The organism is Streptomyces sp. ME19-01-6 (assembly GCF_033793745.1).
GTDB lineage: Bacteria > Actinomycetota > Actinomycetes > Streptomycetales > Streptomycetaceae > Streptomyces.
On the sequence record NZ_JARAXF010000018.1, the window covers coordinates 1 to 57,671 of the forward strand.

Genomic DNA, 57,671 nt, shown 5'->3' on the forward strand with positions numbered 1-57,671 from the left:
ACGCCTTGCGATGACCGAGCCCTTCTCAGAGCCCGCCGGGGCCGCGTAGCCACAACGGCGCCGACTGGCGCGCCGCCGGTGTACCGGCGGCGGCACGCCAGCCGGCGTCGCATGGTGTCAGGCTCCAGGCGTGGCCTGATTGCCGGTCACTGAGACACGCTCCTAGCGGCGCTCGTTCACCACACGCGCGCAAGGACAGAAGAACCCCGCACCTGGTACCAGGTGCGGGGTTCTTCGTCGTCGTAGGATGCGCAGCTCCGCTCCGGGAACAGATCGCCTGCGATCATGGTCACAGGCGGCGTCTTCCGCACCGTCGAGCGCGAGTGCCCCGCCCCCCGCGCGCGAGATGCAGGGGTAGGGCGCTCGTTCACATCAGGTCAAGAACCGGCAAGTTGGCGCAGCACGTAGTGCATGATGCCGCCGTTGCGGTAGTAGTCCGCCTCACCGGGAGTGTCGATGCGCACGACCGCGTCGAACTCGATGCCCGTGTCGGTGGTCACCTTCACGGTGCTCGGGGTGGTGCCGTCGTTCAGCTCGGTGACGCCCGAGATGGAGAAGGTCTCCTCGCCGGTCAGGCCCAGCGACAGCGCCGAGGCGCCCTCCGGGAACTGCAGCGGCAGCACGCCCATGCCGATGAGGTTCGAGCGGTGGATACGCTCGTACGACTCGGCGATGACGGCCTTGACGCCCAGCAGCGCGGTGCCCTTGGCGGCCCAGTCGCGGGAGGAGCCGGAGCCGTACTCCTTGCCCGCCAGGATCACCAGCGGGATGCCCGCGGCCTGGTAGTTCTGCGACGCGTCGTAGATGAAGGAGACCGGCGAGCCCTCCTGGGTGAAGTCGCGGGTGTAGCCGCCCTCGGTGCCCGGCGCGACCTGGTTGCGCAGGCGGATGTTGGCGAAGGTGCCGCGGATCATGACCTCGTGGTTGCCGCGGCGCGAGCCGTAGGAGTTGAAGTCGCGGCGCTCGACGCCGTGCTCGGTGAGGTACTTGCCGGCCGGGGTGTCGGCCTTGATGGCACCGGCCGGGGAGATGTGGTCGGTGGTGACCGAGTCGCCGAGCTTGGCGAGCACCCGGGCGTCGGTGACGTCCTGGACCGGCGCCGGCTCCATGGCCATGCCCTCGAAGTACGGGGGCTTGCGGACGTAGGTGGACTCCGGGTCCCACTCGAAGGTGTTGCCGGTCGGGATGGGCAGCGCCTGCCACTGCGCGTCGCCCGCGAAGACGTCGGCGTAGCTGGTGTTGAACATCTCCTGGCCGATCGCGGAGGCGACGACCTCCTCGACCTCCTTCTCGGAGGGCCAGATGTCGGCCAGGTAAACCGGGTTGCCGCTCTGGTCGGTGCCCAGCGCGTCCTTGGTGATGTCCACCTTCATGGAGCCCGCGATGGCGTACGCGACGACCAGCGGCGGGGACGCCAGGTAGTTCATCTTGACGTCCGGGTTGATCCGGCCCTCGAAGTTGCGGTTGCCGGACAGCACGGAGGTGACGGCGAGGTCGGCCTCGTTGACGGCCTTGGAGACCTCCTCCGGCAGCGGGCCGGAGTTGCCGATGCAGGTGGTGCACCCGTAGCCGACCAGGTTGAAGCCGAGCTTGTCGAGGTACGGGGTGAGGCCCGCGCGGTCGTAGTAGTCCATGACGACCTTGGACCCGGGGGCCAGGGTGGTCTTGACCCACGGCTTGCGGGTCAGGCCCTTCTCGACGGCCTTCTTCGCCACGAGGGCGGCGGCGACCATCACATACGGGTTGGAGGTGTTGGTGCAGGAGGTGATCGCGGCGACGGTGACGGCGCCGTGGTCGATCTCGTACTGGCTGCCGTCGGGGGCGATGACCGGGGTCGGCTTGGTCGGCATGCCGTTGTGGTCGACGGCCGGGGCGTCGGAGGCCGGGAAGGACTCCTTGCCCGTCTCCTCGTCCTCCGAGACGTAGTTACGGACGTCCTGGGCGAACTGCTCGGCGGCCCCGGCCAGCACGATCCGGTCCTGCGGGCGCTTGGGGCCGGCGATCGACGGGACGACCGTCGACAGGTCCAGCTCCAGCTTCTCGGAGAAGTCCGGCTCGGCGGCCGGGTCCAGCCACAGGCCCTGCTGCTTGGCGTACGCCTCGACGAGCGCGAGCTGCTGCTCGCTGCGGCCGGTGAGCTTGAGGTAGTTGATGGTCTCGCCGTCGATCGGGAAGATCGCGGCGGTGGAGCCGAACTCCGGCGACATGTTGCCGATGGTGGCGCGGTTCGCGAGCGGGATCGAGGAGACGCCCTCGCCGTAGAACTCGACGAACTTGCCGACCACGCCGTGCTTGCGCAGCATCTCGGTGATCGTCAGCACCAGGTCGGTGGCGGTGGTGCCGGTCGGCAGCGAGCCGGTGAGCTTGAAGCCCACGACGCGCGGGATCAGCATCGAGACCGGCTGGCCCAGCATCGCGGCCTCTGCCTCGATGCCGCCGACGCCCCAGCCCAGCACGCCCAGGCCGTTGACCATGGTGGTGTGCGAGTCGGTGCCGACCAGGGTGTCGGGGTATGCCTGGCCACCCCGGACCATGACGGTGCGGGCCAGGTGCTCGATGTTGACCTGGTGGACGATGCCGGTGCCCGGCGGGACGACCTTGAACTCGTCGAACGCCGTCTGGCCCCAGCGCAGGAACTGGTAGCGCTCCTTGTTGCGCCCGTACTCCAGCTCCACGTTCTGGGTGAAGGCCTCGGGGGTGCCGAACCGGTCGGCGATGACCGAGTGGTCGATGACCAGCTCGGCGGGGGCGAGCGGGTTGATGCGGGCGGGGTCGCCGCCCAGCTCCTTGACGGCCTCGCGCATGGTGGCGAGGTCCACGACGCAGGGCACACCGGTGAAGTCCTGCATGATCACGCGGGCCGGCGTGAACTGGATCTCCTGGCTGGGCTGGGCGCTCGGATCCCAGTTGCCCAGCGCGCGGATGTGGTCGGCGGTGATGTTCGCGCCGTCCTCGGTGCGGAGCAGGTTCTCCAGCAGCACCTTAAGGCTGTACGGCAGACGGGCGGATCCCTCCACCTTGTCCAGCCTGAAGATCTCGTACGACTCGTCGCCCACCTGCAGCGTGCTACGGGCGTCGAAGCTGTTCGCCGACACGACAGTCTCCTTCATGCATGATCTCGCGCGTACTACCGCAATCCTGCCGTCACATGCCCTCACCCATCAGGTAAGGTCAGGCTTACTTAGGTAAGCCTTGCCAGTGCGGCCGCGGTGCGCCTTCCGGCGGATATCTCGATGTCAAGATAACCCTAATACATGGACCGCCGCACGGTGGGCTCGCGCTGCCGTGATCCGTTTCTCACACCCACGAAGTCCATACGCGCCCCTGAAGCCCCCAAGACGCCTCGCGTGGCGATCACCCGTGCCTCCGCGCACCATGAGGATCACGCGAAGGAGAACCGTATGGACTCCTCGGGCACTCCCCCCTCCGAACCCCCGCCCCCCTCCGAAGCTCCGCTGAGCGCCACCGAGCGCCAGGAGTACGAGCGGCTGCGCAAGGCGGTCGCCGTCCGCCACCGCCGGCTGCGGTACGCGGGAGCGTCGGTGCTGCTGGTGCTGGCCGTGCTGCTCGCACCGCTCGCCGTGGTCGCCACCTGGGCGCATGAGGAGGTCTCCGACACCGACCAGTACGTGCGGACCGTGGCGCCGCTGGGCTCCGACCCCGCCGTACAGGACGCGGTGACCGACCGGCTCACCAAGCGCGTCGTCGGCAACGTCGACGTGGCCGGCCTCACCGCCTCGCTCACCAAAGCCCTCGACCGGGTCGGCGCCCCGCCCCGGGTGGCCGACAGCGCCCGGCTGCTGACCGGGCCGCTGGAGACCGCCCTCAGCACGGCCGTCCACGACGTGGTGGCCAAGGCGGTGCACAGCGACCAGTTCGCCCAGGTGTGGACCGCCGCCAACCGCCGGGCGCACGCCGCCGTGGTGAAGGTCCTCACCGGCGAGGGGCCGAGCGCCGTCCAGGCCAGAGGGAACACCATCGTCCTGGACATCGGCACCCTGGTCGACAACGTCAAACGCGGACTGGTCGACGCGGGCTACGAGAAGGCCGCGCACATCCCCACCGTGGACCGGACGGTCCCGCTGCTGCGGACCGACAAGCTCGACAAAGCGCAGAACGCGATGCGGCTGCTGAACGTTCTTGGCGTCTGGCTGCCGGTCACGGCGATCGCGCTCGCCGCGCTCGCCGTGTGGACGGCCCCCGCGCACCGGGTGGCGCTGATCAGCGTGGGCATCGGCGTCGCGGTGATGATGCTGGTGCTGCTCGTCGGCCTCGCCGTCCTGCGCCGGGTGTATCTGGACTCCGTCCCGCCCACCACACTGCCCGAGGACGCCGCCGCCACCATCTACGACACCCTCGTGCGCTTTCTGCGCGAGAGCACCCGCACGATCCTGGTCATCGCGGTGATCACCGTGCTGTCCGGCTATCTGTACGGGCCCGGGCGCGGTGCCCGGGCCGTGCGCTCGGGGGCCGCCCGCGCCACCGGCGCCACCGGCCGGGCCCTGGCCCGCGCCGGTCTGCGCACCGGCGGCACGGGCCGCTGGCTGGACGCCCACCGCGGCTGGACCACCGGCGTCGTCATCACCGGCGGCGCACTCGCCCTCGTCCTGTGGAACCACCCCACCCCGGCGTCCGTGGCGCTCGTCCTGGGCCTCGTCGTCCTCGTCCTGGCACTGCTGGGCATTCTCTCGGCGGCGGCGAACGGGCCTCAGCGCCACGAGAACCGCTTATCGGTGGCGGCATCGATGGCGGCGACAGCGGTGGACTCCCGCGACCGTCCGAGGTGGCAGCCTGGAACGCAGGAGGCAGGCGGTGAGTTCCGGCGGAGACGAACACCGGCCACCCCGGTTCGGCAGAGCACGGAGTGTCCTGGCCGCGGCGCGCGCCCCGTCCGTCGCCGGGCTGATCACCAGGCTGACGGAACGGCTGCTGGCGGTGAACACCGTGGAGGCCGCCATGCGGCTGGCCGCCCAGGCGTTCCTCACGGCCTTGCCGCTGCTGATGGCGGTGGCGGCCTTCGCCCCCGAGGGAATGAAGGGCCTGCTGGCGGACTCCGTGCGCTCGGTGGTCGGCGTACAGGGCAAGGCGCTGGGCGAGGTGCGCCGGGCCCTCGCCGCGTCCGGCCCGGCGAGGAACCCCTCGGGCGCCGTGGGTCTCGTGGTGGCGCTGGTATCGGCGACGGCCTTCAGCCGGGCGCTGCAGGCGGTCTGCGAACGGTGCTGGAAGCTGCCGAGGGCGAGAATCCGCGTGGCGGCGTGGCGCTGGCTGCTGTGGCTGCTGGTCTGGCTGGCGGTGCTGCTCGTCCAGGCGCCGCTGCGCAGGGGCTTCGGCACCGGGATCGTCTCCGGGCTCGTCCTGTCCCTGCTGTCGGCCGTCCTGCTGTGGTGGTGGACCCAGCACCTGCTGCTGGGCGGCCGGGTCCGTTGGCTGCCGCTGCTGCCCGGCGCGGTGCTCGCGGGCACCGGCGGCGTGGCGCTGGGCTACGCCTCCCGACTCGTCATGCCGCTGGCCATGAACCGCAGCCTCGCCGACTTCGGCCCCCTCGGCCCCGTCTTCACCCTCCTGTCCTGGCTTATCGCGATGTTCCTGATCGTGGTGGCGGGACTCGCGATCGGCCAGTTGGTGGCCTCCTCCGCCTGGTACGCGCGGCAGGTCGGCCGACCGCCGGACACCCCGGATTCGAACGCTCGCCCAGGGGACGCTCCCTGAGCGTCAGGCGCCCGGAGACCAGGCCATCGGGTGCCGCGCGAGCCGGAATACTGAGGCAATGGATCCGCACCTGCTCCGCACCTTCGTGTCCGTGGCCCGCCGCGCGTCCTTCGCGGAGGCCGCCCGCGACCTGGGGTTCCCCCAGTCAGCCGTGTCCCGGCACATCGCCACGCTCGAAGCGGATCTGCGGACCCCGCTGCTGACCCGGCGTCCGGTGGCGCCGACCGCGGCGGGCGCGCGGCTGCTGGAACACGCGGGCCCGCTGCTGCACCGGCTGGACGCGGCCCGCGCGGACGTCGAGCGCCTGGCCGGGGCCGCCACCGCCCGGCTGACGCTCGGCGCGTCGCCCCTGGCCATGGCGCCGCGGGTCGCGGCGGCCCTGGCCGAGGTGCGCCGGGCCCATACGGGTCTGCGGACGGCCGTACGGCTCCTGGGCCGCGACGAGATCCCCGCGGCCGTGGCCGCCGGGCAGCTCGACCTCGGGCTGACCGACGGTCTGACCGCCCCCGGCGACCCCCTGCCGCTGCCCGACCCCGGCCCGCTGCCCGCCCTGGCCGTCGCCGAGGGCCCGCTCGTCGTGCTCCTCCCCCTCGGCCATCCGCTGTCCCGCCGCCTCGGCCTGCGCCTGACCGACCTCGCCGCCCCCCGCTGGCGCTGGCTGGACGCCCCCGACGCCGCCGTCCCCCTGCGCCTGCTGCGCGCCGCGAGCGGCACCGATGGCTTCCGCGCCGCCCTGCGGTACGAGGGCACCGACGTACGGGCGCTCCTCGCCCTGGCCGCCGCGGGCCACGGCCTGACCCTGCTCCCCCACTCCGCCACCGCCGGCGCCCCCGGCCTCGTCGCGGTCCCCCTGATCTCCCCGCGCCTGGTGCACCGCGTCGAGCTCCTCCACGGAACGGCCCTGGACGACCCGGCGGCGGACTTCGCGGAGCTGGTGACGGGGATGGTCGCGTGGGCGGGGGCGGGCGGTCACCGGCACGAGTGATCGCCGGGGCGAAAGGTCCGTGGGCTGGGATATCGCATACCCACTCCGCCCGCCCTCAGCCGTCCGCGAGACCGTTGCGCACCAGGGCCAGGAGCTCGTCGTCCGAGAGCCCGATCGCGCGGGCCTGGGTGACCAGGCCGTGGACGCCCTCGACGAGGCGGGCGCGGCCGGCGGAGGTGAGGGCGCCGGTGACCACGGCGCCGCGGCCGCGGCGCAGTTCGATCAGGCCCTCTTCGCGGAGCCGCTGGTAGCCGCGCAGGACGGTGTGCACATTGACGCCGAGGGAGTCGGCGAGGGCTCGGGCGGCCGGGAGGCGTTCGCCGGGGTGGACCGTGCCGTCGGCGATCGCGCGGCGTACGGAGGCGGCGATCTGGTCGCCGAGCGGGACCGGGGAGCCGGGGTCGACCTTGAACAGCATGTCAGCTCGCGTCCGCCGGGCGGCCCGCGCCGCGGGCCGCCCGTTCGATGAGCGTGTTGAGCAGCGCCGCGGCGGTGCGGGCGTCGTCCACTGTCACCACGAACTCCTTGCCGGTGCTCAGCCGCAGACACAGCGCGTCCCCGGAGCGCAGCACCAGGCCCCTGCGCCCGGCCCTGATCCGGTAGCCCCAGCCGCCGAAGTCGCCGTACGCGCTCACCTGACGGCTGGTGGCCTCCTCGATGCGTCCCAGCGGCACCCGCAGGCGGGGCAGCCGGACGACGGGCGGGGACACGGTCAGGCCGCGCCGGTCGACGGTGACCCGGCAGCCGGACAGCGACACGACGATCACCCCCATGACGGCCATCGGCAGCCCGCTCCCGGGGCTCTCCGTAAAGGCAAGGGCAGCGCCGGCCCCCGCGAGGGCCGGCCCCGTGGCGAGCAGCACGCGTGAGGTGACGGTGCGCGTCCAACTGGCGACCTCGCCCTTGCCGAGCGGCAGGCGCTGCGGCTGGTCGGCGGGCCCGGCGGCGGGCGGGGCGTCCGCCCCGGCCAGCAGCCGGCCCACCGCCGCGGCGGGCAGCGCGCAGGCCAGGGCCACGGCCAGCTGCCACATGGGGAGGCGGACGTCGGCGGCGTCGGGGACGTCGGCGTTGGCGTTGGCGTTGGCGAAGAGCGTGGCGGAGAAGAGGTAGCCGAGCAGCGCCGACTCCCCGTACCCGAGCGCGACCATCAGGCGCAGCGAGCCGAGGCCCCGGCCCGAGCGGTGCGCGATGACCGCGAAGACCGCCCCCTGGACCGCGAGAACGGCGATGGCCACCCAGAGGAAGGAGCTCGCGCTGGTGAATCCGTCGGCCTTGCCGCTCGCCGGGAAGTGGGTGGCGAGCGGGTCCGGGAGCCGGTCGTGCAGCGCCGCGTACGTCGTGAGGACGGCGGCGCAGGCGAGGACGAAGGGGAGGGCGACCACCAAGGTGCGACGTAGCGGGTGATGCACGGATGCCTCCTGTGGGCTGCCGCCGTGGGTATTCGGATGTCGGCCGTTCGGGTGTCAGCTGTTCGCATAATAGTTGTTCGCATGCAACTAGAACAATGACAGTGCAGGCAGAGCGCCTTCCGACCTCTCACCCGAACGCCTCACCCGGCGCGACTGCATCTCATATCTGAGATAGCCTCTGCCGTATGACTGACGACTACCTCTCCCGTATCGGCAAGCTCATCCGCGACGCACGACAGCATCGCGGCTGGACGCAGTCGCAGCTCGCGGAGGCGCTCGGCACCAGCCAGAGCGCGGTCAACCGCATTGAACGAGGCAACCAGAACATCAGCCTTGAGATGATCGCCAGGATCGGTGAGGCCCTCGACAGCGAGATCGTCTCACTCGGATACGCGGGGCCGATGCATCTGCGGGTCGTCGGCGGCCGTCGCCTCTCGGGCGCCATCGACGTCAAGACGAGCAAGAACGCGTGCGTCGCGCTGCTGTGCGCCACGCTGCTCAACTCGGGCCGTACGACCCTGAGGAGGGTCGCCCGGATCGAGGAGGTCTACCGCATCCTGGAGGTGCTGGGCAGCATCGGCGTCCGCACCCGCTGGATCAATGACGGGGCCGATCTGGAGATCGTGCCGCCCGCCGAACTGGACCTGGACTCCATGGACACCGAGGCCGCCCGCCGGACCCGCAGCGTCATCATGTTCCTCGGCCCGCTGCTGCACCGCATGCGGCAGTTCAAGATCCCCTACGCGGGCGGCTGCGACCTCGGCACCCGCACCGTGCAGCCGCATATGACCGCACTGCGCCCGTTCGGCCTCGAAGTGACCGCCACGGACGGGATGTACCACGCGCGGGTGGACCACGAGGTGGCCCCCACCCGCGCGATCGTGCTGACCGAGCGCGGCGACACGGTCACCGAGAACGCGCTGCTGGCCGCGGCCCGGCACGACGGCGTCACCGTGATCCGCAACGCCTCCCCCAACTACATGGTCCAGGACCTGTGCTTCTTCCTGGAGGAGTTGGGGGTCAAGGTCGAAGGAATAGGGACCACCACGCTCACCGTGCACGGCCTCGCCCACATCGACCGGGACGTGGACTTCTGCCCGTCCGAGGACCCGGTGGAGGCGATGAGCCTGCTGGCCGCCGCGGTGGTGACGGAGTCGGAGCTGACGATCCGACGGGTGCCGGTGGAGTTTTTGGAGATCGAGCTGGCCGTACTGGAGGAGATGGGCCTGGACCACGAGCGCAGCGCCGAGTACGCGGCGGACAACGGCCGTACACGACTGATCGACCTGACCGTGCGGCCCTCCAAGCTCCAGGCCCCCATCGACAAGATCCACCCGATGCCGTTCCCCGGCGTCAACATCGACAACGTGCCCTTCTTCGCGGCCATCGCCGCGTCCGCGCAGGGCTCCACGCTCATCCATGACTGGGTCTACGACAACCGGGCCATCTATCTGACCGAGTTGAACCGGCTCGGCGCCCATGTCAAGCTCCTTGACCCGCACCGGGTGCTGGTCGAGGGCCCGACGCGGTGGCGGGCGGCCGAGATGATGTGCCCGCCGGCGCTGCGCCCCGCGGTGGTGGTGCTGCTGGCGATGATGGCGGCGCCGGGGACGTCGGTGCTGCGCAACGTGTATGTGATCAACCGCGGTTACGAGGACCTGGCGGAGCGGCTGAACACGATCGGCGCGCAGATCGAGACCTTCCGGGACATCTGACCGGCGGAGGGCAGGACGACGATGGGATCGGCCCGTCGATCAGGCAGGCCGGGCCGGCTGTCCGGCACCACGGCGCAGGAAGCGGATCACGGGGTGGCCGGGGGCGGTGGTGACCTCGGCGCGGACGGCGTAGACCTGCTCGATGAGGGCGGGGGTCAGGACCTCGGCCGGGGTGCCCTCGGCGACGGCGCGGCCGTCGCGGAGGACCAGCAGGCGGTCGCAGTACATGGCGGCGAGGTTGAGGTCGTGCAGGGCGATCACGGTGGTGACCGGGAGGCCCGCGACGAGGTCCAGCAGGTCGAGTTGGTGCTGGATGTCGAGGTGGTTGGTGGGTTCGTCGAGCAGGAGTTCGCGGGGTTCCTGGGCGAGGGCGCGGGCGATCTGGGTGCGCTGGCGTTCGCCGCCGGACAGGGTGTGCCAGGACTGGGCGGCCCGGTCGGTCAGCCCGGTGCGTGCGAGAGCCGCGGTGACGGCCTCGGCGTCGGCCGCCGTGGGCGGTGTCCAGGCGCGGCGGTGCGGGATGCGGCCAAGGGCCACGACGTCACGGACGGTCAGTTCGGTCTGGGTGTGGGCGTGCTGTTCGACGGTGGCGATGCGCCGGGCGGTGGCGCGGCGGCCGACCTCGGACAGCGGGCGGCCGTCCAGGGTGACGACTCCGGCGGTGGGGGCGAGGACGCCCGCGAGCAGTCTGAGCAGTGTCGACTTGCCCGAGCCGTTGGGGCCGAGCAGGCCGACCGTCTCGCCGGGGCCGAGGGTGAGCGTCAGGCCGTCGACGATGACCTTGTCGGCGGCGCGGCGGCCCACCCGGTCCGCGCGCAGGCCGGTCATGCCGTGCTCCGGCCGTGGTAGAGCACGGCGACGAACGCCGGTACGCCGATGAGGGACGTCACCACGCCCACCGGGACCTCCTGGGGGTCGAGGGCGGTGCGGGCGAGGGTGTCCACCCACACCAGGAAGACGGCTCCGGTCAGCGCCGTGACGGGCAGGAGGCGGGCGTGACCGGCGCCGGTGAGGGCGCGCGTGGCGTGCGGGAGGACCAGGCCGACGAAGCCGATCGCGCCGGCACAGCTGACCAGGACGGCGGTGAGCAGCGCGGTCGCCGAGAGCAGGACCAGGCGGGTACGGGCGACACGGACGCCGAGTCCGGCCGCGGCCTCGTCGCCGAAGGCGAACGCGTCCAGGGTGCGGGAGTATCCGAGGCAGACGGCGAGGACCGCGGCCAGTACGGCGGTGCACAGCAGCACCTGTCCCCAGTCGGCGCCGGAGAGCGAGCCGAGCAGCCAGAACAGCACGCCCCGGGTGGTCTCGGCGTCGGCGGAGGTCAGGACAGTGAACGAGGTCAGCGCGGAGAACAGTTGCATGACGGCCACCCCGGAGAGCACGACCCGGTCCGTGCTGCCGCCGAGGGTGTGGCTGAGCAGGAGCACCAGGGTGAAGGAGAGCAGCGCGCCGAGGAAGGCGCCCGCGGACAGGGACACCACTCCTCCGCCCACCCCGAGCACGACCACGGCGACGGCACCCGTGGACGCGCCGGAGGAGACTCCGAGCACGAACGGATCGGCCAGCGGATTCCGCAGCAGCGACTGCATCACCGCTCCGCACACGGCGAGCCCGGCCCCGCACACGGCGGCCAGCAGGGTGCGCGGCATCCGCAGGCTCCACACGATGCCGTCCCGCAAGGGCGCCAGCCCGCTCTCGCCCAGGCCGAGATGGGCGGCGACACAGGCCCACACATCGCCGGTGGAGATGTCGGCCGGTCCGATCGTCACGGCGACGGCGACCGACATGAGCAGCGCGGCCAGCCCGCCGCCGGTCAGCAGCAGCGTGCGGACGCTCATGGGGCGAGCCCGACGTCGCGCAGCCCCGCGGCGACCTTCTCGATCCCTTCGACCGTGCGGATGGACGGGTTCATCGCCTGCCCGCTGAGCAGGACGTACCGCTTCTTCTTCACGGCGGTCAGGTTGCGGGTGGCCGGGTTGGTCTCCAGGAAGCGGATCTTGGCCTGGGCGGTCTCCGCGGTCTGCTGCTTCCGGGTCAGGTCGCCGAGGACGATGACGTCGGGGTCGCGGTCGGCGACGGTCTCCCAGCTGATCTGGGGCCACTCGTCGTGGGTGTCGGCGAAGGCGTTCTTCGCGCCGACGGCGCGGGTGATGGCACCGGGCGCGCCGCAGCAGCCGGCGAGGTAGGGCGACTGGGAGTTGGCGAACCAGTACATGAGGGAGACGCCGGAGGCGTCCAGCCCGGCAGTGGCCTTGCGCACCCGCTCCTTCAGCTCGGCGACAAGCTTCTCGCCCCGCGCGTCGACGCCGAACGCCCGGGCCAGGTCGCGTATCTCGCCGTAGACGCTGTCGAGGGTGAGCGGTGTGGAGCGCGATCCGTCGCCGCCGCTGTCGTTGTCCTTGCCCGCCGAGCAGTCGGAGGGCGAGACGTACGTGGGCACGCCCAGCTTCTCGAACTGCTCACGGGTGGCGACGCCACCCTTGCCGAGGGTGGAGACGAACGAGGCGGTGACGAAGTCGGGTTCGGCGTCCAGCACCTTCTCGAAGGAGGGCGCGTTGTCCGCCAGCCGCGGCACGGACGCGTTCGCCTTCTCCAGGCCCTTCAGCACCGGGTCCGTCCATGTCGCCGTACCGGCCATGCGGTCGGCGAGGCCGAGGGAGAGCAGGATCTCCGTGGTGCCCTGGTTGAGGGAGACGGCCCGCTTCGGGGCCGACTTCAGGGTGACCTTGTGGCCGCAGTCGTCGAGGGTGAGCGGGTAGCCCGAACCGGCGGACTTCCCCACGTCGTCCTCGGCGCCGCTTCTCGAGCCGGCGCACGCGGTGAGCAGCAAGGCGGGGGCGAGCAGAAGAGCCGCGGGGCGGAGAGCGGTACGGAGCACGGGCATGCCTCGGTGGTCGGGGCTCGTACGCGGAGCCTGGCCTACGGACGTCCTCCCCGCGGGGGCGCGGAGGTGCCAGCAGGTCTTCGGACTCGGGTTCGTCCGGACGGGGCGCCTTCCCGGTGCGGTCCCGCGCCCGCCCTTCGGCCGGCCCGTTCCCCTCCCAGTGGCATGGTGTGCCCCGCCCGTCCCCCTCACCGCTGCGCGTCAGTTCCGGATTCGCACCGGATTCCCTGGCCTCGGATGTGGCTCGACTGGCCCCCAGAGGCTATCAAGGTTCCCTGGAGCATCCGGCCGTCGCCGCCCGCACGGTCCGCGGTGAGCTGACCGCGTCCCATCACACAGGCAGAGGAGCGACCGCGTGACCAGCCGCGTCACTTTCATCTCGCCCGCGATGAACCCATCGCTGCGCCGGGCCCGGTTCGACGACGGCACGACCCCTCTCGACGACAGCGGCGCGGCACGGGCCCGCGCCGCGGCCGGGACGCTGCCTTCGGCCGCTCGCGTCGTCACCTCCCCCAGCCTGCGCTGCCAGGAGACCGCCGCGGCTCTGGGACTCGGCGGGGCCGAGCCTCGTACGGAGCTGGCCGGCCTGGACGCGGGCCGCTGGCAGGGACGCACTCTCGACGAGGTCGGTGCCGTCGAGCCGGAGGCGGTGGGCCGGTGGCTGGCCGACCCGGCGGCCGCGCCCCACGGCGGGGAGTCGGTGCGGGACATGTGCCTGCGGGTCGGGCGGTGGCTGGAGGCCGCGTCGCGGACGGACGGCCGCACACTCGCCGTGGTGGAGCCGGAAGTGGTGCGGGCCGTGGTGGTGCATGTGCTGGGCGCGCCCGCGGCGGCCTTCTGGCGGGCCGACGTTCCGCCGCTGACGGCGACCGGGATCAGCGGACGGCCCGGGCGCTGGAACCTCACGCTGGGACAGCCGCTGCATCCGCGGTCGGGCGGCAACGGACGCTGAGAGGAGAACGCGAGAGGGCGCCCGGAGGGTCCGGGGCCCTCTCGCGTGGTCGAGCCACCGTCAGCTGGGGGCGGCCACCGCCGAGGCCGGGGCCGCTGCGGCGGGCTTGGGATTCAGCAGGCGTTCGGCGAGCTCGCCGAAGACGAGTCCGAAGCCTCCCCACAGGGTGACCTGCATGGCCAGCGCGGAGAGGCGGAACCGCCACAGCACGGTGGCCGGGAAATCGGCGGGCACCTCGTTGACGACGGGCAGGAACGCGTACGCCACCCCGGTCACCAGGGCGAAGGCGGACACCGCGGTGACGGTGGCGTACCAGGTGCCCAGTTTCGGGGCGAGCCGCTTGCCGAGGATGGTCGCGGCCACCGCGAGGAGCACGCTGAGCGCCATCATCAGGAAGTACAGGGTGGTCCGCTTGCCGATGGTGCCGGGGTCGCCGACGGCGGGCGGGTTGGCCGGGTACTTCAGGAACGGCACGACGTAGACCGCGAGCAGGGCGCAGCCGGACAGCAGCAGCGCGGTCGCCCGGGGGCTGAAGCGGCCGACGCGGCCGAGGGCGAAGCAGTAGGCGAGGGCGGCGATGCCGCCGAAGGCGACCCCGTAGATCAGGATCCCGGTGGCCAGGCCGGCGGTGGACTGCAGGGAGCGGGAGACGAGTTCGACCTCGTGCCCGTGTGCTGGGGCGTGGGATTCCTCGAAGCCGATCGCCTTGTCGACGTTCGGCTCACCGAGGAAGTAGGCGACGATCAGGGTGAGCACGCCGGCACCGAGGCCGGCGAGCATGCCACGGACGAGCAGGTTTCTCACCGTTGCGGAGTTCATGAGGGTGTCGGTGTCCCTTGCCTCAGTGGCAGGGGAAGCCGAGGAGGTGGCGGGCGTCGTGCACCCACTCGTGGACGTCCTCGCCGGAGACGACGGAGGTGGCGCCCTGCTCGGCGCCGACGAAGTACAGCAGGACCAGCATCAGGATGCCGAAGAAGACCGCCCAGGGGACGATCGCGCCGATCGGCAGTTTGGCGGGAAGAGCGGGAGTGGTGACTGTCGGCTGCGCGGCATGCTGCGCCATGGCAGGGCCTCCTTCAGGGAGTTCGCGTCCCAACTCGGTGGTGCACAGGACGACGGCTACGGGTCTGACTCACGAAACATCCCTTGGAACGTCTCGTTCACAGTGGCGCGACCGTGCCGGGTTCCCACCGGCTTCCGTCTTGCCGTCGTCGATATCGCACCGACGGTACCGCGCGACGCGGGCCCGGCCAATACCGCTACCGCGCGCGAGGCGCGCGGCTACGGCAGCACCGCGATGCCGTCCAGCTCGACCAGCGCCGCCTCGTCCCACAGCCGCACGACGCCGATGACCGCCATCGCGGGGTAGTCGCGGCCCGCCAGCTCCCGCCAGATGCGCCCGAGTTCGGGGGCGGATTCCCGGTAGGCCGCGACGTCTGTGGTGTGCACGGTGAGCCGGGCCAGGTCCCCGGGGGTGCCGCCGGCGGCGGTCAGGGCGGTGAGGAGGTTGGCCAGCGCGCGCCGGAACTGGTCCGGGAGCGTGGCGCCGACGACCGCGCCCGCGCCGTCCAGCGCGGTCTGGCCCGCCAGGAAGACCAGGCGTCCGCCGGTGGCCGTGACGGCGTGGCTGAAGCCGGTGGGCGGGGAGAGCTCGGGCGGGTTCATACGCAGCAGGGCGGGGCGGGGGGCCACGCCGGGGCGCTCTGCCGGTTCGGTCGGCTCGGTCACCGGTACAGCTCCTTCGCGATGATCGTGCGCTGGACCTCGGTCGCGCCCTCGTAGATCCGGGGCGCGCGGACCTCGCGGTACAGGTGCTCCAGGAGGTGGCCGCGGCGCAGCGCCCGCGCGCCGTGGATCTGGACGGCGGTGTCCACGACGTACTGGGCGGTCTCGGTGGCCAGGAGCTTGGCCATCGCCGAGCTCCCCGCGATGTCCGGCGCCCCGTCGTCGTACGCGGTGGCGGCCGCGTAGACCAGGAGGCGGGCGGCCTCGGTGCGGGTGGCCATTTCGGCGAGCTGGTGGGAGACGGCCTGAAGGTCCTTCAGGGGCCGGCCGAAGGCGGTGCGCTCCCCGGCGTGGGCGACCGACGCGTCGAGCGCGGCCTGGGCCATGCCGACGGCGAACGCGCCGACGCTCGGCCGCAGCAGGTTGAGGGTGCGCATGGCGACGCCGAATCCCTTGTCGGGCGTGCCCAGGACGTCCTCGCGGGTGACGGGGACGCCGTCGAAGGCGAGGCTGCCGATGGGGTGCGGGCTGAGCATCTCCAGCCGCTCGCCGGTGAGCCCCGGCCGGTCGGCGGGGACGAGGAAGGCGGTGACGCCGCGCGAGCCCGCGCCCTGGGTGGTGCGGGCGAAGACGACGGTGAAGTCGGCCTCCGGGGCGTTGGAGATCCAGCACTTCTCGCCGGTCAGCCGCCAGCCGCCGGCCCCGTCGGGGTCGGCCCGCAGGCCGAGCGCGGCGGCGTCGGAGCCGGCCTGCGGCTCGCTGAGCGCGAAGGCGGCGACCGCGCGGCCCGCCCGGACCCCGGGCATCCAGCGCGCGTACTGCTCGGGGCTGCCGGACAGCACGATCGGGTAGGCGCCCAGGCCCTGGAGGGCGAGCGCGGTCTCGGCCTCCGTGCACTCCCGGGCGAGCGATTCGCGCAGCAGGCACAGGTCAAGCGCGCGTACCGGCCCGTCCTCGGGGAACAGCCGCCGCAGCAGGCCCAGTTCGCCGAGCGCGGCGGTCAGCGGCCGGTTGACCCGGCCGGGCGGGCCGCTGTCGGCGAGCGGGCGCAGCAGGTCACGGGCGAGGGAGCGCACGTCGGCACACCAGCGCCGCTGCTTCGGATCGAGTGCGAACGACGGCACCGGTCACCCTCCCGGTCGGGTCGGTTATCGCGATCTGTTGACTGTCGTCACTAACACGTTACGCTGGCAAGGCGACTTCGGGCAGGCATAGGGGGCGCGTTCTCGATGGAGCTCAGGCCTTCCGCGCACATCGACACCTTCGCCCGGGACCATCTGCCGCCCGCCGAGCAGTGGCCCGCCTTCCTCCTCGACCTGCCCGGTCCGCCCTACCCCGACCGCCTCAACTGCGGCGCGGAGCTGCTGGACCGCACCGTCGAGCGGTACGGCGCGGACCGGGTCGCGGTGCGCGCCGCCACGGGCGAGGTGTGGACGTACGGCGAACTGCGCGCGCATGTGGACCGGATCGCGCACACCCTCACCGGCACGCTGGGCGTGGTGCCCGGCAACCGGGTGCTGCTGCGCGGTGCCTCCTCGCCGTGGCTGGCCGCCTGCTGGCTGGCAGTGATGAAGGCGGGGGCGGTCGCCGTGACCGTGCTGGCCGCCCACCGTGCCCGGGAGTTGGCGACGGTCTGCGAACTGGCCCGGATACGGCACGCGCTGTGCGACATCCGGTGCGCGGACGACCTGGCGAAGGCCGGGGTGCCGGGGCTGCGGACGACGTACTACGGCGGGGACGGGCCCGGGGACCTGCTGCGGCTCGCGGCCGCCGCGCCCGCGTCGTACGAGGCGGTGGCGACCTCCGCCGACGACGTGGCGCTGATCGCCTTCACCTCGGGGACGACCGGGCGGCCCAAGGGCTGTATGCACTTCCACCGCGATGTGCTGGCCATCGCCGACACCTTCTCGGCGCAGGTGCTGCGGCCGCGCCCCGAGGACGTGTTCGCGGGCAGCCCTCCGCTCGGCTTCACCTTCGGCCTCGGCGGCCTGGTCGTCTTCCCGCTGCGCGCGGGCGCCTCCGCGCTGCTGGCCGACTGGGGCGGCCCGGAGCGGCTGCTGACCGATATCGCACGGCACCGGATCTCCGTGCTGTTCACCGCGCCGACCGCCTACCGGGCGATGCTGGCGCGGCTGGACGGCGGAGCGCCGGACGGCGGCCCGTACGACATCTCCTCGCTGCGCCGCTGCGTGTCGGCCGGCGAGAACCTGCCCGCCGGCACCTGGCACGCGTGGCACCGGGCGACCGGGCTGCGGATCATCAACGGCATCGGGGCGACGGAGTTGCTGCACATCTTCATCTCGGCCGCCGACGACGCGATCCGGCCGGGCACGACCGGGGTCCCGGTGCCCGGGTTCGAGGCGCGGGTGGTGGAAGTCGCGGATGTGGATGGGAATGGGGATGCGGACGCGGGCGCCGGGCTGCGGCCGGTCCCCGACGGCCGGCCCGGGCTGCTCGCGGTGCGCGGGCCCACGGGCTGCCGCTATCTGGCGGACGAGCGGCAGCGCGAGTACGTACGCGACGGCTGGAACCTCACCGGAGACACCTACATCCGCGACGCGGACGGCTACTTCCGGTACGTGGCGCGCGCCGACGACATGATCATCTCGGCCGGGTACAACATCGCGGGCCCCGAAGTCGAGGACGCGCTGCTGCGCCACCCCGATGTGGTGGAGGCCGCGGTGACCGGGCGGCCGGACGAGCGGCGGGGCGCGGTCGTGGTCGCGCATGTGGTGCTGCGGCCGGGCGTTCCGCGCACCGAGGAAACCATGGCCGCGCTGCGGGAGTTCACCGCCGCGGAGCTGGCCCCGTACAAGTGCCCGCGCGAGTTCGTCTTCCTGGACGCCCTGCCCCGCACCCCCACCGGCAAGCTCCAGCGCTATCTGCTGCGGGACGGGACAGCGCAGCGCGGTACGTGGGGTGCGAGCGGCGCCTTAGAGTGAGCGCGTGACCGGCCAGCACACGCCCCGCTCCTTGATTGTCACCTTTTACGGCGCCTACGGCCGCGGTGACGCCGGCCGCCCGGCCGGCCCCGTCCCCATCGCCGCGCTGATCCGGCTGCTGGGCGCGGTGGGCGTGGACGCGCCCTCCGTGCGCTCCGCCGTCTCCCGCCTCAAACGGCGCGGGCTGCTGGTCGCCGACCGCACGGACGCCGGGGCCGCCGGATACGCGCTCTCGCAGGACGCGCGCCAGCTGCTCGACGACGGCGACCGCCGCATCTACGGCCGCCCCGGCGCGGGTGACGGCACGGGTGAGGCCGCGGGCGGCTGGCTGCTCGCCGTCTTCTCGGTCCCCGAACAGGAGCGCCACAAGCGCCACCTGCTGCGCTCGCGGCTGGCCCGGCTCGGCTTCGGCACCGCCGCGCCCGGGGTGTGGATCGCCCCCGACCACCTCTACGACGAGACCCGGCACACCCTGGCCCGCCTCGAACTCGGCTCCTACGTCGATCTCTTCCGCGGCGCCCACGCGGATTTCGAGCCGACGGAGCAGGCGGTGCGCCGCTGGTGGGACCTGGAGCAGTTGGCGAAGCTGCACCACGCCTTCCTGGACGCCCAGGAACCGGTGCTCGGGCGCTGGGCGGACGGCGCCGCTCCGGACCACGGAACACCGGCCACCCCGGCACGAGGCGACGCCTACCGCGACTACGTCCTCGCCCTGGACTCCTGGCGCTTCCTCCCCTACGCCGACCCCGGGCTGCCGCCCGCGCTGCTGCCTCCGCACTGGCCCGGCGTCCGGGCGGCGAAGGTCTTCGCGGCGCTGCACGACCGGCTGTACGACGCGGGCGCCGCGCACGTACGGGCGGTGCTGTCGGCCACGCGAGCCTGACGCCCGGCGCCTGACGGCTGACGCCCGGCGCCCGGCGATCACCGTCCGTCGGCCCGGCCCGTCGGGGGCTTGCGGCTGCCCGCGCGGTACGGGAGCGGCCAGGGCGCGCCGGGGCCGGTGTAGCCCTGTTCGGCGGCGGCGTGCAGGGTCCAGTGCGGGTCATACAGATGGGGGCGGCCGAGCGCGCAGAGATCGGCGCGGCCCGCCAGCAGCAGGGAGTTCACATCGTCCCAGGAGGAGATGGCGCCGACCGCGATGACGGGGACGCCGAGTTCGTTGCGGATCCGGTCGGCGTACGGGGTCTGGTAGGAGCGGCCGAAGTCGGGGCGCTCGTCGGGGACGACCTGGCCGGTGGAGACGTCGACGGCGTCGGCGCCGTGGGCGGCGAAGGCGGCTGCGACGGCGACCGCGTCGTCGGCGGTCGTGCCGCCCTCGGCCCAGTCGGTCGCGGAGATGCGGACCGTCATCGGGGAGTCGGCGGGCCACACCTCCCGTACGGCGTCGAAGACTTCGAGCGGATAGCGCAGCCGGGCCGCGAGGGTGCCGCCGTAGGCGTCGGTGCGGTGGTTGGTGAGCGGGGACAGGAAGCTGGAGAGCAGATAGCCGTGCGCGCAGTGGAGTTCGAGGAGGTCGAAGCCGGCGCGGGCGGCGCGCCGCGCGGCGGCCGTGAACTGCTCGCGGACCTCGGCGAGCCCGGCGGCGTCCAGGGCGTGGGGGACCTGGCTGACGCCGGGGCGGTAGGGCAGCGGGGAGGGGGCGGCCAGCGGCCAGTTGCCACGGGGGAGAGGGTCGTCCATGCCCTCCCACATCAGCCGGGTGGAGCCCTTGCGGCCGCTGTGGCCGAGCTGGACGCCGAGGGCCGTGTCCGGGGACGCGGAGTGCGCGAAGTCGGCGACCCGGCGCCAGGCGGCCTCATGCGCGTCGGTGTACAGGCCCGTGCAGCCGGGGGTGATGCGGCCCTCGGGGCTCACGCACACCATCTCGGTCATCACCAGGCCCGCGCCGCCCAGCGCCCGCGCGCCCAGGTGCACGAGGTGGAAGTCGCCGGGCGTGCCGTCCTGGGCCGAGTACATGTCCATGGGCGAGACGACCACGCGGTTGCGCAGCGTGAGGCCGCGCAGCCGGAAGGGGGTGAACATCGGCGGGGTGGCCGGGGGCAGCGCGGCCTCGCGCTCGACCGCCGTCACGAAGGCGGCGTCGCGCAGCCGCAGATTGTCGTGGGTGACGCGGCGGCTGCGGGTGAGGAGGTTGAAGGCGAACCGGCGGGGCGGCTGGTCCACGTACAGCGCCAGGTTCTCGAACCACTCCAGGCTGGCCCGGGCCGCGCGCTGGGTCGACTCGACGGCGGGGCGGCGCTCGGCCTCGTACGCCGCGAGCGCCTCGGGCACCGTGGAGTGCCCCCGGAAGTGGTGCGCGAGGTGGTCCGCGAGCGCGGCGGCGTCCTCCATGGCGAGCTTGGTGCCGGAGCCGATCGAGAAGTGCGCGGTGTGCGCGGCGTCGCCGAGCAGCACCGTGTTCCCGTGCCACCAGCGGTCGTTGACGACCGTACGGAAGGCGGTCCACTGGGAGCGGTTGCCGTGCAGCGGGCGGCCCCCGAGGGCGTCGGCGAAGAGGTCGGCGCACCGCCGGGTGGACTCCCGCTCGTCCAGCCGGTCCAGGCCGGCCCGGCGCCAGACCTCCTCGCGGGCCTCGACGATGACGGTGCTGGCGTCCGGTGCGTAGGGGTAGCCGTGTAACTGCAGCACGCCGTGTTCGGTCTCGGCCACCTCGAAGCGGAAGGCGTCGAAGGCGAAGTCGGCGGCGAGCCAGATATAGCGGCAGCGGTGGGTGGTCAGCCGGGTCCTGAAGACGTCGGCGCGGGCCTGGCGGGTCGCGCTGTGCACCCCGTCGGCGGCGATCACCAGGTCGTAGGAGCGGGCCAGTTCGGCGGCGGGCGGCGCCTGGGCACCGAACCGGAGCCGGACGCCCAGGGCGTGGCAGCGCTCGTGCAGGATCCGCAGCAGGCGGCGCCGGCCGAGGGCGGCGAAGCCGTGGCCGCCCGAGGTCAGCGTCCGTCCGCGGTGGACGACGTCGATGTCGTCCCAGCGGACGAAGTCCTGGCGCAGGGCGGCGTGGACGGCGGGGTCGGCGTGCTCGATGCCGCCGAGGGTCTCGTCGGAGAGGACGACGCCGAAGCCGAAGGTGTCGTCGGGGGCGTTGCGCTCCCAGACGGTGACCTCGGGCCCGGTGACCTCGGGCCCGGTGCCTTCAGGTCCGGTGCCTTCAGGCCCGGGGGTGAGGCGGCGCAGCAGCGCGGCCGCGTACAGGCCGCCGGGGCCGCCGCCGACGACGGCGATCCGCAGGGGGCGGGCCCGCGACAGCCGCCCGCGCGGCGGGGCCTCGGGCGGCGGGGGCGGCTGCGGCGGCCGGGTCATCGCCCGTGCCAGTCGGGCGGGCGCCGGGCGGTGAAGGCGGCGTGGAACTCGGCGTAGTCGGCGCTGTTCATCAGCAGCGCCTGCGTGGCCGCGTCCATCTCGATCGACGCGGCGAGCGGCATGTCGAGCTCCGCCGTGAGCAGCGCCTTGGTCTGCGCGAGGGCGAGCGCTGGCCCGTCGGCGAGGCGGCGGGCCAGCGCCGCGGCCTCGTCCGCCGCCCGGCCCTCGTCGACGAGCTTGCTGATCAGGCCGATGCGCTCGGCCTCGGGGGCGCGCACCGGCTCGCCCAGCATCAGCAGCCGGGTGGCGTGCCCGAGGCCCACGACGCGCGGCAGCAGATACGCGGCGCCCATGTCGCCGCCGGACAGCCCGACCTTGGTGAACAGGAACGAGAAGCGCGCCGACGGGTCGGCGACCCGGAAGTCGGCGGCCAGGGCCAGCACCGCTCCGGCGCCCGCCGCGGCGCCGTGCACCGCGGCCACGACGGGGAAGGGGCACTCCCGCAGGGCGCGCACGACCTGCCCGGTCATGCGGTTGAAGTCGAGCAGCTCGCGGGTGTCCATGGCGAGGGTGGCGCCGATGATGTCGTCGACGTCGCCGCCGGAGCAGAAGCCGCGCCCCTCCCCGCCCAGCACCAGGGCCCGTACGGAGCCCTCGCGGGCCAGCTCGGCGAGCAGGTCGCGCAGGTCGGCGTAGGCGCCGAAGGTGAGCGCGTTGAGCTTCTCGGGGCGGGCGAGGGTGACGGTCGCGACGCCGGCGTCGAAGGCGAGGCGCAGATGGCGCCACTCCTTGGTCCCGGTCGCGGAGCCGGTGAACGGACTCATGGGCCAGGGCCCTCCTTCAGCCGGGCGGCTGGTGCCTGCCCTTCGAAGTTATCACCCGACTGTGACCGTCGTCACGAGTACGCGATAAGTGCGCCCGAGAGTACGGCGGAAGAGCCCCCACGGGCCCTGTGACCCGACAAGAGAGTAGTCATAAGTCACATCAAGAGTGGTCTGCAGCCCCTTACGGCGCTATCGTCCGCTTCATACTTCCTCCAGCTACCGCTGGGAGGCACCCCGAGACCGTGAGGTTTCGCCACCGACTGGACCGAGCCGTGCCCGACCCCGCCTCCACCGCCGCCTCCTGGCGCTTCGCCCTGCCGCACACCACGGCCGCCGTCCCCCTGGCCCGCGCGCTGGTCCGCAACACCCTCGCGGACACCGGCGCGCCCGTGGACGGCCACACCGCGGAGCTGCTGACGGCCGAGCTGGTCGCCAACGCGGTGCAGCACACGGACGGCGACGAGCCCATAGAGCTGGTGGTGGAGCTGACGCCGGACGGGGCGTGGCAGGTCGAGGTGCACGACCAGGACCCGAACCCGCCCGCCGCCCTCCGCGCCCCCGACGCGCGGAGCGGCCCCGGCACAGGGAGCGGCCCCGGCGCGCCGGACAGACCTGACGGCCCCGACCCGCGCGAGGTCTCCGAGCGCGGCCGCGGCCTGCAGCTGCTCCGGACCCTCAGCGCGGAGGCGGGCTACCGCCCCACCCCTGAGGGCAAGGCGGTCTGGTTCAGACTCCCGGGCGGGGCGCGCTAAGACCGTCCCAGCGTGGCGACCAGCACGGCCTTGATCGTGTGCATCCGGTTCTCGGCCTCGTCGAAGACGACGGAGTGAGCGGACTCGAAGACCTCGTCGGTGACCTCCAGCGAGGTCAGCCCGTACTGCTCGTGGATCTGGCGGCCGACGGCGGTACCCAGGTCGTGGAAGGCCGGCAGGCAGTGCAGGAACTTCACGTCGTCGTTGCCGGTGGCGCGCAGCACGTCCATGGTGACCGCGTACGGGCCGAGCAGCGCTATGCGCTCGCCCCAGACCTCCTTCGGCTCCCCCATCGACACCCAGACGTCGGTGGCGACGAAGTCCGCCCCGGCCACGCCCTCGGCGATGTCCTCGGTGAGCGTGACGCGGGCGCCCGACTCCTTCGCGAGCCCGTGCGCCCGCTCCACGACCCACTCCTCGGGCCACAGCCCCCGGGGGGCGACGATCCGCACGTCCATGCCCAGCAGCGCGCCGGTGATCAGGTAGGAGTTGCCCATGTTGTTGCGGGCGTCGCCGAGGTAGGCGAAGCGGATCTCCTCCAGCGGCTTGTCGCTGTGCTCGGTCATGGTGAGCACGTCGGCGAGCATCTGGGTGGGGTGCCACTCGTCGGTGAGGCCGTTGTAGACGGGCACTCCGGCGTGCGCGGCGAGCTCCTCGACGGCGTCCTGCCCGCTGCCGCGGTACTCGATCCCGTCGAACATCCGGCCCAGCACGCGCGCGGTGTCCTTCACCGACTCCTTGTGGCCGATCTGGGAGCCGGACGGGTCCAGGTAGGTGGTGGAGGCGCCCTGGTCGGCGGCGGCGACCTCGAAGGCGCAGCGGGTGCGGGTGGAGGTCTTCTCGAAGATCAGCGCGATGTTCTTGCCCGTGAGCCGCCGGACCTCGGCTCCCGCGCGCTTGGCCGCCTTCAGCTCGGCGGCCAGGGCGACCAGGTGGCGGAACTCCTCGGCGGTGAAGTCCAGCTCCTTGAGGAAGTGGCGGCCGGTGAGATCTGTCGCCATGTCGGGCTCCTAGGGTGCGATCACGAGGGGAACGATGGAAGTCTATACGAGACACCGTATATATACGGAAGCCTGTTCGGCTCCGCGATCGTAGCCGTGCCCCTGGACCCTGCTAGACGGGGTCTCGCTCGACCGGGCAGCTCATGCAGCGCGGGCCGCCCCGCCCCCGCCCCAGCTCGCTGCCCGGGATCGTGATGACCTCGATCCCGCGCTTACGCAGATGGGTGTTGGTGGTCGCGTTGCGCTCGTAGGCGAGGACCACCCCCGGCTCCACGGCCAGCACATTGCAGCCGTCGTCCCACTGCTCGCGCTCCGCCGCGTGCACGTCCTGCGTGGCCGTGAGCACCCGGATGGCGTCCAGGCCGAGCGCGGCCGCTATCGCCCGGTGCATATGCTCCGGCGGATGGTCGGTGACCTTGAGCTCCTGGTCGGCGCCGCCCGGCTCGATGGTGTACGAGCGGAGCATCCCCAGGCCCGCGTACTGCGTGAAGGTGTCCCCGTCGACCATGGTCATCACGGTGTCCAGGTGCATGAACGCCCGGGCCTTGGGCATGTCGAGAGCCACGATCGTCCGGGCGGAGCCGGCCTCGAACAGCCCGCGCGCGAGCATCTCCACCGCCTGCGGCGTGGTCCGCTCGCTCATTCCGATCAGCACCGCGCCATTGCCGATCACCAGGACGTCGCCGCCCTCGATCGTCGACGGATAGGCCGCCTGCCCCTCCGACCAGACGTGGAAGCCGCCGTCCGCGAACAGCGGGTGGTGGCGGTAGACGGCCTCGTAGTGGACCGTCTCGTGCCAGCGGGCGGGCCAGCGCATCGCGTTGATGGACACCCCGTCGTAGACCCAGGCGGAGGCGTCCCGCGTGAAGAGGTGGTTGGGGAGCGGGTTCACCAGGAAGTCGTCCGGCTCCATGGTGTGGAAGCGGATGGAGACCGGCTCCGGATACCGCTCCAGATACTCCCGCTTGGTCATGCCACCGATCAGCGCCCCCGCCAACTCGGCGCCGCCCAGTTCGTCGAAGGCCGCCCGCAGGTGGTCGGTGGCCAGCGGCCCGTACTCCTTCTCGTCGAAGACGCGGTCCAGCACCAGCGCCCGCGCCGCCGGGACGGCCATGCTCTCGGCCAGCAGATCCCCGAAGAGATGCACCTCGACGCCGCGGTCGCGCAGCACATCGGCGAAGCCGTCGTGCTCCTGGCGGGCGCGGCGCACCCACAGGACGTCGTCGAAGAGGAGCGCGTCCTTGTTGGAGGGCGTAAGCCGCTTCAGCTCCAGGTCGGGGCGGTGCAGGATGACGCGGCGCAGCCGCCCGGCCTCGGAGTCCACATGGAATCCCATGTCTCCATCTTCGCCGCTGCGGTCCCGAGGTGAAGGCCGTACGGGCGTCCCGCCGACGCCCCGGCGAGGTCCCGGCGCCTGGGGGCAGCGCTACCGGGCGGCCAGGACGACGATCAGGACCAGGGCCACGGAGATCAGCCCCAGCAGGACGGCCACCCACAGCTGGCCGGGCTGCAGATCGATCCGGCCGCCGTCCCGGCCCGGCCTCCGACTCCGCGGCCACCAGCGGCGCGCCCCGCGCCGGGCGGCGGTGACCGCCGCGGCCTCGTGCTCGCGGCACTCCTCGGCGGCGCCGGTGAACAGCTCCTTCCAGGCCCGCTCGCCGAACCCCGTGGGCTGCCGGGAGTCCACGATGCGGCGCACCACCTCGCGGCCCGCGCCGCCCCGCGCGGCCCACAGCGCGGGCACCACGCACGCCAGTAGTTCCGGCGTGCCGCCGCGCCGGGCGCAGGGGCGGACCAGGCCGTCGTACAGCATCAGCGCGTTGCGCGCCCGCAGCCGGTCGTCGGCGCCCGGCTGCTCCCCCGCGTCGAGGTAGAGCCTGGCCAGCAGCACCTTCTCGCAGACCGCGTCCGCGAGCTCCGGCCCGCGCTCGGGGGCGCGGCGCACCAGCTCCACGACGACGCGGGTGGCCCGGTCGGCGGGCATCCCGTCGTCGAGCGCGCTCAGCAGCAGGCCGTCGTCGGCCTCGCGCAGCGCCGCCGGGAACGCCTCGCCGCCCTGCCGCAGCGCCTCACGCAGCCTCCGCGCTCCCCCGGCTACCGCTGGGAGGTGCCCCCTCGCCACCGGAGCGGGCAAAGCCGCCGGGGTGGCCGGAGTGGCCGGGCGCGCCTGGTCCGTCTTGTCTGCTGCCGTGTCTGCTGCCTGATCTGCCGCCTTGTCTTTCAACAGTGCCTCTTCCAACATCGCCTCATCCACCATCGCCGTCGTTCTCCTCACAGTGCTTCCAGCACCTCCCGTATCCGCGCGGCGGCCCGCGCGTCGAGCACCTCGTGGCCCTCCTGCACCAGCAGCGGCAGGAAGTCGCACAACACCGCCAGCTGGCGCTCGTCACCGGCCGCCCGCCGCATCCAGCCCACGAGCGCGTCCTCGGCCGCCTCGGCCGATCTCGCCCAGGTCAGCGCGGCCCGCAGCGGCTCGGCCAGCGCCGCCCGGCACTCGGGGCGGGCCGCCAGCAGCGCCGTGGCCAGCGGCCAGGCGGCGTACGGGGCCAGCTCCGGCACCTCCCGCAGACCCCACAGGTGCGAGGTGCGGGTCCCCACCGCGCGCAGCACCGTCAGCAGCGCGAGGTCGCGGCGGGAGCGGCGGGTGTCGCCCAGCCAGTGGGCCAGCCGCGCCAGTACGGCCCCGGGCTCCGCCCCGGCCAGCAGCCGCACCGCGCTGTACGAGGCGGTGGAGCCGCCGTCCGTGGCCGCGATCCGGGCGAGCTCCTCCAGGGACGCGGTGACCGAGCCGGCCACCAGGCCGTAGCCGTGGGCCAGCGCGGCGGTCTCGCGCTCCCGCTCGTCGCCGCCCGCCGCCCAGCCGCCCAGCAGGCCCGCCACCCCGGGGCGTACGTGGGCGTCGCGCGACGCCTCGGCGAGCGCGGTCGCCGCCGCCATGCGCTGCACCGGGCTGTCGCCACGGGCCAGCGGGAGCAGCAGTTCGGTGAGGCCGTACAGATAGTCGCGGGCGCTGAGCACGCCCGCGGCCACAGCGGCACGCACCCATACCTGGGGCCGTGGGTCGTCGCACAGCCCGCGCAGCCAGCGCGCCATCGGGCCGCGAGTGTTGTGGTGGTGGTCCCACACCTCGAAGAGCACCGCGGGCGCCAGCCCGCGCCCCTGGAACCACACCGTACGGACCGGCACGGCCGCATCACCCAGGTCCTCCACGCCCTCCCCCGGCGCCGCGCGGGCGACGGTGGGCAGGGCGTCGGCGGGCGCGGTGAACAGCGGGCGCCCGGGCGCGTACTGCGGGTCGAGGGTGACCGCCAGCTCCCAGGCCAGCAGTTCGGCGGCCTCGACGGTGAGGCTGTGGGCCGAGCCGTTGAAGACGGCGAGGGCGATGCGCTGCGCCGCTCGGCGCAGCGCGGGCAGCGCGGCGGGCAGCGTGCCGGGCCGGCCGGCGTCCGTGAACCACTCGCGCGCCTGGCGCGGCGCGAACGACCGGCAGCGCGCGAGCAGTTCCGCCTTGGACAGCGCACCCCGGGCGTGCTCGGCGAGGTGACCGGCCAGCCGGGCCGCCTCCCCGGGCAGCGGCTCCTCCAGGCCCAGCGCCTCGGTCACCTCGGCGCTCACGGCGCTCGCGCGGGCCCGGCGGACGAGGTCCGGCGGCTCGTCGGCCAGCAGGTCGGCCAGGTGTGCGTCGAGGACGTCGGCGGCGGCCGGGGGCTCGTACGGTACGGCGTGCCGGCGGCCGCGCAGCAGGCGGTCGGCCGCCTCGCCGCCGGAAACGCCAGAAACGCCAGAAACGCCAGAAACAAGGACGACGCAGAACGCCTCGTGCTCGGCGAAGTGGGCGCGCAGCCGGTCCAGCAGGGCTTCCGGGCCGGTGACCCCGACGTCGGCCGGCTGAAAGGCATGGGCCTGGAAGGCGAGGGACTGAAGGGCGGGGGGCTCGGTGGGCAGTTCGAGCAGATAGCCGTGGCCCCGCGCGGTCTTGTCGCCCGCCGGGGCGGGGTGTTCGGCGCCGTAACCGGGGCCCGGGCCGGGGATCGCCCGGACAGGGCCCAGCCGCCAGACGCCACCGCCCGTCGTCTCCGCCAGCTCGGCCAGGAGCGCGAGCGCGGTCCAGCCGCGCCCGGAGCCGGGCTCGCCGCACAGCGCGAGGAGGTGGGTGCGGCGCAGGTGTTCCCGCAGGGCGGCATAGCCCGGACCCCGGCGGTGGATCCGGCGCAGACGGGCCAGCTCCTCGTGGGCCACGGGCCCCTCGGGGAGCGGGCCGGCCGGGGCGGATGGCCCCCAGGCCGGGTGGCGGGCGGCGCCCGGACGCGCGTCCGGGCGCAGATTCGCGCATGCCTCGCGGGCCGCCCGGGCGCCGCCCGCCTCGCCCACGGTGCCCAGCGGGCCGGCCATGCTGTCCATGCTGTCCATGGGCATGTCCAGGCGCGTGCCGATCCGTTCCTCGTGCGGAGTGGTCCGCCGCGTCCAGCTGTCCGTGTGGGTGGCTTCCGGTCCGCTCATCGCCCCGCCGTCCTTCATGCCTGGTGCCGTGCGTGTCTCGCGGCTCGGGGGCTGGTCCATGGCGCCGCACTGCTGTCGTGGCTGTCGTGCGCCTGTCGTATGGCTGTCGTGCGGCTGTCATACGACCTGGCCGAAGTGGGCGGCGGGGCTCTGCCCCCGTGCTCCGCTCCGCCGCCCTTCTCCGGTGCCGGGCGCTGCGCCGCGTGCACCCCCGTCGCACACGGTCCCGCTCCCTGTGCCTTCTCCAGAGTCGCGGCCCGGAGCTCGGGCGGCTGTAGCCGTTTACACAGTCGGGGCAGATTCCCGGGGGCTCACGCGCGGGCGCTCGCTCGCGGGCCGGGCGCGGCCGGTCACCCCGTCACGCGCCCCTCGGCCAGCAGGCGCAGCAGTGCGGTGTCCACGACGACGAAACGGCGCGAGGCGGTCCGCACCACGCCCTGGTCGCGCAGCAGGCGCAGCGCCTTGGCGACCGCCTCCCGGGTCGACCCCACGGCGGCGGCGATGTCGTGCTGGGGCAGCGGCAGATCCACGGAGATGCCGCCGTCGGCTTCCGTGCGTCCGGTGCGTTCGGCGAGTTCGACGAGGCGGGCGGCCAGGCGCTGCAGCACCTTCTCGGAGGCCAGGGAGCGCCGTTCGCCGTCGGAGCTGCGCAGCCGGGAACTGAGCTGGCGCATGATCAGCACAGTGGCGGCGGGGCGCGCGGCCAGATACGCGCGGAAGCGGTCGCCGGAGACGACGACCGCCTCCAGCCGCCCGAGCGCGGTGACCGTGGCGCTGCGCGAGCCGTGGTCGACGGCGGCCTGGTCGCCGACCACCTCGCCCGCCCCGCGCAGGGCCAGTATCAGACGGACACCGCGCTCGGTCTCCACCGAGACGGTGGCCCAGCCCGAGGTGATGGCGACGACGAAGGTCGTGCGGTCGTGCTCGCGCAGCACGACCTGGGAGGGCTCGTACGTCCGGCGCCTGCCGAGCGCGAGCAGCGCGCGCCGGTCCTGCGCGGGAAGTGCGTCAAGGAAGGGCCTGCCCCCCTCGAAGAGACTCATCCACCCTCCCCGCTCGGTGCCACGCGGCGGAGCCGCATATCGATACAAGTGCGTCGTCCGGCTCGCGCAGGACACTCTCGCTGTTCCAGCTGTCGGGGGCTGTTCCAGTTATAGGCGCCGCGGGCGGGTGGTGCGGAAGCCCGCGCACAGTCCTGAGACAGTCCGGCGAGAACCCTGCGACCGAGACATGGGCGACAGCACGCTAGGCACATGTCACAGGCACGTCAATGGCGCCTCCCCGCCCGGTCGTCGGCGGTGCGGAAGACCGCGCCCGCCAGCGCCGCGACCGCGGCGGTCACCGCCGCGAAGACCCAGCCCGCGCGCAGCGCCCCCAGGTCCGGCTGCCGGGCGCCGCCGGTGACCACCACCAGGGCCGCGACGCCCAGCGCGGTGCCACCCTGCCGCGCCATCATCAGCACGCCCGACCCCAAGGACAGCCGCCGGGCGGGAAGCTGTCCGGCCGCGGCGAACATCACCGGCTGGTACAGACCGGCGCCGATCCCGGCGAGGACCAGTCCGGGCAGAAAGCCGGTCACGTAGTGCGCCCCGTCCCCCGACGGGCCCGCGGCAAGCAGCCACCACACCGGCGCGGCGGTGAAGGCGGCGGCGCCCAGCACGGCCGCGCGCCGCTCCCCCAAGGCCCGGACGATCCGCCCCGACAGCGTCGAGACGACCAGCAGCGTCAGTGGCCAGGGGGCGAGAGCCAGGCCTGCGCGGCGCGTCGAATAGCCCCAGACACCCGTGAACATCCAGGTCGCGGCGAGCAGGATCGCCGCGTAGGCGAGGAAGTAGCTGAACAGGCCGAAAGTTGCCGTGGTGAATCCGCGCGTGCGGAACAGCGCCGGGTCCACCACCGGGTCCGGGTGACGCCGCACGTGGACCGCGCACAACCCGCCCGTCACCGCCCCCGCGGTCAGAAAGGCGAGGGTGGCGGGCGCGGCGTACCCCCATTCCGGTGCCTCGACGCACGCGGTGGTCAGGGAGCCGGTGGCCAGGAGCACCAGCAGGGTGCCGAGCGGGTCCAGGCGGCGGGCACGGCCTACGCGCTCGGTCCGCGCGGCCTCGGAGCACCGGTTCTCGGAGTACCGGTTTTCGGAGCGCGGCAGGAGCAGTGGGCCCGCCGACACCGCGACCAGCACCACCGGGGCGTTGACCAGGAAGATCCACCGCCAGTCGGAGGCCGCGAGCAGCCCTCCCACCACTGGGCCCGCACTCCCCGCCACCGCGCTGACCGCCGTCCACACCCCCACGGCCGTGGCCCGCTCGCGCGGAGCGAACGCGGGCAGCGCCAGCGAGAGGGAGGTGGGCACCACGACGGCCGCCGCCGCGCCCTGCACCACGCGCGCCGCGATGAGCCAGCCGAGACCCGGGGCGGCCCCGCAGCCGACCGAAGCCACCCCGAACAGGGCCATGCCCAGCAGGAAGGAACGGCGCCTCCCCGTCTCGTCGGCGAACCTGCCGGCCGGGACCAGCAGTGCGGCGAGCACGATGGTGTAGGCGTTCAGGACCCAGGAGAGCTCGGCGGTGGAGGCCGAGCGGAAGTCCTCGCCGATCGCGGGGAAGGCGATGTTGACCGCGATCAGGTCGAGTACGGCGAGGAATTGCCCCGTGGACGCCACGGCGAGGATCAGCCAGCGGCGGGGGTCAGGGGCGGGGGAGGGCGCGGGGGCGGGCACACCGCTCCCCTGGGCCTTCATGGCAGGGATCTTCATGTCCATCCAGCATCGGCGGCACTGCTCGGCCCTGCGAGTGGCAAGGGTGACAACACCCGCTACATTTCTGCCATGCGTTCCATAGCCGTGGCCGTCACCGAGGGCATGCCCGCCTTCGAACTGGCCCTGGTCTGCCATGTCTTCGGCACCGATCGCACCGAGATCCCGGACTCCTGGTACGAGCTGAAGCTGTGTGCCATCGGCCCGGCAGAAGGCGGAACCGGCGGCCTTGTCGCCGCCCGCTCCTGGTTCGCGGCACAGACGCCCTACGGGGTGGAGGAGCTGGTCAACGCCGACACCGTCATGGTCCCGGCCTCCGCCGATGTGCACGGTGACCCGCCCGGCGAGCTCATCGACGCGCTGCGGGAGGCCCACCGGCGCGGCGCCCGTCTGGTATCGCTGTGCACGGGCGCCTTCACCCTCGCCGCGACCGGCCTTCTCGACGGGCGCACGGCGGCCACCCACTGGATGCACGCGCGGCTGCTCGCCGAGCGCTATCCGGCCGTGCTCGTCGACCCGTCCGTGCTGTACGTCGACCACGGCGACGTCGTCACCGGGGCGGGCTCGACGGCGGGCATCGACGTCTGTCTGCACCTGGTGCGCGAGGACTTCGGCAGCGAGGCCGCCAACACCCTGGCCCGGCAACTCGTCGCGCCCGCCCACCGGCCGGGCGGCCAGGCCCAGTACATCGAGGCGCCGCTGCCGGAGCGCACCGACGACTCGCTCGCCCCGCTGCTGCACTGGGCCGCCGAACGCCTGCACACCCCGCTGACCGTCGCCGACCTGGCGCGGCGCGCCCACACCAGCCCCCGCACCCTGGCCCGGCGCTTCCACGCCGCTACCGGCACGACACCGCTGCGCTGGCTGCAGGCCCAGCGCATCGCGCGCGCCCGCGAGCTGCTGGAGGGCGGGGATCTGCCGGTGGACCGGGTGGCGGAGCTGTGCGGCCTCGGCACGGCGGCGAATCTGCGGCGCCACTTCACCCGGGCGGTGGGGGTACCGCCGCACGACTACCGCCGCGCCTTCCACGCCCGCCGCCCGGCCGCCGCACCGCAGACCTGACCGGCGCGGCACCCGGGTGACTGCGCCTTTTGTGGTTACCCGCCTGCTCATGGCGAAGTTCATGAAACTGGGACGCAAGCGCGCGCGGGAGCCGGAGAGGTTCGGTCCGGGTCCGGAAGTGGAGCGCAAGGCACCGGACACTCCGACCCAGATGCCGAAGAAGTCGTGGTGGGCGGTGCTGCGCGGAACGTTCAAGGAGTTCAAGGACGACGAGCTGGCCGACCGCGCGGCAGCCCTGACCTATTACGCCATCCTGTCGCTGTTCCCCGCGCTGCTGGTGCTGATCTCCCTGCTGGGAATCGCCGGGCAGTCGGCCACCAGTGCGATCCTGGACAACGTCCAGCAGCTCACCCCGGGCGCCGCCCGCGATGTGATCCGTAAGGCGGTGCGGCAGCTGCAGGGCAACGCCGGCATCGGGTCCGCCATGGCGATCGTCGGCCTGGCCCTGGCCATCTGGTCGGCTTCCGGCTACGTGGCCGCGTTCATCCGCGCCTCCAACGCCGTCTACGACCTGCCGGAAGGCCGCCCGGTGTGGAAGGTGCTGCCCTTGCGGCTGGCCCTCACCGTCGTCCTGATCGTCATTGCGGTGGTCAGCGCCCTGATCGTGGTCTTCACCGGCCCCCTGGCCCGCCGGGCCGGCGACGTGCTCGGGATCGGCGACACGGCGCTGACCGTGTGGTCGATCGCGAAGTGGCCGGTCCTGGTCCTCCTGGTCACCCTCATGATCGCGATCTTGTACTGGGCCGGCCCCAACGCGAAGGTCCGCGGTTTCAAGTGGGTCACCCCGGGCAGTTTCCTCGCCCTGCTCATCTGGATGCTCGCCTCGGCGGGGTTCGCTTTCTACGTGGCGAATTTCGCCTCGTACAACGGGACCTACGGCACCTTCGCCGGCGTGATCATCTTCCTGGTGTGGTTGTGGATCACCAACATCGCCATCCTGCTGGGTCTGGAGTTCGACGCCGAGGCCGCCCGCCAGCGCGCCGTCATCGGCGGGTATCCGCCGCGGGAGGAGCCGTACGTCGAGCCGCGTGATGTCCGCAAGTGGGACGAAGAAGAGCGCCGCCGCCTGGAGTAGCACGGGCGCGCGGGCGCCCACTACCCCAGCGACGTCGCCATCGGTCTGTTCAGTGGGCGCCTCTGAACTGGGCCGTTCTGGGTACCCGCCCCACCAGCAGGCGACTGGGACGCCGCTGTGGCGGACCGGCGCGCACGCACGCATGGACGGGAGGTGATCGTCGTGTCGAGGACAGGTCGACCGGGCCGCACCACCCGTACCGCCCGTATCGCGCAGACGATCCAGAACATGAAGGCCGATGTGGCCGAGATCAAGGGGAGTGCACGATGACCCAGCCGTCCCACGATGAGCAGGCCGCCGCCAAGGCCGGCGAGTTGGCGGAACAGACCGGTGCGAAGGCCGGGGAGCTGAAGGCGAAAGCCGCCGACCTGGTACAGCAGGCTCAGGACAAGCTGCCCGACCCGGTCAAGGACAAGGCCGCCCACGCCGCCGAGCACGCGCGAGCGGCCGCGGCCCAGGCCGAGCGGCTGTGGGAGGGCAAGGCACCGGAGCCGGTGCGGCACACCACGGCCCAGGGAGCGCGGCTGGCGCGGGACAACCGCAAGCTGCTGCTCGCGGCCGCGGGCGTGACCGTCGTGATGTGGCTGGCCTGCCGCCGCCGAAAGGGGTGAGCCGGGTGAAGGCATCGAAGATCGCGTACAAGCCGGTCGGCTTCGCCCTGGGCGCGGTCAGCGGCATGGCCGCCAGAGCGGTGTTCAAGCAGACCTGGAAGATGCTCGGCCACGACGATGACGCCCCCGGCGCCACCGACGAGGAACGCACCTGGGGCGAGGTACTGCTCGCCACCGCGCTGCAGGGCGCCATCTTCGCCGCGATCAAGGCCGCCGTCGACCGCGGCGGCGCCACCGTCGTCCGCCGTCTGACCGGTACCTGGCCCGGCTGACGCATCCAGGAGGGGCGCCGGTGCGCATGAATACCGGCGCCCCTACCGCGCGGGCAACCGCCCGGAGGGATCACCACAGCACCGCCGCGCCTTCCGCGCCGCCGCCCGGCGGCCGTCCCCAGACCTGACCGGGGCCCCGACCGGTCCCGGCCCAGGCCCCTACGACCCTGGTGGCCGGGCCGTCGGGGTGGGCCTCGCTACAGCCGGGGGTCCACCGGCTCCGACTCCAGGGCCAGCACCCCGAACACCGCCTCGTGGACCCGCCACAGCGGCTCCCCGTCCGCCAGCCGGTCCAGCGCCTCAAGACCGAGCGCGTATTCGCGCAGGGCGAGCGAGCGCTTGTGGCCGAGGTGCCGCTCCCGCAGCCGGTCCAGGTTCTCCGGGCGGGTGTACTCCGGGCCGTAGATGATCCTCAGGTACTCGCGGCCACGGCACTTGACGCCCGGCTGGACGAGACGGCCGTCCCCCTTGCGCACCAGCCCCTGCAGCGGCTTGACCACCATGCCCTCGCCGCCCGCCTCCGTCAGGTCGAGCCACCACCGCACGCCCTCGGCGACCGAGGCCTCGTCCTCGGTGTCGACGACCAGCCGGCGGGTGGGGGCGAGCAGCCGGTTCATGTGCTTCGGGGTGAAGGCGCAGATGGAGTTGTTCGCGGAGGAGTCCAACTCCTCCCGCTCGATGAGCCGGTCGATCATCGCCAGCTGCTGGTCGTGCGGGAGCGCGACGAGGCTGCGGCCGCGCACCGCCAGGATCTGGAACGGTGCCAGCCGGATGCCGTCCAGGCCGTCCGTGCCGCGCGACCCCACCGTGCGCCGCCTGCCGGTCTCCTGCTGCTCACCCGGCCAGCCGCTTGCCGCATCCCCCACCGGCCAGCAGTAGCGCCGGTAGGCCTCGGTGAAGGCGGCCGCGTCCGCGGCGCGTTCGCGCTGCTTGCCGAGCAGGGCGGTCACCTCCACACCGCGCCCGGCGGCCGACTCCAGGGCCGCGAGCGCCCCGGGGAACACGGCGCCCGAGGCCGCGCCCACGGCCGCGTACTGGTTGCGCAGCAGCCCCTCCGCCTTCAGCGACCACGGCATCAGCTCGGCGTCGAGCAGCAGCCAGTCGGTGTCCAGCTCCTCCCACAGGCCCTCGCCGGTGACGGTGCCGCGCAGCCGGTGCAGAATGCGCTCGGTCATCGTCGGGTCGTCGAAGAACGGCCGGCCCGTACGCGTGTACAGCGCGCCCGACACGCCCTCCGGCGCGCCGAAGCGCTCGCTCGCGACCGCCTCGTCGCGGCAGACCAGCACCACCGCGCGCGACCCCATGTGCTTCTCCTCGCACACGACCTGGCGCACCCCGTCCGCCCGGTAGGCGGCGAACGCCTCGCCCGGGTGCTCGAGGTAGCCCTCCTCCCGCGAGGTGGCGCAGGGGGCCATGGTCGGCGGGAGGTAGGCGAGCAGCTTCGGGTCGATGGCGAAGCGGCTCATGACCTCCAGCGCCGCCGCCGCGTTCTCCTCCTTCACCGCGATGCGGCCCATGTGCCGGGTCTCGACGACGCGGCGGCCGTGCACGTCCTTCAGGTCGAGCGGGCGGCCGTCGGCGCCGCCCGGGGCCTCGGTCGTCAGGGGCTTGACCGGCTCGTACCAGACCCGCTCGGCGGGGACGTCCACCAGCTCGCGCTCGGGCCAGCGCAGGGCGGTCATCCGGCCGCCGAAGACGCAGCCGGTGTCCAGGCAGATGGTGTTGTTCAGCCAGGACGCCCGAGGGGTGGGGGTGTGGCCGTAGACCACGGCGGCCCGGCCGCGGTAGTCCTCGGCCCACGGGTAGCGCACGGGCAGGCCGAACTCGTCGGTCTCGCCGGTCGTGTCGCCGTACAGCGCGTGCGAGCGGACCCGGCCAGAGGTGCGGCCGTGGTACTTCTCGGGCAGCCCGGCGTGGCAGACCACCAGCGCGCCGCCGTCCAGCACGTAGTGGCTGACGAGCGAGGCGATGAAGTCCCGCACCCGGTCGCGGAAGGCCGGGTCGGTGGCGTCCTCCTTCTCCAGCTGCTCGATGGTCTCGGCCAGGCCGTGGGTGTGCCGGACGCCGCGGCCGCTGAGGTAGCGGCCGAGCTTGTTCTCGTGGTTGCCGGGCACGCACAGCGCCGCGCCTGAGGCGACCATGCCCATCACCAGGCGCAGCACGCCCGGGCTGTCGGGTCCGCGGTCGACGAGGTCGCCGACGAAGACGGCCGTGCGGCCCTCGGGGTGGGTGGCGTCGACGGGGCGGCCGAGGGGGTCGCGGCGCAGCGCGTAGCCGAGTTCGCCGAGGAGGGTCTCCAGCTCCGAGCGGCAGCCGTGGATGTCGCCGATGATGTCGAACGGGCCGGTGAGGTGGCGCAGGTCGTTGTAGCGGCGCTCGGTGACGATCCCGGCGGCCTCGACCTCCTCCTCGCCGCGCAGGATGTGCACCTTGCGGAAGCCCTCGCGTTCCAGGGACTTCAGCGACCGGCGCAGCTCGCGGCGCTGGCGCGGGATGACATGGGCGGGCAGGTCCGCCCGGTCGGGGCGCTCGGCGTTGCGCCGCGCGCAGACGCTCTCCGGCACGTCGAGGACGATGGCGACCGGCAGCACGTCGTGCGCGCGGGCCAGCTCGACCAGGCTGCGGCGGGCCTGGGGCTGGACGTTGGTCGCGTCGACGACGGTGAGCCGCCCGGCGGCGAGCCGCTTGCCCGCGATGTAGTGGAGCAGGTCGAAGGCGTCGGGGGTGGCGCTCTGGTCGTTCTCGTCGTCGGCGACCAGCCCGCGGCAGACGTCGGAGGAGACGATCTGGGTGGGCAGGAAGTGGCGCCGGGCGAAGGTGGACTTGCCGGAGCCGGTGGTGCCGACGAGGACCACGAGGGACAGGTCGGGCACGGCGAGGCCGCGCTTTGGGGAAGTCATGCGGCCGTCTCCTTCGCGGTCGTGGTGTCGATGTCGTTGCTGGTCTCGGTACTGGTCGCGCTGCCGCCGCCGGTCTCGCTGCTGGTCTCGGTGCCGGTCTCGGTGCCGAGGCGGAACAGCGCGAGCTGGGTCGGCGGACCGACCTCGGGGTCGTCGGGGCCGACCGGCCGGAACTCCACCGCGTACCCATGGCGTTCCGCGACCGCCCGCGCCCAGCCCCGGAACTCCTCCCGCGTCCACTCGAAGCGGTGGTCGGGGTGGCGCACCCGCCCGGCGGGCAGGGTCTCCCAGCGCACGTTGTACTCCACGTTCGGCGTGGTCACCACGACCGTACGGGGCCGGGCGGCGCCGAATACCGCGTACTCCAGGGCGGGCAGCCGCGGCGGGTCCAGATGCTCGATCACCTCGCTGAGCACCGCGGCGTCATACCCGCGCAGGCGGCTGTCGGTATACGCCAGCGACCCCTGGAACAGCTTCACGCGCGCCGAGCGGCGCTCGCTCATCCGGTCCAGGCGCAGCCGCCGGGCCGCCTCGTTCAGCGCGCGCATCGACACATCGACACCGACGATCTCGGTGAACCGCGGGTCCTTGAGCAAGGCGCCCACCAACTGCCCCTGCCCGCAGCCCAGGTCGAGCACCCGGGCGGCGTCGGCCGAGCGCAGGGCGTCGAGGATCGCCTCGCGCCGCCGCACGGCCAGCGGCACCGGCTTGTCCTCGGTGTCGGACCGCTCGTCGACCGCGTTGTCGATCTCCTCCACCTCCGTGTCGTCCGCCTCCGCGAGCCGCACCAGCTCCAGCCGCTCCAGGGCGCTGCGGGTGAGCGACCAACGGCGGGCCAGATAGCGGCTGGTGATGAGCCGCTGCTCGGGGTGGTGCTCGAGCCAGCCCTCGCCGGAGTCGATCAGCTTGTCCACCTCGTCCGGGGCCACCCAGTAGTGCTTGGCGTCGTCGAGCACCGGCAGCAGCACATACAGATGGCGCAGCGCGTCGGCCAGCCGCAGCCCGCCCTCCAGCACCAGCCGTACGTAACGCGAGTCGCCCCACTGCGGGAACCGCTCGTCCAGCGGGACCGGCTCGGCGGTCACCTCCCACCCCAGCGGCTCGAAGAGCCGCACCACCAGCTGGGCGCCGCCGCGCGCGGGGAGGGCGGGCACCTCGATCCGCAGCGGCATCGGCCGCTCCGGCAGCTCGGGCCGCGCCTTGCAGCGGCCCTTGAGGGCACTGGAGAAGACGCTGCTGAGGGCGACGGAGAGCAGTGAGGAGGCGGCGTAGGGGCGGTCGTTGACGTAGTTCCCGAGGGCCGCGTCCGGGGCGCCGCCCCGTCCCTTGCCCCGGCCCCGGCGCACCAGCGCCACCGGATCCACCTCCAGCAGCAGCGCCGCGGTGCAGCGCTCGACCTCCGCTTCGGGGTAGAAGACGTGCGCCGTGCCGTGGGAGGTGGAGAACCGCTGCGCCTTGTCGGGGTGCTTGTGCAGCAGGTACCCGAGGTCGGTCGCGGGGCGCTCGGCGGTGCCGGTGGTGGTTATCGTCAAGAACACCCGTCCGAGTATCGCCGGACCACCGCCGCGTTTCTAATCGTTTAGGCCGCTTCTCCTCACTTCCACTCCCCACTTCTGCTGGTCACTTCCCCTCCTCACTTTCCCTCGTCGGTCATCACGGCCGCCAGCTCCGCGATCCGGTCCGGCCCCACCCGGCAGCAGCCGCCGATGAGCCGCGCGCCCGCGTCGCGCCACGCCTTCACCCGCGCCGGGTCGAACGTCGCCCGGCCGCGCCAGCCGCGGGCCTTGGCGTCCCACTCCTCGCCGCTGTTCGGATAGACGACCACCGGCTTGCCCGTGGTCCCGGCGGCGATCTCCACCGCCCGGTCGGCGTCGCCCGGCTCACAGCAGTTGACGCCGACGGCCAGCACCTGGTCGTTCCCCGCCGCCAGGGCGAACGCCTCGCGCAGCGGCTGCCCGGCCCGGGTGTGCTCTCCCGCGATGCTGTACGACAGCCACACCGGCACCCCGCAGCCCTCGACCGCCCGCAGCAGCGCCTCGGCCTCGTCGGCGTCCGGCACCGTCTCCAGCGCGAGCACATCGGGCCCGGCCGCGGCCAGCGCCTCGACCCGCGGCCGGTGGAACCGCTCCAGCTCGCCGATGCTCAGCCCATAGCGCCCCCGGTACTCGCTGCCGTCCGCCAGCATCGCCCCGTACGGACCGACGGAAGCGGCCACCCACACCGGCCGGCCGGCGCTGTCACCCGCGCCCTCGGCCGCCCGGCGCGCCAGCTCCACGCTGCGCTCCAGCAGCGCCGTGGCCTCCTGCCCGGTCACGCCCCGGCGGGCGAAGCCCTCGTAGGTCGCCTGGTAGCTGCTGGTGATCAGCACCCGTGCGCCCGCCCGCGCATACGCCGCGTGGGCCTCCTCGATCTGCCGCGGGTCGTCGGCCAGCAGCCGGGCCGACCACAGCTCGTCGGAGAGATCGCAGCCCTGCGCCTCCAGCTGATTGGACAGCCCGCCGTCGAGGACGAGCGGCCCCCGCTCCAGGGCAGCGGCCAGTGGCGTACGGCGGGCAGACATCACGGATGCTCCTTGCTCAGGGTGGTGCGGTAGTGCGGTGGTGCTGCGGGCGGTTCAGCCCAGCTGGGCCTGGACCTGGGAGGAAATCAGCTCCAGGTGATCGAGGTCGTCGAGGTCCAGAATCTGGAGATAGATGCGGGACGAGCCGGCCTGCGCATACTGGCCGATCTTGTCGACGACCTCGGCCGGCGAGCCCGCCATGCCGTTCTCCTTCAGCTCGTCCACCTTGCGTCCGATGGTGTCGGCCCGCCGGGCGACCTCGGCGTCGTCCTTGCCCACGCAGACCACCAGCGCGTTGGAGTACACCAGGTCGTCGCCCTTGCGGCCCGCAGCCTCGGCCGCCGCCCGCACCCGCTCGAACTGCCGCTCGCTGTCCTCCGCCGAGGCGAAGGGCATGTTGAACTCATCCGCGTACTGCGCCGCGAGGCGGGGGGTGCGGGTCTTGCCGTGGCCGCCGATCAGCACGGGCAACCGGCCTTGCGCGGGCTTGGGGAGCGCGGGCGAGTCGGTGAGCTGGTAGTGCGTCCCCTCGTATCCGAAGGTCTCGCCGACCGGCGTGCGCCACAGACCGGTGACGATGGCCAGTTGCTCCTCCAGCCTGGCGAACTTCTCCGCCGGGAAGGGGATGCCGTACGCCCGGTGCTCCTCCTCGTACCAGCCCGCGCCCAGGCCCAGCTCCACGCGGCCACCGGACATCTGGTCCACCTGCGCGACCTGTATCGCGAGCACGCCGGGCAGCCGGAAGGTCGCGGCCGTCATCAGGGTGCCGAGCCGGATCCGCCGGGTCTCGCGGGCGATCCCGGCCAGGGTGATCCACGCGTCGGTGGGGCCGGGCAGCCCGTCGACGTCTCCCATCTTCAAATAATGGTCGGAGCGGAAGAACGCGTCGAAGCCGAGGTCCTCGGTGGCCTTGGCGACAGCGAGCAGGGTGTCGTAGCTCGCCCCCTGCTGGGGCTCGGTGAAGATTCGCAGATCCATGGATCCCATCCTGCACTGTCATGCCGCGCCGCCCCACTCCAGCACCGTGAGGTGCCTGAGCATCCCGTGCACCCGGTCCCTCGCCTCGTCCGCCGCGTCGATCGCCTCGACGCACTGCCAGTACAGCGCCTCCTCATCCGTATTGGAGGCGACGCCGACCAGCGCGAAGCCCGCCTCCGCGAGCAGATCACCGAGGGCCAGCAGCACCTCCCTCGGATCCCGCACCTCGGACAGCTGGGCGGCCCGTAAGCCCCCGCTGTGCAAGGCGGGGTGGTGCAGCGCTGGGCGGAACAGGGCGCCGCGCGCCCTGCTCCCCGCCTCGCACAGGCCGCGCGCCTCCGCACGCGCCGCCACCGGGCCACTCATCACGAAGTGGCCGCCGATCGCCTCCGCGAGCGCCTGTATCTGCCATGCCTCGGCCACGATGTCATGCACGGTCCCGGCCTGCGCCAGGGCGTGCCGAGTGACACCGATCAGCCGCATCGCGTCCATGCCCTGATCCCCTCTCAACGGACTTCCCTCACCCGTCACTCCTCCACTACCCAGAGTGATGACTAACGAGCAGAAAAGCTAGGGGAATTCAGGAATCTGTTGACAAGAGTTGCGTTGTGGATAACTTCATCACTACAGAGAGTGACGAAACGAAGATCCCTAACGTCTGGTGGCCGGAAAACGGACCTCATTGCGGTCGATCTTGGCCGCGAGAGCCGCCAGCGCGTCGATCCCCAACACCTCGCAGAACTGGAGCAGATACGCCAACACGTCGGCGACCTCGTCCTCGACCCGGGCCGCGCTCCCCGCCTCCTCCATCACCCGCGCCGACTCCTCGGGCGTCAGCCACTGGAAGATCTCCACCAGCTCCGACGCCTCGACGCTCAGCGCCGTGGCCAGGTTTTTGGGCGTGTGGTACGGCTGCCAGTCGCGCGCCGCGGCGAACGCGGCCAGCCGGCGCTGCAGCGCCCGCACGTCCCGGTCCCCGCACCGCTCCCCGGCCTGCCCCCCGGCCCGCTCATCGGGCTGATCGGCAGACCGGTCGACGGGCTGATCGGCGGCCCGGTCCCGGGGTGATTCATCGGGGTGTCGGTACTCTCGTGCCTCGCTCACACCCCAGGTGTACCACTGTCGTCCCAGTGGCCTCCTCCGCACCCGGCGGATCCGCCACCGGCGCCTCCGCTACTGTCCCCACCAGCCGGATGTGCCCCCGTGCGCACATCCGCGCCGCGACCCTCAGCAGCGCCCGCGCCTGCCGCCGGTCCAGACACCGGTCGAACCCGTCGGCCAGCACCGTCAGCGCCTGCCGCGCCGAGAGCACATCCGCCGCCGGGTCCATCTCCAGCACCCCCGGCCCGGTGAGCAGCACCAGCGCGAGCGCGATATAGCGCAGCTCCCCGTCCCCCAGCCGCTCGACGGGCATCGCCCCCAGCTCCCCCTGCGCCAGCAGGGCCCGTACCACCCCGCCCGCCGGCCCCTCCGTGAACAGGTCCTCCACCGGCCCGGCGCACCCCGCCCGCACCGCCGCGACCAGCGCCGCATGCCGGGTGCCGCACTCCCGGCTGGTGCGCCGCAGCACCGCGGCCAGGTTCTCGCAGCCGCCGCGCAGCCGCCCGTCCCGCGGCGGCGCCGGCGCCCGCATCCGCTCCGGCCGCGGATCGCAGACGAAGACGGACCGCAGGGCGACGACGACCTGCTCGGCCGCGGCCAGCGCGAGCCGCTGCCCCTCGGTCTTGCCCGCCACCCGCAGCGGCAGCAGCGCGGTCGCCAGCCGGTCGTCGGGCAGCGGGGCCCGGGTGACCGCGACCGCCCCCGCCGTATGCCAGGCGGCCTGCACCCGGCGCCGCCCCGGATCACGCAGCGCCGTCTCCAGCAGGGTCTCCCCCGCGCCCGTCATCCGCTCGCCCACGATCCGCAGCTCGGGCTCCGCCTGCACGGCCACATCCAGCCGCACCGGCCCGACCGGGCCGTCCACCGTGCAGCCGATCCGGAAGCCGCGCCGCCCCTGCCCGTCCGGCCGGGCGCGCCGCGGGATGTATCCGGCGGGATCGTGGAAGACCTCCTCCAGCCGCTGGCCGCCCGCCAGGCGCGCGAGCGCCGCGTACGCCTCCAACACGCCGGACTTACCGCTTCCACTCGGCCCGGCGATCAAGGTCAGCGGCCCCAGGGGAAAGGCCGCGCGGCGGTGCGTCTTGAAGGCCGACAGCCTCAACTCCGTGACGATCGGCCGTAGTCCGGATGCGCTCATGCCCCGGAACGTATCTCCCGCGCCGCACCGCCGAACCGTTCCGCCTTCCGTATCTTCCTAATCTTCCTACGATCGGGCGATAGTGACCGCCCATCTGACATGACGAACGACATGACGAACCCGGGAGCATCGGACCATGGCCGACAGCACGTTCTGGATCGCCGCCCTCACCGGCGGCACCGCCGTCCTGGCCAGCTGGGTCACCAGCCGGGGCAACACCCGGGCCGCCCGGATACAGGCGGACACCGCGGCACGGGCCCAGCATTCGGAGCGCCGGCGCGAGAGCAGGCGCACGGCGTACCTCGACCTGATCGAACACGCCCACCAGACGGTCGAGGTGTACTGGGAGATATCGGCCGCCCAGCGCACCGCCCATGCCGAGCGCCGGCCCGCCGCCCTCGAGGAACTGGTCGAGCGGGAGCTCGACGCGTACGGGAAGCTGCGCCGGCGCGTACGCGTGGTCGAGCTGGAAGGGCCGCCCGCCGCGGCCACGGCGGCGAACGCGCTGCAGAAGGCGACCGGCCCGTTCCACCGGGCCCTGCGGGACATGCGCTCCGACCACCCCGAGGCCGTACGCCGCTTCGAGGCCTCCTACAGGCCCTTCTGGAGCGCCCTCACCGACTTCGTCGACGCGGCGCGGGACGCCCTGCACGAGGAATGACCCGCGACGACGGCGACCAGAAGTCCGACATCGTCTATCCGCGGCTGTTGGACGGCGCGCTCTACGTGGAGCAGCCCACCGAAGTCGACCGGTGCCGCGCGTTCCTGAATCGGCTGACGGTGGCTGCCGAGAGCCCGGAGCGGACTCTGGAACTGCTGCGGAGGCTTATCCGGGGAGGCGTGAGCCGGACGAGTGGCCCGGCTCACGACTCCCCGGCCACCTGGCGGATCAGCCCCGCGTACGGCGAGCCCCCAGAGGGTGGAGGAACCGGCTGGGTTCCCCATTCCAGGAGATACTGAGAGCGTCGCGCGCCCTGGTCGCCGCGACGAACAGCAAAGAACGCGCCCGCTGAAGCTCGCGCTTGTGCCGGGCCGGGTCGGTACGCTGCCAGGCGTCCACTGAGGACCGGGGCACCTGCCCCTCGGAGACGCCAGCGATGATCATGCGGCGGTACTCAAGCCCTTTGAAGCGGTACATGGTGCCTACGTGCACTCCCTCGTCGCGCCCCGGGCCATCCGGAGTGATCTTGGTGGACACAATGCCCCGCCGACCGAGCCGGAAGACGACATCGTCCACCATCTCGTTCGTAGGGACACAGATCGCGACGGACTCCCGTGGGATGTCATGCCACGCCCGCACCTGCTCCACCACAAGGTCGAGCTCTTGGTCCCAGCTCTCGGCGCCTCGCAACGCCGGATGCAGGCCGTGCAGCACCGACCGGTACCCGGCCAGGTCTTCGGTGCTGCCGTCGAGGTCGTCGTAGGCGGTCCCCTCCAGGACCCCGATCGCGGATCCCAGGATTTCCCGCGTCGTGCGGTAGCTGAGGGTCAGCTTGGCCGACCGGCCGCGGATGTTGACACCCAGACTGCCCAGGGTGACCTGGTTGTCGTAGATCCTTTGGTGTGTGTCACCGACGAGGAACATGTCGTTCGGCTGCTGCGGCACCATGGCGCGCAGCATCTTCCAGTGTGCGGCGCTGAGGTCCTGAGCCTCGTCGACGACGATGTGCCGGTAGCGGTAGCGCAGCCACGCGCCGGTCCCGGACTCCACGTGGATGTTGCCCGGACCGCCGCGCTCCTCCTCCTGCCGTCGGCGTTCCTCGATCTTGGCCTTGCGGGCGATCTCCAGCTGGGCCGCCCGCTCGGCGACCTGACGGTGGGTCTCCAGCTTGCCGACGTCGAGTCGCTGGGTGAAGCGCTCGGCGAACTGCCAGATCTCGGCCCGGTCGGCACGGGAGACGCTGCGGCCCCGGCCCGCTCGCCGGGCCTTGAAGTAGTCGGCGCGGGAGGCGACCGCCTGTCCCAGGATGACCTGGTTCCACTCGTCGCTCAGGAATTCGGCGTCCCAGCGGCTCTCGCCCGCCTCCAGGAGGAGCTGCCGCCACTCGCGCAGGGCCTGGGCGTCGTCGATCCTCCGCTTGGTGTTTCCGGGATCGGACTCGCTGACCACACGCGTCGCCAACTGGTCGACGTGCATGATGTCGACACGGTCCAGTGTCTCGGGGCCGCCGAGCGAGATCAGGCGGGTGCGCAGGTCGGCGGCGAGGTTCTTGTTGAAGGTGGTGAGCAGGATCGGTTTGTTGTGCCCCGGAGGCAGCTGGTCGACGAGATGCTTGACCCGGTGCAGAGCGACGATCGTCTTTCCGGTGCCGGGACCACCGCCGACCCGGGCGGGGCCCGAGCAGGTACGGTGCACCAGCTTCTCCTGGGTGGGGTGGAGAAAGACCTTCCACCGGCCGAAGTCGCCCTCCTCCAGGACGCTCTGGATCGACTCGTCGTCGGTGATCACCACGGCCTGTGAGCGGTCGACGGCCGCCTGCCAGTCCCCGGCGTCGAACTCCGCTTCGGGCTCGATCGCGACGGGTTCGGTGACTTCCTCCTTGACCTGCTGGTACGGGACGCCGTCGCGGAGTCTGAGCAGCACTTCGCCCGTGTGCCGCGGCGCGTACTCCGCGAGGCCGAGAAGCTCGTCGTCCGTGGTCAGTTTGAGTGCGATGGGGATCAGCGGCTCGGCCACGCCGAGGTCGGCCAGCTGCCGCGCGCTGTACTCCGCGAACAGCGGCTTGTCCTCCTCCGGCCGGGCATCCGGCTCCGGCGCGGCCGGAGGCGCAGAGGACGCCCGGTGCAGCACGTCCTCCTCGACGACCTGGAGGTCCACGTATTCGATAGCGCCGGTGACCTGGTTGATGCCATAGGCCAGACGGTCCAGGTTCCGGTGGACGTGCCCGCGGTGCTTGACCGAGACCAGGAGCCAGTCGTTGCCGGCGAGCCGGAGCAGCAGGGCCCGGTACTCGCGGTTGACGCGCGCGGACCACAGCCGCTCGTGGCCCTTGAGCCGCTTGAGGTCGAAGCCGCCCGCCTCGGGGTTCTTGCGGAACTCGTGCTGGAACTTGTAGACCGCCCCGACGATCGCCCGGTCCAGCCTGACGATCTCCTTGTCCGCCTTGTCCAGCAGACGCAGCGTCGCGCCCTTGGCTGGGGCACCGGTGCTGGTCATCGGTCGTGCTCCTCGTCGTCGTGGTGGTCCGGCCCGCGGCCTGCTCCCGCGGGCTGTGTCAGTGCGTCCGCGAGTTCCCGGGCGTCCCACTCGGTGGCGGCCCGGACGGCCCAGCCCGCCTCCGCATATGCCTGGTCGCGGTCCTCCGCGTCGGAGTCCGGAATGCCGTCGGCGCCTCGTTGATGGGCCAGGACGACTCCGATGCGGTGGCCGGGCCAGGCCAGTTCGGCGGGCCAGGCCGCCTCTCCCAGCTCATAGCCCGCTTCGGGCGCGGGAACTCCCCAAGCCGCCAGCCGCTCGGCGAGTTCGGCCAGTCCGGGCTCCTCCACGAGGTAGGCGATGACCTCGTCCCACGCGGGGTCGCGTACGGCTTCGGCGCGCGACTCCCCTGCCTGGGCAGTCTGTCGCTCCTGTGGCACGGCCGCTGTCCGGTCGGGCTCCGGCTCGTGCGCCCGCCGATGCGACGCGAGCCAGCCGGCGCCGCCAGTCACGGCCAGTTCCACGGGGTCGAAGCCGGGCAGTTGGCTCGCCGCGAGCTGTACGCCGTCGCCCTCGCCTTCATTGAGGAACTGCAGGAGATTGGTCCAGTACAGCCAGGCCTGCCACCGCCTGCGGTGGGCGTTCTCGTCCCCGCCGACCGCCGCCGGGCTGTCGTCGAGGACGGTGAGGGCGGTCCACGCCGCTGTGGCCTGCCCACCGCGCAGATCGAGCGCGATGGTCAGCGGGCAGCCGCTGCTGTCCTTCGTCGCCATGACCTGGACGCCCCCTCGCCCGCCGGACAGCCGCTTCCCGGCCAGTGCCTCGGCGATACGGGCGCCGGTCTCGGGACCGTCCGCGAGGGCCCTGCTGGTCGCGGACACCGCGGCGAACCCGGCGAGGGCGCTCTGGGTCCGCCGCCGCCACAGCTCGGGGTCGGGGCCGGTCAGGTAGCCGATCAGGGTCTCGACCGGGTTGGCCCAGATGAAGGCCGGCAGGTCACGGGGGTCGCCGCCGTGCATGCGCCGGTGAATGTCCGACGCGGTCTTCTGCGCCGTGTTCTGGTACGGCACCCACACCGGCTCGGCGGACGGCTTCGACTGCCCCGTCCAGGCCCGCACGTCGTCCCAGGTGAGCTGGAAGACCTGCCAGCCGCGTTCGGAGCGCAGCCGGGTGCGCTTGGCCGCGTCGTCCGCGACCCGGTTGTGGTCCGGGCTCGCGTGGTAGCGGTAGCCGTCGAGGTAGACGGCGACGCGCCGGTCGTCGTCCATGCTCCGGAAGACCACGTCGGGCACGGTGAAACCGAGGTCGACCTGGGTCTCCATCCGCCAGCCGCTGACCTTGCCTCCGGGTGCCCTGAACCGCAGGGTGATGTCGCGCTCGCCGTCCGGAGTGAGCGCGGTGCGCACGCTGACCTTGTCGACGCCCTCCGCCCAGGCGAGCAGCCCCCGCCGGAACAGCCCTTCCAACTCGCTCTCCACCTGGCGGACCAGGGTGATGTCTCCGGTCGTGACAACTTCCTTGGTGTCCCAGCCGTCTCCCGCGCGGCCGAGCAGTTCACCGAGCATGTCGAGGGCGTGTTCGCGGGAGACCAGCTCGTACTCGCTGTCGACGACGTGCCGCAGCAGGCAGCGGTGGCAGGCGGGCCGATTCTCGCCGACGCACACGCAGCTCTCGATGACCTGCCGGGCCCGGGTCAGCACGTCGTGCAGCCCGTCAGGGCCCGCGAGCCGGTGCAGATAGCCGGTGCCGCCCGGCAGGGTGTCGTACAGCACCAGGAAGTGCCTGCGCACGTCCGGGTCGTCGCTGCCGAGCTCGGGCATCGAGTCGGTGACCACGGCCAGATGGTCGGGATCGCCCCCGTAGCTCTGGGCGATGCCCGCGAGCAGCACCGCCTTGAACGACACCAGCCGTTCCTGGGTGTGGGCGGTGACGGCGGGGATGAGGATGCGCAGCGCCTCACTGCGCAGTTCATGGGCGAGCAGCAGCCTGACGCCCTGCTGCGCGGCCCGGGTCCCGTCGAGCCCTTCACGCAGCCGGGGGCACCAGGGCCGGTGGTACTTGGTGGGCCGCGCCGCGACGAACGCGTCCTGCGCCTCCGCGGCGGGTCCGCCGTCGGGGTCGGCGTATCCACAGGAGTCGCAGACCCAGAAGGGGTTGAGCCGTACCCGGCGCCCCGCGAAGGCGTCGTCCGCTCCGCCGTCCACGCGGGTCGCTCCCACGTTGATGTGCCGGACCATGGCCGCGCGGGTGAACTCCCAGCCGAACGTGGCCTTCTTGTGCCGCCACGCCGACTCGATGCCGTCGGGGGGGATGTCCACAGCCGGTACGACGGTGTAGTGACGGCGCTCGCGCTCGTCCGTGTCGTCCCGGACCCGTACGTCGTCCCGCTGGTCCCTGGCCAGGACCCGGTGGGGCACCAGCACCTTGTGCAGACAGCCGACGTCGCCGATGGCCGCCGAGCAGCAGCGGGGGCAGGCGGAGGAGTCCTGCTGGGCCCGGTGGGTGCGGATATGCCCGCAGTCGGGGCAGACGCGCCACCAGATCCAGGCCGGGCGGCCGGGACTGCCGATGTCGAGGCCGGTGATCCGGTGCTTGTAGCCCTGCACGTAGTAGTGGTTACCGGGCGCGAAGTCCTCCAGAGCGAAGCGTGCCGAGCGGTCGTATTTGAGTGTCTTGCTGCGGTACTCGGGGCGTCCGCCGCCGGTCTCCTCCCGCCAGAGGAGGGTGGCTTCCAGCTCGGTGACGGGGTCGACCAGGCTGTAGTTGGGCAGCAGCCCGAGATCGACGAGGGCGGCGTGCGCGGTGGTGCGGCTGATCTCGGCCGAGCGCCGGGCCACGGCTCGCCGTTCGGCCCGCAGTTCCCGGCCCTGACGTTCATGCTCCGGGTCACCGGCCACCAGCGCCTTGTGCGCCTCGTCGATGGCGCCGATACGGCGCACCATGTCGGCGCGCCGGGCGTCCCACTGCTCACGGGCCCGCTCCAGAGCCCCGGCAAGGCCCTGCGTCGCGTACTCGCGCAGTTCCTCGGCCGCCTGCGGGCTCACGCCCGTCCCCCTCTTCTCGTCGTACGGGGGGAAGAGCGCGAGGAACGTGCCGACCAGACGAGCGCCGTCGGCGAGCGCGGCGTCCTGGAACTCCGCCACCCATCCAGACGGGCCGAACAACTCGGTGGCCAGGCGCGGCAGCGGGCGGACCGGGGCGCGGTCGCCGTCCGGGGCGAGCAGACCTCCCGCGCCGGCCCGGTCGAGCAGGTGCGCCAGGTACTGACGGCGCAGGATTTCGATCGCGGACAGGAAGCATCCGGGCGGCTGGATGTCACCCGCGATCATCAGCCGCGGCTCGTCCAGGTAATAGCGGTCCCGGGGGCCCCGGTCGACCATGGTGAGCAGATAGGCGTTGCCCGTGGCGCGGCCGGCCCGGCCCACCCTCTGTACGTAGTTGGCCGGTCCCTTGGGCAGCGAGGCGAGCACCACCGCGGACAGGTCACCGATGTCGATGCCCAGTTCGAGGGTCGGGGTACAGGAGAGGACCTGCGGATTGGCGTAGTGGGCGGCCGTGCCCGCGCGGAACGCCTTCTCCACGGCCTCCCGCTTGGGGCGGCTGAGGGTGCCGGTGTGCTCGGCGGTGTTGATGGTGAAGACTCCGGCGTCCCGGTACATCCGCCGGTAGAAGTCCTCGGTGTAGTCCCGGCGCCGTACGCCGCTTTCGAGATCCTGGCCGGTGCGCAGCAGTCCGCCGCAGCGGTAGCGCGGACAGGGCATACCGTGCCAGTGGTCGGCCAGATCGGGGTGGATGGTCTGTTCCCAGGAGCAGACCGGGCAGTGCGCCGACGCGTCGGCCACACTGCCGTCCGCCAGCTTGCGGACCTGGACGTGACCGGGCTGCAGACCGTACACCCGGGTGGCGCCGTCCTTGGCGGTACGGGCCGAGAGCACGCCCTCGTCGACGAGCGCGGGCAGCAGCCGTGCCAGGAAGGCGTTCGCCGCGTCGGGGCTCAGCCCGAGGCTGCGCCGGGTCCAGTCCTGGTACCAGCCGAGGCGCCCGGTCACCACGTCGAAGTCGTCGCTGCCCTGCTTGGGGCCGCCCAGCAGGAAGGCCGGGGCCGACACACCGGGCGGGAAGGCCGGCATGCCGGTCCTGCGCCCGCCCCAGATCAGCCAGCGCCGCACTCCTGCCTGGTCGATCCAGTCGTCGAGCCACGCGTGCCGGATCGCGCCCCGGACGCGCATCCGCTCCAGCAGCCCGCGGACATGGCCGATCCAGCGCTCCGGGCCCGGTACGGAACCGTCGGGCAGGGCGATGTCGCCGGGGGTGGTGAGCAGGAGCTCGCGGACGATGCCGGCGACGGCGTCCGGGTCCTGTACGGGGACGTCCGCGGCGACGGTGCGGGTCAGCTCCAGGGTGCGGCCCTGCCGGGACCGGAGCCCGAACTCCAGGACCGCCGCGAAGGCGAGGCGCTGGGCGATGAGTTCCCAGGTGGACCGGGAGCCGTGGCCGCGGCCGGCGAGCAGGGTGTCGACGCCGCGCACGACATGCAGATCGGGCGGGATCACGGCGGCCTGCACGGCCTTGCTGTCGACGACGTCCGAGATGAGGTCCGCCGCCAGGTCGCTCAGCGCGATCGGCTCCTCCTCGTCGATGCGGCTGGCGAGCAGTGAGCGGAAGGAGAAGGTGTACGAACGGCTGGCGACGTATCCGGCGCGGTGGGCGGCGTCCTGCACCGAGTCGTTGAACAGGAGGGTCTTGTCCTCCTTGAGGTTCTCGTCGAGCTCTCCGCCGGTGAACAGCTGCGTGATGGACGCAGCGGCGAGCGCGGCGAGGCCGGTACCGAGGTAGCGGATGGCGTTGAATGTACGGCAGGCGGGGCACTGGTCGCCCTGCGCCGCCCGGTCGTCGGCCAGGTCCGTCACCACGAACGCGGCGTCGTGCAGCGGCTTGGCCACGTGGGTTCCCTCGCCGCCCCGCGCGATCTCGAAATCGGACTCGGGCGACAGCGGGCGCAACCGGCCGCGCAGCCCTTCGAGCACCATCACCGTCGGACCGCTGCGCGGCTTCTCGGCGCCGAAGGCCGCGTCGTGGGCCTGCTGCGGAGTGGCCGCGATCATGTTCCGTACCCGGCGCTTGTCGCGCCCGACGGAGGCCCGGCGGATCTTCGAGGCGTTCATGTCGAGCTCCGCGGGGTCCACCTCCGGCGAGAGCGCCGCCCAGCCCGAGCGGCCGCACTCCCGGCAGAAGACGGCGGGCAGGAACACCTGCGCGGGCGGTGCCGCGCTGTCGCCCGCGGGCACCGCCACCGCCGCGTCGTCCGCCGCACCGCCCAGCAGGCCGTCCGCCGGGCCCGTCCCGGGGCCGGTGCCGGTGGTGCGGGCCAGTTTCCCGCCGGAGGCCACCCGCTCGTCGTCCCAGCGGAACTCGGCCCGCGCCGCGCTGATCCCGCGCAGCACCCGGGAGACCGACCGCACCCAGTGGTGGATCTCGATGGACAGCAGCGGCCTGCCGGGGTTGTCCGGGTCGCGGGCCGTCGACAGCAGGGCGACGTAGCGGGCGAGCGCCTGGGCCGCGACAGCGGGATTCTGCTGGACGGCCATGCCCCAGTGGTAGGCGTACCGCGGCAGCACCTCCATGACCTCCGCGAGGGTGCGCGGGCGGCCGTCGAGGATCTCCAGGACGGCGGCGGTCAACCGGTGGCGGCGCAGCTGCCGGCCGAGCTGCTCAGGGCTCAGTCCGGTCTTGCCGGTGAAGGCCGCGGCCAGCTGGTCCAGGGCTTCCCGGTCCCGGGTCGGGTCGCCGAGAGCGGCCACCTCATGGGGCGGCGGGAAGGGCAGCGCGAAGTCGCTGGTGCCCGCGAACTCCTGCACACCGCGCCGGTCCTCGGCCACCACCGCCTCCGGCGGGAAGGGCACCCCGAAGACCTGCTCCGCCACGTCCAGCATGGTGCCGCCCGCCGCGCCGGGCCCGCCCTCCCCCAGCGTGGCCGAGGTCGCGACCGGGCAGACCGGGCCGAGCGGCCGGCCCGGCTCCGCCAGGCCGGTGACCGCACCGAGCCTGCGCAGCAGCATCGCCACGTCCGTGCCCTGGGCCCCGTCGTAGGTGTGGAACTCGTCCAGGACGACGAAGGCCAGCGCGGACCCCTCGGCACCTTCCGGGGCCTGCCACAGCGGCTGGTCCTCGGGCCGCTGGAGCAGCAGGTCCAGCATCTTGTAGTTGGTGATCAGGATGTCCGGGCGGGTACGCCGGATCTCGTCCCGGTCGACGGCCACGCGCGGGTTGGCCTGCTTGAACTCCTTCGACGCTTTGTCCCCGATGTACAGCGCCGCCCGCACGCCCGCGTCACGCAGCCGCGCGTCCCGGGGGTTGTCCAGATAGTCGTTGATGCGGTGGGCCTGGTCGGTGGCCAGGGCGTTCATCGGGTAGAGCAGGACGGCCTTGACTCCCTCCCGCCCGGCCTCGCGCTCCCGGCGGCAGTGGTCGAGCAGCGGCACGAGGAACGACTCGGTCTTTCCGGAGCCGGTGCCGGTGGTCACCAGGGTGGGCCTGGCCGGTCCGTGCAGCGTGGACAGTCGCTCCCACGCCAGCTCCTGGTGCCGGTGCGGGCGGAAGCCGCGCGGCCACCAGGTGAGGTGCCGCTGCCAGCCGTCGCCCTCGGACGACCGGAAAGGGGTGCGGATACGCAGATAGGGGCCGCGGAAGATGCCGTCCTCCGGGTCGCCGAGGAACCGCTCCAGGGCGCGCCGGGTGGACTCGTCGGCCAGCGCGTAGGTCGTCGACAGATACTGGCTCAGACTGTCGCGTACCTGCTCGGCGGCGAGGGTCGGTCGCACGCGCGGCTCCTTCTTCTTCCGTACGTCGTCACGCGGCACGTGACGGGTTCACGCCCCAAAGGTAGTGGGGCGGGCCGTCACCCCCTCTGCTGCGTCCGCAGCCTGAGTTTGCGGTGAGTATCGGACAGCGACACGCCGTGGCCTCGGCGTGTCGCTGTCCCATACTCACTACAAATCGCTCAGACCCCGCGCTTGCGCCCCACGTAGCCGATGCGCAGGGTGCGTTGCTGGTGCAGAAGCCGGAAGTGCATCCGGCCCGGCTTCGGCAGGAACTCGCAGTGCCAGTCGAAGAGCTCCTCGGTGTCACCGTCGGGGAACCAGCACAGCCGTCGGCGCGACTCGAATTCGGTGCGCACGTCGGACCGCCACTGCGGCGCGATGGGCTGCGTGTCCGGGTTCCACTCGGCCACCGCCGCCTCCAGCTCCACCAGACGGTCTCGCACCGGCCGGACCCAGACCTCGGCGAGATCCCGCAGGTCCTGCTCGACGCGCGGCAGGAACTGAAGATGGGGGAAGAACTCAGCCCTCCCCTCCCACAGCTCGGCGCCCCTCCGTACGGCCTCCAGACCGCCTCTGAGGACGGCTTCGACGCCTTCCTGGATCCAGGCCCGGTGCGTCTCATAGTGGTCCCGGACCGACATGTGGCGGACGCGGACCTCGCTGGTCTCCGAACCGGACTCCCCGTCCTCGCCCTCGACCAGCTGCTCGCGCTCCAGCGTCAGCCGGTCGGCGTGCCAGCAGGGCTCGACCGGGAGCGAGACGCCGAGCCCGTCCATCAGATGGGCCGCGCCAAGTCCTTCCGCCACATCCCCTTGGTGGCGGTACTCGACGTCGTAGTAGTCCACGCCGTCCGGGAAGACCACACGATGGGGCCACTTGTTCTGCATCTTGAGCATGAGCACCCAGGAGTCCCGGTTCCTCGGATCGCCATGCCATTTCCCGATGGGGTGGCCCACCGCGAGTTGGAGCCCGGTGATCGGTTCCCGCGCGACCAGCACCGTGCCCGGCCGGTCCGCGCGCCACGCCTTCAGCACCGCCTTGGCGAACTCCGTCATGGCCCGGTTGGCGTCCGCCGGCTCACACGACGACTCACAGGATCTTTCGTTCAGGAACAGCAGCGGCACATTTCCCCCTCCGCGATGGTGTCCGAGCTTCGACCTGCCGTGATCAGCACGACGGTCAGTCGAGGAGCTTCTCCAGCGTGTTCTCCAGCTCGTCGAAGAACCCTTCGGGCCACTGGTCGAGCAGGCCGTCCCGGTCAATGCGCGGGCTGATGACGTCGACGCCGGTGCCGTCGCCCCGGAAGTAGTGCAGGACCGCCTGGTGCGGGGCCAGCAGACCTTGTTTGACGGCGAGCCGCACCCCGTTGAGCACATGGTCGCTGTGGCTCTCGACGATCAGCTGCGCGCCCTGTGCGGCGGACGCGGCGGCGAGCCTCGCCATCCGGGTCTGCCCCTGCGGGTGCAGATGCGCCTCGGGGTTCTCCAGGAGCACGAGCGAGCCCGGCCGCGCGGTCAGACAGGCCACGACGATCGGCAGCACGTACGTCAGCCCGAATCCGACGTTCGTCGGACGCCGCCGCCGTGAGGTGGTGAGCCCGTCCCCGAATCCGTACGACAGCCGTACGGAATCCGTGTTCTCGATGGTCTCGGCCCGGATGTCCACCCCCGGGCACAGCTCCCCCATCCACGCGGCGGCCTGGTCGAGCAGGAGGGCCGACTCGGCGCGCGGGTGCCGCAGCGGGCCCTTGGGGACCTCGACCCGGGCTTGGTGATGGTGGCGGAGGAAGTTGACGGTGTGCTCGCCCCGCACGCCGAGGAAGCCGCGTCCGATCGCCACTTGGTGGTCGCGGGGGTAGGACTCGGCCGGTGAGATGCGGTCGGCGAGCAGATACTGGAATCCGGCCGTGAAGTAGCGAGGAATCACGGCCGCCTCCCCGGCGGGCCGGGCCGCCGAGCTCTCCGAGGTGAGCGGCAGACCGACGCCGATAAGCGGCAGCAGGTTCTGCTCGGCTTCGTAGCGGACGGTCCAGGAGTAGCGCCACGCGCCCTCGCTCACCGCGAGCGTGATCTCCGGCTCGTCGCCCGCGAAGTCCTCGTGGAGGGCGTCCATGCCGGTGCCGAGCCTGACCAGTTCGCCGTTGAGGAGGAAACCGTTGTCGTGGGCCGGTGCCGGCCGCCCCGCCGCGCGGGCCTGCGCCAACTCGCCCGCGCGGTCGAGGTTTCCGGCGGTGTACGTCTGGTGGAGCAGGGCGAGCGCCTGGAGCACGCTGCTCTTGCCGGAGGAGTTCAGACCGGTCAGCAGGGTGAGCGGGCCTAATGGCAGATCGGCGTGTTGGAACGCCTTGAAGTTCGTTAACGCCAGCCGGTCGATCACTGCTCCAGTACCCCCCGGAAGAGCTCGCCCATCTTCGCGAACCGGGTCTGCACCTTCTTCGGATCGCCGGTCGCCACGGAGATGGAACGTTCGAAGTCCCAGTCCTTCATCAGCTCGAAGAACCCTTCGAGCACGCTGTCACGGAACGCTACCAAACCCTCACGGCCCTGATCATCCAGGAGGGCGAGATTGACGGCGACCGTGTCGAACAGGGCCTTGTTGATGGGCGATTTCGCTTTCCCGCCCTTCCACTTCCGGAACGCGTGGTCCCCGAAGAGATCGGTGGCGCACCGCATCGCCTTGCGGAACACCAGCGCCAGCCAATCCCGATCGGCGTCATCGAGCCGGTTGATGCGGTGCATGGAGTCGACGAGGAACTGGTCGAAGTCCCGCTGTACATGCTGGGACGGATAGGCCAGACGGAAGGCCATGAAGCGCAGAACCATCTCCCGGTCCGCCATCCGCTCGTTCGACACGCTGTCGCCGGTGGCGGTGAGAAACGTCGGGTCCTCGGCCAGATCGGCGAGGAACCCCCTGGCCGGGCCCTTGATCATGGCGTGTCGGATCTCCTGCGGCTTCAGTGGCATGCCGCCGGTGTTGATCCGCGAGAACACGTTGAACTTGACGGTCTCCGGCGTCCCCTGCTGGATGATGTGCACCACCAGCTGTGTCTCGCGCAGCCTGATCCGCAGCCGCCCGGTGAGGTCCTCGTAGCCGCAGCCGTGGAAGTCGCGGAGGTAGTCGAGTCCGCGCAGGGCCAGCGGCCGCATGCCGACGGCCTCCGGCGCCATGAACCGGGCGATCGCGGTCAGCCGCTGGATGCCGTCCACGACCGCCCAGTTGTCCTCCTCGTCCTGCGCCATATGGAACGAGGAGATCGGGATGCGCAGGAGCAGCGACTCGATGAGGCGGCTCTGCTGGACATCGCTCCAGATACCGGCCCTGCGCTGGAAGTCCGGCGCGAGGTCGATCATCTTCTCCCTCAGCCGGGACAGCAGCAGATCGACCGTGGTCGCCTGCGTCTCGATCTTGATGCTCTCGGGCCGGAAAGGCGCGGAGATCGCGCCGGGGTCGTCCGCGCCGCCGTCCTCGTCCATACCCTCTTCGTCAGCGGGCTCCTCCAGCTCCACCCCGGTCGGCCGACCGTCGTCCCCCACCTCGACGGGGGTGTACAGGGGCGAGAAGGGCCCCGACAGCAGGTCCGGTTCGCCGGTCTCGTCCAACGGCAGATACCGCTGAAAGCCCCGGTCCCGCTCACGCCCGACGGCCCGCCTGCTACCGCTGTCCTCCAGCCCCGCCATGTCTCCCCGTCACCCTCGCTCATCACCGCCGGCACGTGACCTCGGTCTCCCGGCCACCCTATAGACGGGCAGCGAGCCCGTCAGCGAGGCAGGTCCAGTTCGGCGCGGACCGTTTTCCCGACCGGTACGCGGTCCAGCACCGCCCACCGGTCGGCAAGCGCCTCCACGAGCAGCAGCCCCCGCCCGGTCTCGACCACGGACGGGGGCGCGGCCAGCTCGCCGGGGCATGGAGGCCGCTTCTCGCCCCGGGTGTCCGACACCTCGATCCGGAGTACGGCCCGGGTGAGCGTCAACCGCAGCTCGAAGTCCCGTCCCGGCACGCGGCCGTGCGTGGCGGCGTTGGCTGCGAGCTCGGCCACGATCAGGGCTGTTGTGTCGGAGAGCTTGGTGCCGTGCGGGATGTTCCAGCTGTCGAGCTGATGGAGCGTGAGCCGCCGGGCGAGGCGCGCGCCGAGCGGCGTGGAGCTGAAGCGCTGCGTGAACACACGTACGGTGATGGGCCCTCGGCGAGTGGGGGGTGGCGTCATGCGCCCACTGTGACCTGCGGATTCACCCGCACACCAGGGAGACCCTGCGTACGCTGCGTCAGCGTACACACACGGATGGTGGGGGGTACTCGTGACGCATCGGCGCCGCCCCCGTCGGCGCGCGGCGGAGAGCCGGAGCCTTCGGACAGTCTGCGGACGTTCGGGGCCGTGGTCCAGGGGTTGCGCGGAGTCCGGCGGTTGGCAGGGCTGGTGGCGGTGGCAATTGCGCTGTACACCTACGAGCGCCGGGGGCTTCCGGGGACGGCTTTCATGATCGGGTAGTGTCTGCTTCGCGCGCGAGAACCAAACGGCGCGCACGACGTGCTGAGCGATGACCAAGCCAGCGCAACCCTCATGCCTTCG

At 72.6% G+C, this 57,671-nt stretch carries 45 protein-coding genes and 2 riboswitches; of the genes, 13 read left to right on the forward strand and 32 right to left on the reverse strand.

Translation table 11 applies throughout. The features are described from left to right. Positions 1-377: 377 nt before the first annotated feature. Entirely contained in the window at positions 378-3,095 is a 2,718-nt protein-coding gene (acnA, locus tag PV419_RS31905) for an aconitate hydratase AcnA (protein ID WP_319694877.1), read from the reverse strand. A 287-nt stretch (positions 3,096-3,382) separates the two neighbouring features. Then, the gene (locus tag PV419_RS31910) at positions 3,383-3,991 is read right to left on the reverse strand and encodes a hypothetical protein (protein WP_319694879.1); all 609 of its coding nucleotides are present in this window, start codon (positions 3,989-3,991) and stop codon (positions 3,383-3,385) included. Positions 3,992-4,812: 821 nt separating this feature from the next. Between PV419_RS31910 and PV419_RS31915 the strand changes: the two genes are divergently transcribed. Together PV419_RS31915 and PV419_RS31920 are read left to right on the forward strand one after the other, a co-directional pair. Beyond that, entirely contained in the window at positions 4,813-5,709 is an 897-nt protein-coding gene (locus PV419_RS31915; protein ID WP_319694881.1) for a ribonuclease BN, read from the forward strand. Between the two features lie 58 nt (positions 5,710-5,767). After that, positions 5,768-6,694 carry a LysR family transcriptional regulator gene (locus PV419_RS31920; RefSeq protein WP_319694883.1) on the forward strand — a complete coding sequence of 309 codons (927 nt, stop codon included), beginning with the start codon at positions 5,768-5,770 and terminating at the stop codon, positions 6,692-6,694. Positions 6,695-6,749: 55 nt separating this feature from the next. On the opposite strand, the gene PV419_RS31925 is transcribed toward PV419_RS31920, so the two are convergent. After that, on the reverse strand, positions 6,750-7,112 hold the full coding sequence (locus PV419_RS31925; RefSeq protein WP_319694885.1) for a GntR family transcriptional regulator: 363 nt from the start codon (positions 7,110-7,112) through the stop codon (positions 6,750-6,752). Between the two features lies 1 nt (position 7,113). Next, the gene (locus PV419_RS31930) at positions 7,114-8,103 is read right to left on the reverse strand and encodes a DUF1648 domain-containing protein (RefSeq protein ID WP_319694886.1); all 990 of its coding nucleotides are present in this window, start codon (positions 8,101-8,103) and stop codon (positions 7,114-7,116) included. 185 nt (positions 8,104-8,288) lie between these two features. Here PV419_RS31930 and PV419_RS31935 point away from each other — a divergent pair, with 185 nt between their 5' ends. Further along, complete coding sequence (locus tag PV419_RS31935; protein WP_319694888.1) at positions 8,289-9,818, forward strand: UDP-N-acetylglucosamine 1-carboxyvinyltransferase; 1,530 nt, start codon at positions 8,289-8,291, stop codon at positions 9,816-9,818. A 39-nt stretch (positions 9,819-9,857) separates the two neighbouring features. Here PV419_RS31935 and PV419_RS31940 read toward each other — a convergent pair whose 3' ends face one another. The 3 genes from PV419_RS31940 to PV419_RS31950 are packed head-to-tail and all read right to left on the reverse strand — an operon-like array spanning position 9,858 to position 12,702. Next, positions 9,858-10,646, reverse strand: coding sequence for an ABC transporter ATP-binding protein (locus tag PV419_RS31940; RefSeq protein WP_319694889.1), 789 nt, complete (start codon positions 10,644-10,646; stop codon positions 9,858-9,860). Next, entirely contained in the window at positions 10,643-11,656 is a 1,014-nt protein-coding gene (locus PV419_RS31945; protein ID WP_319694891.1) for a FecCD family ABC transporter permease, read from the reverse strand. Before PV419_RS31945 ends, PV419_RS31940 begins: the two co-directional genes overlap by 4 nt. After that, positions 11,653-12,702: an ABC transporter substrate-binding protein gene (locus PV419_RS31950; RefSeq protein WP_319694893.1), complete on the reverse strand. Its 1,050-nt coding sequence runs from the start codon at positions 12,700-12,702 to the stop codon at positions 11,653-11,655. Before PV419_RS31950 ends, PV419_RS31945 begins: the two co-directional genes overlap by 4 nt. Positions 12,703-12,755: 53 nt before the next feature. After that, positions 12,756-12,970, reverse strand: a riboswitch (cobalamin riboswitch). 87 nt (positions 12,971-13,057) lie between these two features. Between PV419_RS31950 and PV419_RS31955 the strand changes: the two genes are divergently transcribed. After that, on the forward strand, positions 13,058-13,654 hold the full coding sequence (locus PV419_RS31955; RefSeq protein WP_319694895.1) for a histidine phosphatase family protein: 597 nt from the start codon (positions 13,058-13,060) through the stop codon (positions 13,652-13,654). Between the two features lie 60 nt (positions 13,655-13,714). Here PV419_RS31955 and PV419_RS31960 read toward each other — a convergent pair whose 3' ends face one another. From PV419_RS31960 to PV419_RS31975, 4 genes are all read right to left on the reverse strand, one after another. Continuing rightward, on the reverse strand, positions 13,715-14,473 hold the full coding sequence (locus PV419_RS31960) for a CbtA family protein (RefSeq protein WP_319694896.1): 759 nt from the start codon (positions 14,471-14,473) through the stop codon (positions 13,715-13,717). A gap of 22 nt (positions 14,474-14,495) precedes the next feature. Beyond that, positions 14,496-14,717, reverse strand: coding sequence for a CbtB domain-containing protein (locus PV419_RS31965; protein WP_319694898.1), 222 nt, complete (start codon positions 14,715-14,717; stop codon positions 14,496-14,498). 36 nt (positions 14,718-14,753) lie between these two features. Next, positions 14,754-14,896, reverse strand: a riboswitch (cobalamin riboswitch). Positions 14,897-14,935: 39 nt separating this feature from the next. Continuing rightward, positions 14,936-15,319: a RidA family protein gene (locus tag PV419_RS31970; RefSeq protein WP_319695129.1), complete on the reverse strand. Its 384-nt coding sequence runs from the start codon at positions 15,317-15,319 to the stop codon at positions 14,936-14,938. Positions 15,320-15,378: 59 nt separating this feature from the next. Next, on the reverse strand, positions 15,379-16,503 hold the full coding sequence (locus tag PV419_RS31975) for an acyl-CoA dehydrogenase (RefSeq protein ID WP_319694900.1): 1,125 nt from the start codon (positions 16,501-16,503) through the stop codon (positions 15,379-15,381). A 105-nt stretch (positions 16,504-16,608) separates the two neighbouring features. On the opposite strand from PV419_RS31975, the gene PV419_RS31980 reads away from it, so the two are divergent. Next, entirely contained in the window at positions 16,609-18,321 is a 1,713-nt protein-coding gene (locus PV419_RS31980) for an AMP-binding protein (RefSeq protein ID WP_319694901.1), read from the forward strand. Between the two features lie 4 nt (positions 18,322-18,325). Continuing rightward, positions 18,326-19,204 (forward strand): PaaX family transcriptional regulator C-terminal domain-containing protein, encoded by an 879-nt coding sequence (locus PV419_RS31985; RefSeq protein WP_319694903.1) that lies wholly within the window; start codon positions 18,326-18,328, stop codon positions 19,202-19,204. 38 nt (positions 19,205-19,242) lie between these two features. Here the strand turns inward: PV419_RS31985 and PV419_RS31990 are convergent, their stop codons facing one another. Both PV419_RS31990 and PV419_RS31995 read right to left on the reverse strand, forming a co-directional pair. Next, complete coding sequence (locus tag PV419_RS31990; RefSeq protein WP_319694905.1) at positions 19,243-21,618, reverse strand: bifunctional salicylyl-CoA 5-hydroxylase/oxidoreductase; 2,376 nt, start codon at positions 21,616-21,618, stop codon at positions 19,243-19,245. Continuing rightward, positions 21,615-22,442, reverse strand: a complete 828-nt coding sequence (locus PV419_RS31995) for an enoyl-CoA hydratase family protein (protein ID WP_319694907.1) — start codon at positions 22,440-22,442, stop codon at positions 21,615-21,617. Before PV419_RS31995 ends, PV419_RS31990 begins: the two co-directional genes overlap by 4 nt. Positions 22,443-22,684: 242 nt before the next feature. Between PV419_RS31995 and PV419_RS32000 the strand changes: the two genes are divergently transcribed. After that, a complete protein-coding gene (locus PV419_RS32000) occupies positions 22,685-23,194 on the forward strand; it encodes an ATP-binding protein (protein ID WP_319694909.1) in 510 nt (169 codons plus the stop codon). Here PV419_RS32000 and argF read toward each other — a convergent pair. The 6 genes from argF to PV419_RS32030 form a co-directional block, all read right to left on the reverse strand. After that, positions 23,191-24,195, reverse strand: a complete 1,005-nt coding sequence (gene argF / locus PV419_RS32005) for an ornithine carbamoyltransferase (protein ID WP_319694911.1) — start codon at positions 24,193-24,195, stop codon at positions 23,191-23,193. The genes PV419_RS32000 and argF overlap by 4 nt on opposite strands. Positions 24,196-24,307: 112 nt before the next feature. Next, complete coding sequence (locus PV419_RS32010) at positions 24,308-25,531, reverse strand: arginine deiminase (RefSeq protein ID WP_319694912.1); 1,224 nt, start codon at positions 25,529-25,531, stop codon at positions 24,308-24,310. Between the two features lie 90 nt (positions 25,532-25,621). Next, on the reverse strand, positions 25,622-26,452 hold the full coding sequence (locus tag PV419_RS32015; protein WP_319694914.1) for a hypothetical protein: 831 nt from the start codon (positions 26,450-26,452) through the stop codon (positions 25,622-25,624). A 14-nt stretch (positions 26,453-26,466) separates the two neighbouring features. Then, the gene (locus tag PV419_RS32020) at positions 26,467-28,695 is read right to left on the reverse strand and encodes a hypothetical protein (protein ID WP_319694915.1); all 2,229 of its coding nucleotides are present in this window, start codon (positions 28,693-28,695) and stop codon (positions 26,467-26,469) included. 350 nt (positions 28,696-29,045) lie between these two features. Continuing rightward, positions 29,046-29,738: a Crp/Fnr family transcriptional regulator gene (locus tag PV419_RS32025; RefSeq protein WP_319694917.1), complete on the reverse strand. Its 693-nt coding sequence runs from the start codon at positions 29,736-29,738 to the stop codon at positions 29,046-29,048. 224 nt (positions 29,739-29,962) lie between these two features. After that, entirely contained in the window at positions 29,963-31,450 is a 1,488-nt protein-coding gene (locus PV419_RS32030) for an MFS transporter (RefSeq protein ID WP_319694921.1), read from the reverse strand. Positions 31,451-31,522: 72 nt separating this feature from the next. Here PV419_RS32030 and PV419_RS32035 point away from each other — a divergent pair, with 72 nt between their 5' ends. The 4 genes from PV419_RS32035 to PV419_RS32050 all read left to right on the forward strand — a co-directional run bounded on the left by PV419_RS32035 (position 31,523) and on the right by PV419_RS32050 (position 34,470). Next, positions 31,523-32,512, forward strand: coding sequence for a helix-turn-helix domain-containing protein (locus tag PV419_RS32035; RefSeq protein ID WP_319694923.1), 990 nt, complete (start codon positions 31,523-31,525; stop codon positions 32,510-32,512). 49 nt (positions 32,513-32,561) lie between these two features. Then, a complete protein-coding gene (locus PV419_RS32040) occupies positions 32,562-33,587 on the forward strand; it encodes a YihY/virulence factor BrkB family protein (RefSeq protein ID WP_319694925.1) in 1,026 nt (341 codons plus the stop codon). 266 nt (positions 33,588-33,853) lie between these two features. After that, entirely contained in the window at positions 33,854-34,198 is a 345-nt protein-coding gene (locus PV419_RS32045; protein WP_319694927.1) for a hypothetical protein, read from the forward strand. Between the two features lie 5 nt (positions 34,199-34,203). Further along, positions 34,204-34,470 (forward strand): DUF4235 domain-containing protein, encoded by a 267-nt coding sequence (locus PV419_RS32050; protein ID WP_319694929.1) that lies wholly within the window; start codon positions 34,204-34,206, stop codon positions 34,468-34,470. A 197-nt stretch (positions 34,471-34,667) separates the two neighbouring features. Here PV419_RS32050 and PV419_RS32055 read toward each other — a convergent pair whose 3' ends face one another. From PV419_RS32055 to PV419_RS32085, 7 genes are all read right to left on the reverse strand, one after another. After that, positions 34,668-37,370 carry a polynucleotide kinase-phosphatase gene (locus tag PV419_RS32055; protein ID WP_319694931.1) on the reverse strand — a complete coding sequence of 901 codons (2,703 nt, stop codon included), beginning with the start codon at positions 37,368-37,370 and terminating at the stop codon, positions 34,668-34,670. Continuing rightward, entirely contained in the window at positions 37,367-38,908 is a 1,542-nt protein-coding gene (locus PV419_RS32060) for a 3' terminal RNA ribose 2'-O-methyltransferase Hen1 (RefSeq protein WP_319694933.1), read from the reverse strand. The genes PV419_RS32055 and PV419_RS32060 overlap by 4 nt, the downstream gene beginning before the upstream one ends. Before the next feature lie 95 nt (positions 38,909-39,003). Continuing rightward, a complete protein-coding gene (gene mmuM, locus PV419_RS32065; protein ID WP_319694935.1) occupies positions 39,004-39,930 on the reverse strand; it encodes a homocysteine S-methyltransferase in 927 nt (308 codons plus the stop codon). A 54-nt stretch (positions 39,931-39,984) separates the two neighbouring features. Beyond that, positions 39,985-40,908 (reverse strand): LLM class F420-dependent oxidoreductase, encoded by a 924-nt coding sequence (locus tag PV419_RS32070; RefSeq protein ID WP_319694936.1) that lies wholly within the window; start codon positions 40,906-40,908, stop codon positions 39,985-39,987. Positions 40,909-40,926: 18 nt separating this feature from the next. Then, complete coding sequence (locus tag PV419_RS32075; protein ID WP_319694938.1) at positions 40,927-41,400, reverse strand: DUF6099 family protein; 474 nt, start codon at positions 41,398-41,400, stop codon at positions 40,927-40,929. Between the two features lie 159 nt (positions 41,401-41,559). After that, a complete protein-coding gene (locus tag PV419_RS32080) occupies positions 41,560-41,874 on the reverse strand; it encodes a nucleotide pyrophosphohydrolase (protein WP_319695131.1) in 315 nt (104 codons plus the stop codon). Between the two features lie 103 nt (positions 41,875-41,977). Next, complete coding sequence (locus tag PV419_RS32085) at positions 41,978-43,147, reverse strand: ATP-binding protein (protein WP_319694940.1); 1,170 nt, start codon at positions 43,145-43,147, stop codon at positions 41,978-41,980. A 136-nt stretch (positions 43,148-43,283) separates the two neighbouring features. On the opposite strand from PV419_RS32085, the gene PV419_RS32090 reads away from it, so the two are divergent. Both PV419_RS32090 and PV419_RS53440 read left to right on the forward strand, forming a co-directional pair. Then, positions 43,284-43,808, forward strand: coding sequence for a hypothetical protein (locus PV419_RS32090; RefSeq protein ID WP_319694941.1), 525 nt, complete (start codon positions 43,284-43,286; stop codon positions 43,806-43,808). After that, entirely contained in the window at positions 43,805-44,107 is a 303-nt protein-coding gene (locus PV419_RS53440; RefSeq protein ID WP_415925417.1) for a Scr1 family TA system antitoxin-like transcriptional regulator, read from the forward strand. Before PV419_RS32090 ends, PV419_RS53440 begins: the two co-directional genes overlap by 4 nt. Here the strand turns inward: PV419_RS53440 and PV419_RS32095 are convergent. The 6 genes from PV419_RS32095 to PV419_RS32120 form a co-directional block, all read right to left on the reverse strand. After that, a complete protein-coding gene (locus PV419_RS32095; RefSeq protein WP_319694943.1) occupies positions 44,037-46,304 on the reverse strand; it encodes a UvrD-helicase domain-containing protein in 2,268 nt (755 codons plus the stop codon). The two genes, PV419_RS53440 and PV419_RS32095, sit on opposite strands and share 71 nt — an antisense overlap. Next, a complete protein-coding gene (locus PV419_RS32100; RefSeq protein WP_319694945.1) occupies positions 46,301-53,104 on the reverse strand; it encodes a DEAD/DEAH box helicase in 6,804 nt (2,267 codons plus the stop codon). Before PV419_RS32100 ends, PV419_RS32095 begins: the two co-directional genes overlap by 4 nt. Positions 53,105-53,283: 179 nt before the next feature. After that, the gene (locus PV419_RS32105; RefSeq protein WP_319694947.1) at positions 53,284-54,159 is read right to left on the reverse strand and encodes a hypothetical protein; all 876 of its coding nucleotides are present in this window, start codon (positions 54,157-54,159) and stop codon (positions 53,284-53,286) included. A 124-nt stretch (positions 54,160-54,283) separates the two neighbouring features. Beyond that, positions 54,284-55,480 (reverse strand): AAA family ATPase, encoded by a 1,197-nt coding sequence (locus PV419_RS32110; protein ID WP_319694948.1) that lies wholly within the window; start codon positions 55,478-55,480, stop codon positions 54,284-54,286. Then, positions 55,477-56,781, reverse strand: a complete 1,305-nt coding sequence (locus PV419_RS32115; RefSeq protein ID WP_319694950.1) for a DUF262 domain-containing protein — start codon at positions 56,779-56,781, stop codon at positions 55,477-55,479. The genes PV419_RS32110 and PV419_RS32115 overlap by 4 nt, the downstream gene beginning before the upstream one ends. 80 nt (positions 56,782-56,861) lie before the next feature. Continuing rightward, positions 56,862-57,308 (reverse strand): ATP-binding protein, encoded by a 447-nt coding sequence (locus tag PV419_RS32120; protein ID WP_319694952.1) that lies wholly within the window; start codon positions 57,306-57,308, stop codon positions 56,862-56,864. Between the last annotated feature and the right edge of the window lie 363 nt (positions 57,309-57,671).

What these genes read in the sequence shown, in the direction of transcription:
- PV419_RS32035 (WP_319694923.1), top strand. Translation starts at nt 31,523, where the DNA reads ATGCGTTCCATAGCCGTGGCCGTCACCGAGGGCATGCCCGCCTTCGAA.
- PV419_RS31945 (WP_319694891.1), bottom strand. Translation starts at nt 11,656, where the DNA reads ATGAGCGTCCGCACGCTGCTGCTGACCGGCGGCGGGCTGGCCGCGCTG.
- PV419_RS31990 (WP_319694905.1), bottom strand. Translation starts at nt 21,618, where the DNA reads ATGACCCGGCCGCCGCAGCCGCCCCCGCCGCCCGAGGCCCCGCCGCGC.
- PV419_RS32120 (WP_319694952.1), bottom strand. Translation starts at nt 57,308, where the DNA reads ATGACGCCACCCCCCACTCGCCGAGGGCCCATCACCGTACGTGTGTTC.
- PV419_RS31980 (WP_319694901.1), top strand. Translation starts at nt 16,609, where the DNA reads ATGGAGCTCAGGCCTTCCGCGCACATCGACACCTTCGCCCGGGACCAT.
- PV419_RS32115 (WP_319694950.1), bottom strand. Translation starts at nt 56,781, where the DNA reads ATGGCGGGGCTGGAGGACAGCGGTAGCAGGCGGGCCGTCGGGCGTGAG.
- PV419_RS31950 (WP_319694893.1), bottom strand. Translation starts at nt 12,702, where the DNA reads ATGCCCGTGCTCCGTACCGCTCTCCGCCCCGCGGCTCTTCTGCTCGCC.
- PV419_RS31965 (WP_319694898.1), bottom strand. Translation starts at nt 14,717, where the DNA reads ATGGCGCAGCATGCCGCGCAGCCGACAGTCACCACTCCCGCTCTTCCC.
- PV419_RS32075 (WP_319694938.1), bottom strand. Translation starts at nt 41,400, where the DNA reads ATGGACGCGATGCGGCTGATCGGTGTCACTCGGCACGCCCTGGCGCAG.
- PV419_RS31960 (WP_319694896.1), bottom strand. Translation starts at nt 14,473, where the DNA reads ATGAACTCCGCAACGGTGAGAAACCTGCTCGTCCGTGGCATGCTCGCC.
- PV419_RS32105 (WP_319694947.1), bottom strand. Translation starts at nt 54,159, where the DNA reads ATGACGGAGTTCGCCAAGGCGGTGCTGAAGGCGTGGCGCGCGGACCGG.
- PV419_RS32055 (WP_319694931.1), bottom strand. Translation starts at nt 37,370, where the DNA reads ATGACTTCCCCAAAGCGCGGCCTCGCCGTGCCCGACCTGTCCCTCGTG.
- PV419_RS31995 (WP_319694907.1), bottom strand. Translation starts at nt 22,442, where the DNA reads ATGAGTCCGTTCACCGGCTCCGCGACCGGGACCAAGGAGTGGCGCCAT.
- mmuM (WP_319694935.1), bottom strand. Translation starts at nt 39,930, where the DNA reads ATGTCTGCCCGCCGTACGCCACTGGCCGCTGCCCTGGAGCGGGGGCCG.
- PV419_RS32070 (WP_319694936.1), bottom strand. Translation starts at nt 40,908, where the DNA reads ATGGATCTGCGAATCTTCACCGAGCCCCAGCAGGGGGCGAGCTACGAC.
- argF (WP_319694911.1), bottom strand. Translation starts at nt 24,195, where the DNA reads ATGGCGACAGATCTCACCGGCCGCCACTTCCTCAAGGAGCTGGACTTC.
- PV419_RS32085 (WP_319694940.1), bottom strand. Translation starts at nt 43,147, where the DNA reads ATGAGCGCATCCGGACTACGGCCGATCGTCACGGAGTTGAGGCTGTCG.
- PV419_RS32030 (WP_319694921.1), bottom strand. Translation starts at nt 31,450, where the DNA reads ATGAAGATCCCTGCCATGAAGGCCCAGGGGAGCGGTGTGCCCGCCCCC.
- PV419_RS32010 (WP_319694912.1), bottom strand. Translation starts at nt 25,531, where the DNA reads ATGGGATTCCATGTGGACTCCGAGGCCGGGCGGCTGCGCCGCGTCATC.
- PV419_RS32090 (WP_319694941.1), top strand. Translation starts at nt 43,284, where the DNA reads ATGGCCGACAGCACGTTCTGGATCGCCGCCCTCACCGGCGGCACCGCC.
- PV419_RS32020 (WP_319694915.1), bottom strand. Translation starts at nt 28,695, where the DNA reads ATGAGCGGACCGGAAGCCACCCACACGGACAGCTGGACGCGGCGGACC.
- PV419_RS31935 (WP_319694888.1), top strand. Translation starts at nt 8,289, where the DNA reads ATGACTGACGACTACCTCTCCCGTATCGGCAAGCTCATCCGCGACGCA.
- PV419_RS32095 (WP_319694943.1), bottom strand. Translation starts at nt 46,304, where the DNA reads ATGACCAGCACCGGTGCCCCAGCCAAGGGCGCGACGCTGCGTCTGCTG.
- PV419_RS32015 (WP_319694914.1), bottom strand. Translation starts at nt 26,452, where the DNA reads ATGGTGGATGAGGCGATGTTGGAAGAGGCACTGTTGAAAGACAAGGCG.
- PV419_RS31925 (WP_319694885.1), bottom strand. Translation starts at nt 7,112, where the DNA reads ATGCTGTTCAAGGTCGACCCCGGCTCCCCGGTCCCGCTCGGCGACCAG.
- PV419_RS32040 (WP_319694925.1), top strand. Translation starts at nt 32,562, where the DNA reads ATGGCGAAGTTCATGAAACTGGGACGCAAGCGCGCGCGGGAGCCGGAG.
- PV419_RS31970 (WP_319695129.1), bottom strand. Translation starts at nt 15,319, where the DNA reads ATGAACCCGCCCGAGCTCTCCCCGCCCACCGGCTTCAGCCACGCCGTC.
- PV419_RS31910 (WP_319694879.1), bottom strand. Translation starts at nt 3,991, where the DNA reads ATGTCCAGGACGATGGTGTTCCCTCTGGCCTGGACGGCGCTCGGCCCC.
- PV419_RS32025 (WP_319694917.1), bottom strand. Translation starts at nt 29,738, where the DNA reads ATGAGTCTCTTCGAGGGGGGCAGGCCCTTCCTTGACGCACTTCCCGCG.
- PV419_RS31940 (WP_319694889.1), bottom strand. Translation starts at nt 10,646, where the DNA reads ATGACCGGCCTGCGCGCGGACCGGGTGGGCCGCCGCGCCGCCGACAAG.
- PV419_RS53440 (WP_415925417.1), top strand. Translation starts at nt 43,805, where the DNA reads ATGACCCGCGACGACGGCGACCAGAAGTCCGACATCGTCTATCCGCGG.
- PV419_RS31920 (WP_319694883.1), top strand. Translation starts at nt 5,768, where the DNA reads ATGGATCCGCACCTGCTCCGCACCTTCGTGTCCGTGGCCCGCCGCGCG.
- PV419_RS32045 (WP_319694927.1), top strand. Translation starts at nt 33,854, where the DNA reads ATGACCCAGCCGTCCCACGATGAGCAGGCCGCCGCCAAGGCCGGCGAG.